Annotated in this window: 50 protein-coding genes; 17 read left to right on the top strand and 33 right to left on the bottom strand. The window is 61.3% G+C overall.

The genetic code is table 11. The features are described 5' to 3' along the window. On the top strand, positions 1 to 624 hold a 624-nt coding region (locus tag WH91_RS00360; protein ID WP_046169026.1), incomplete at its 5' end, for an IS3 family transposase. Positions 625 to 691: 67 nt separating this feature from the next. Here WH91_RS00360 and WH91_RS00355 read toward each other — a convergent pair. From WH91_RS00355 to WH91_RS00320, 8 genes are all read right to left on the bottom strand, one after another. Further along, complete coding sequence (locus WH91_RS00355; RefSeq protein ID WP_425285354.1) at positions 692 to 1,633, bottom strand: ABC transporter permease; 942 nt, start codon at positions 1,631 to 1,633, stop codon at positions 692 to 694. Further along, positions 1,633 to 2,682, bottom strand: a complete 1,050-nt coding sequence (locus WH91_RS00350; RefSeq protein ID WP_046169016.1) for an ABC transporter permease — start codon at positions 2,680 to 2,682, stop codon at positions 1,633 to 1,635. Before WH91_RS00350 ends, WH91_RS00355 begins: the two co-directional genes overlap by 1 nt. Beyond that, positions 2,672 to 4,189 carry an ABC transporter ATP-binding protein gene (locus tag WH91_RS00345; RefSeq protein WP_046169015.1) on the bottom strand — a complete coding sequence of 506 codons (1,518 nt, stop codon included), beginning with the start codon at positions 4,187 to 4,189 and terminating at the stop codon, positions 2,672 to 2,674. The genes WH91_RS00350 and WH91_RS00345 overlap by 11 nt, the downstream gene beginning before the upstream one ends. Continuing rightward, entirely contained in the window at positions 4,186 to 5,556 is a 1,371-nt protein-coding gene (locus tag WH91_RS00340) for an amidase (protein WP_244542416.1), read from the bottom strand. Before WH91_RS00340 ends, WH91_RS00345 begins: the two co-directional genes overlap by 4 nt. A 45-nt stretch (positions 5,557 to 5,601) precedes the next feature. Next, the gene (locus tag WH91_RS00335) at positions 5,602 to 6,588 is read right to left on the bottom strand and encodes a BMP family protein (RefSeq protein ID WP_046169013.1); all 987 of its coding nucleotides are present in this window, start codon (positions 6,586 to 6,588) and stop codon (positions 5,602 to 5,604) included. Positions 6,589 to 6,670: 82 nt separating this feature from the next. Beyond that, the gene (locus WH91_RS00330) at positions 6,671 to 7,969 is read right to left on the bottom strand and encodes an amidohydrolase family protein (protein WP_046169012.1); all 1,299 of its coding nucleotides are present in this window, start codon (positions 7,967 to 7,969) and stop codon (positions 6,671 to 6,673) included. Between the two features lie 76 nt (positions 7,970 to 8,045). Further along, complete coding sequence (locus WH91_RS00325; RefSeq protein WP_046169011.1) at positions 8,046 to 9,401, bottom strand: hydantoin-5-propionate amidohydrolase; 1,356 nt, start codon at positions 9,399 to 9,401, stop codon at positions 8,046 to 8,048. 100 nt (positions 9,402 to 9,501) lie between these two features. Continuing rightward, on the bottom strand, positions 9,502 to 10,218 hold the full coding sequence (locus WH91_RS00320; protein ID WP_046169010.1) for a GntR family transcriptional regulator: 717 nt from the start codon (positions 10,216 to 10,218) through the stop codon (positions 9,502 to 9,504). 258 nt (positions 10,219 to 10,476) lie between these two features. On the opposite strand from WH91_RS00320, the gene WH91_RS00315 reads away from it, so the two are divergent. The 7 genes from WH91_RS00315 (at position 10,477) to WH91_RS00285 (ending at position 16,489) form a co-directional block, all read left to right on the top strand. Then, positions 10,477 to 11,565, top strand: a complete 1,089-nt coding sequence (locus WH91_RS00315; protein ID WP_046169009.1) for an ABC transporter ATP-binding protein — start codon at positions 10,477 to 10,479, stop codon at positions 11,563 to 11,565. 31 nt (positions 11,566 to 11,596) lie between these two features. Beyond that, positions 11,597 to 12,886 (top strand): ABC transporter substrate-binding protein, encoded by a 1,290-nt coding sequence (locus tag WH91_RS00310; protein ID WP_046169008.1) that lies wholly within the window; start codon positions 11,597 to 11,599, stop codon positions 12,884 to 12,886. 169 nt (positions 12,887 to 13,055) lie between these two features. Then, positions 13,056 to 13,913, top strand: coding sequence for an ABC transporter permease (locus WH91_RS00305; protein WP_046169007.1), 858 nt, complete (start codon positions 13,056 to 13,058; stop codon positions 13,911 to 13,913). A gap of 1 nt (position 13,914) precedes the next feature. Beyond that, on the top strand, positions 13,915 to 14,733 hold the full coding sequence (locus tag WH91_RS00300) for an ABC transporter permease (RefSeq protein WP_046169006.1): 819 nt from the start codon (positions 13,915 to 13,917) through the stop codon (positions 14,731 to 14,733). Next, complete coding sequence (locus tag WH91_RS00295) at positions 14,730 to 15,464, top strand: aspartate/glutamate racemase family protein (protein ID WP_046169005.1); 735 nt, start codon at positions 14,730 to 14,732, stop codon at positions 15,462 to 15,464. Before WH91_RS00300 ends, WH91_RS00295 begins: the two co-directional genes overlap by 4 nt. Continuing rightward, positions 15,461 to 16,243 carry a GNAT family N-acetyltransferase gene (locus tag WH91_RS00290; protein WP_046169004.1) on the top strand — a complete coding sequence of 261 codons (783 nt, stop codon included), beginning with the start codon at positions 15,461 to 15,463 and terminating at the stop codon, positions 16,241 to 16,243. The genes WH91_RS00295 and WH91_RS00290 overlap by 4 nt, the downstream gene beginning before the upstream one ends. A 45-nt stretch (positions 16,244 to 16,288) precedes the next feature. Next, positions 16,289 to 16,489: a hypothetical protein gene (locus tag WH91_RS00285; RefSeq protein WP_143078199.1), complete on the top strand. Its 201-nt coding sequence runs from the start codon at positions 16,289 to 16,291 to the stop codon at positions 16,487 to 16,489. Here the strand turns inward: WH91_RS00285 and WH91_RS00280 are convergent. Together WH91_RS00280 and WH91_RS00275 are read right to left on the bottom strand one after the other, a co-directional pair. Beyond that, positions 16,486 to 17,097, bottom strand: a complete 612-nt coding sequence (locus WH91_RS00280) for a LysE family translocator (protein WP_046169002.1) — start codon at positions 17,095 to 17,097, stop codon at positions 16,486 to 16,488. The genes WH91_RS00285 and WH91_RS00280 overlap by 4 nt on opposite strands. A 189-nt stretch (positions 17,098 to 17,286) precedes the next feature. Continuing rightward, positions 17,287 to 18,228 carry a nucleoside hydrolase gene (locus WH91_RS00275; RefSeq protein WP_046169001.1) on the bottom strand — a complete coding sequence of 314 codons (942 nt, stop codon included), beginning with the start codon at positions 18,226 to 18,228 and terminating at the stop codon, positions 17,287 to 17,289. A gap of 249 nt (positions 18,229 to 18,477) precedes the next feature. On the opposite strand from WH91_RS00275, the gene WH91_RS00270 reads away from it, so the two are divergent. From WH91_RS00270 to glgX, 7 genes are all read left to right on the top strand, one after another. Then, on the top strand, positions 18,478 to 20,322 hold the full coding sequence (locus WH91_RS00270) for a monovalent cation:proton antiporter-2 (CPA2) family protein (protein WP_046169025.1): 1,845 nt from the start codon (positions 18,478 to 18,480) through the stop codon (positions 20,320 to 20,322). A gap of 102 nt (positions 20,323 to 20,424) precedes the next feature. After that, positions 20,425 to 22,902, top strand: coding sequence for a glycogen/starch/alpha-glucan phosphorylase (locus WH91_RS00265; protein ID WP_046169000.1), 2,478 nt, complete (start codon positions 20,425 to 20,427; stop codon positions 22,900 to 22,902). A gap of 97 nt (positions 22,903 to 22,999) precedes the next feature. Then, a complete protein-coding gene (gene glgB / locus WH91_RS00260) occupies positions 23,000 to 25,195 on the top strand; it encodes a 1,4-alpha-glucan branching protein GlgB (RefSeq protein WP_046168999.1) in 2,196 nt (731 codons plus the stop codon). Positions 25,196 to 25,247: 52 nt separating this feature from the next. Continuing rightward, the gene (gene glgC / locus WH91_RS00255) at positions 25,248 to 26,519 is read left to right on the top strand and encodes a glucose-1-phosphate adenylyltransferase (protein WP_046168998.1); all 1,272 of its coding nucleotides are present in this window, start codon (positions 25,248 to 25,250) and stop codon (positions 26,517 to 26,519) included. After that, a complete protein-coding gene (gene glgA, locus WH91_RS00250; protein ID WP_046169024.1) occupies positions 26,519 to 27,979 on the top strand; it encodes a glycogen synthase GlgA in 1,461 nt (486 codons plus the stop codon). Before glgC ends, glgA begins: the two co-directional genes overlap by 1 nt. After that, positions 27,960 to 29,594, top strand: a complete 1,635-nt coding sequence (locus WH91_RS00245; RefSeq protein WP_046168997.1) for an alpha-D-glucose phosphate-specific phosphoglucomutase — start codon at positions 27,960 to 27,962, stop codon at positions 29,592 to 29,594. Before glgA ends, WH91_RS00245 begins: the two co-directional genes overlap by 20 nt. A 13-nt stretch (positions 29,595 to 29,607) precedes the next feature. Then, on the top strand, positions 29,608 to 31,611 hold the full coding sequence (gene glgX / locus WH91_RS00240; protein WP_046168996.1) for a glycogen debranching protein GlgX: 2,004 nt from the start codon (positions 29,608 to 29,610) through the stop codon (positions 31,609 to 31,611). Here the strand turns inward: glgX and ureG are convergent, their stop codons facing one another. From ureG to WH91_RS00175, 13 genes are all read right to left on the bottom strand, one after another. Further along, the gene (gene ureG / locus WH91_RS00235) at positions 31,612 to 32,244 is read right to left on the bottom strand and encodes an urease accessory protein UreG (protein WP_046168995.1); all 633 of its coding nucleotides are present in this window, start codon (positions 32,242 to 32,244) and stop codon (positions 31,612 to 31,614) included. It lies immediately after the preceding gene. After that, positions 32,241 to 32,672: a DUF3995 domain-containing protein gene (locus WH91_RS00230; RefSeq protein WP_052952490.1), complete on the bottom strand. Its 432-nt coding sequence runs from the start codon at positions 32,670 to 32,672 to the stop codon at positions 32,241 to 32,243. Before WH91_RS00230 ends, ureG begins: the two co-directional genes overlap by 4 nt. Next, complete coding sequence (locus tag WH91_RS00225; RefSeq protein WP_046168994.1) at positions 32,669 to 33,331, bottom strand: urease accessory protein UreF; 663 nt, start codon at positions 33,329 to 33,331, stop codon at positions 32,669 to 32,671. The genes WH91_RS00230 and WH91_RS00225 overlap by 4 nt, the downstream gene beginning before the upstream one ends. Further along, a complete protein-coding gene (locus WH91_RS00220) occupies positions 33,328 to 33,792 on the bottom strand; it encodes an urease accessory protein UreE (protein WP_046168993.1) in 465 nt (154 codons plus the stop codon). Before WH91_RS00220 ends, WH91_RS00225 begins: the two co-directional genes overlap by 4 nt. A 25-nt stretch (positions 33,793 to 33,817) precedes the next feature. Further along, complete coding sequence (locus WH91_RS00215) at positions 33,818 to 34,405, bottom strand: hypothetical protein (RefSeq protein WP_046168992.1); 588 nt, start codon at positions 34,403 to 34,405, stop codon at positions 33,818 to 33,820. Between the two features lie 5 nt (positions 34,406 to 34,410). Then, positions 34,411 to 34,791, bottom strand: coding sequence for an MliC family protein (locus tag WH91_RS00210; protein ID WP_046168991.1), 381 nt, complete (start codon positions 34,789 to 34,791; stop codon positions 34,411 to 34,413). Positions 34,792 to 34,888: 97 nt separating this feature from the next. Continuing rightward, positions 34,889 to 35,341 (bottom strand): DUF4126 family protein, encoded by a 453-nt coding sequence (locus WH91_RS00205; RefSeq protein ID WP_046168990.1) that lies wholly within the window; start codon positions 35,339 to 35,341, stop codon positions 34,889 to 34,891. Positions 35,342 to 35,417: 76 nt separating this feature from the next. After that, positions 35,418 to 36,491 carry a methyltransferase gene (locus WH91_RS00200; RefSeq protein WP_052952489.1) on the bottom strand — a complete coding sequence of 358 codons (1,074 nt, stop codon included), beginning with the start codon at positions 36,489 to 36,491 and terminating at the stop codon, positions 35,418 to 35,420. Positions 36,492 to 36,500: 9 nt separating this feature from the next. Further along, a complete protein-coding gene (ureC, locus tag WH91_RS00195) occupies positions 36,501 to 38,210 on the bottom strand; it encodes an urease subunit alpha (RefSeq protein ID WP_046168989.1) in 1,710 nt (569 codons plus the stop codon). An 11-nt stretch (positions 38,211 to 38,221) separates the two neighbouring features. Then, a complete protein-coding gene (locus WH91_RS00190; RefSeq protein WP_046168988.1) occupies positions 38,222 to 38,632 on the bottom strand; it encodes a hypothetical protein in 411 nt (136 codons plus the stop codon). Positions 38,633 to 38,690: 58 nt separating this feature from the next. Then, positions 38,691 to 38,999 (bottom strand): urease subunit beta, encoded by a 309-nt coding sequence (locus WH91_RS00185; protein WP_046168987.1) that lies wholly within the window; start codon positions 38,997 to 38,999, stop codon positions 38,691 to 38,693. 8 nt (positions 39,000 to 39,007) lie between these two features. Continuing rightward, a complete protein-coding gene (locus WH91_RS00180; RefSeq protein WP_046168986.1) occupies positions 39,008 to 39,310 on the bottom strand; it encodes an urease subunit gamma in 303 nt (100 codons plus the stop codon). Between the two features lie 9 nt (positions 39,311 to 39,319). Then, the gene (locus WH91_RS00175; RefSeq protein WP_244542417.1) at positions 39,320 to 40,180 is read right to left on the bottom strand and encodes an urease accessory protein UreD; all 861 of its coding nucleotides are present in this window, start codon (positions 40,178 to 40,180) and stop codon (positions 39,320 to 39,322) included. A gap of 63 nt (positions 40,181 to 40,243) precedes the next feature. Between WH91_RS00175 and WH91_RS24485 the strand changes: the two genes are divergently transcribed. Then, a complete protein-coding gene (locus WH91_RS24485; protein ID WP_158409492.1) occupies positions 40,244 to 40,681 on the top strand; it encodes a hypothetical protein in 438 nt (145 codons plus the stop codon). Between the two features lie 58 nt (positions 40,682 to 40,739). Here the strand turns inward: WH91_RS24485 and urtE are convergent, their stop codons facing one another. The 6 genes from urtE to WH91_RS00140 all read right to left on the bottom strand — a co-directional run bounded on the left by urtE (position 40,740) and on the right by WH91_RS00140 (position 47,820). Continuing rightward, the gene (urtE, locus tag WH91_RS00165; protein WP_046168984.1) at positions 40,740 to 41,444 is read right to left on the bottom strand and encodes an urea ABC transporter ATP-binding subunit UrtE; all 705 of its coding nucleotides are present in this window, start codon (positions 41,442 to 41,444) and stop codon (positions 40,740 to 40,742) included. Next, positions 41,441 to 42,190, bottom strand: a complete 750-nt coding sequence (gene urtD, locus WH91_RS00160; RefSeq protein WP_046168983.1) for an urea ABC transporter ATP-binding protein UrtD — start codon at positions 42,188 to 42,190, stop codon at positions 41,441 to 41,443. Before urtD ends, urtE begins: the two co-directional genes overlap by 4 nt. A 3-nt stretch (positions 42,191 to 42,193) precedes the next feature. Beyond that, a complete protein-coding gene (gene urtC, locus WH91_RS00155; RefSeq protein WP_046168982.1) occupies positions 42,194 to 43,369 on the bottom strand; it encodes an urea ABC transporter permease subunit UrtC in 1,176 nt (391 codons plus the stop codon). Further along, positions 43,366 to 45,000 (bottom strand): urea ABC transporter permease subunit UrtB, encoded by a 1,635-nt coding sequence (gene urtB, locus WH91_RS00150; protein ID WP_425285355.1) that lies wholly within the window; start codon positions 44,998 to 45,000, stop codon positions 43,366 to 43,368. The genes urtC and urtB overlap by 4 nt, the downstream gene beginning before the upstream one ends. Before the next feature lie 71 nt (positions 45,001 to 45,071). Further along, complete coding sequence (gene urtA, locus WH91_RS00145) at positions 45,072 to 46,325, bottom strand: urea ABC transporter substrate-binding protein (RefSeq protein WP_046169019.1); 1,254 nt, start codon at positions 46,323 to 46,325, stop codon at positions 45,072 to 45,074. 976 nt (positions 46,326 to 47,301) lie between these two features. Then, positions 47,302 to 47,820 (bottom strand): MarR family winged helix-turn-helix transcriptional regulator, encoded by a 519-nt coding sequence (locus WH91_RS00140; RefSeq protein ID WP_046168981.1) that lies wholly within the window; start codon positions 47,818 to 47,820, stop codon positions 47,302 to 47,304. A gap of 138 nt (positions 47,821 to 47,958) precedes the next feature. On the opposite strand from WH91_RS00140, the gene WH91_RS00135 reads away from it, so the two are divergent. After that, entirely contained in the window at positions 47,959 to 48,849 is an 891-nt protein-coding gene (locus WH91_RS00135) for a branched-chain amino acid aminotransferase (protein ID WP_046168980.1), read from the top strand. Between the two features lie 250 nt (positions 48,850 to 49,099). Here the strand turns inward: WH91_RS00135 and WH91_RS00130 are convergent, their stop codons facing one another. From WH91_RS00130 to WH91_RS00115, 4 genes are all read right to left on the bottom strand, one after another. Further along, the gene (locus WH91_RS00130; protein WP_046168979.1) at positions 49,100 to 49,546 is read right to left on the bottom strand and encodes a molybdenum cofactor biosynthesis protein MoaE; all 447 of its coding nucleotides are present in this window, start codon (positions 49,544 to 49,546) and stop codon (positions 49,100 to 49,102) included. A gap of 3 nt (positions 49,547 to 49,549) precedes the next feature. Beyond that, positions 49,550 to 49,801, bottom strand: coding sequence for a molybdopterin converting factor subunit 1 (gene moaD / locus WH91_RS00125; RefSeq protein ID WP_046168978.1), 252 nt, complete (start codon positions 49,799 to 49,801; stop codon positions 49,550 to 49,552). After that, a complete protein-coding gene (gene pgsA / locus WH91_RS00120; protein WP_046169018.1) occupies positions 49,798 to 50,364 on the bottom strand; it encodes a CDP-diacylglycerol--glycerol-3-phosphate 3-phosphatidyltransferase in 567 nt (188 codons plus the stop codon). The genes moaD and pgsA overlap by 4 nt, the downstream gene beginning before the upstream one ends. A 268-nt stretch (positions 50,365 to 50,632) precedes the next feature. After that, positions 50,633 to 51,706: a 3-deoxy-7-phosphoheptulonate synthase gene (locus WH91_RS00115; RefSeq protein ID WP_046168977.1), complete on the bottom strand. Its 1,074-nt coding sequence runs from the start codon at positions 51,704 to 51,706 to the stop codon at positions 50,633 to 50,635. Between the last annotated feature and the right edge of the window lie 479 nt (positions 51,707 to 52,185).

Genomic DNA, 52,185 nt, shown 5'->3' with positions numbered 1-52,185 from the left:
TTCCTGTATCTGCGTAACGTGCGGGGACATGTCTGGAACCACAAGCGCGTTTACCGCATCTACCGTGAGCTGGAGCTGAACCTCAGGATCAAGCCGCGCAGGCGGCTGAAGCGAGACAAACCGGATGTTTTGGCGGTGCCCGCTGCGCCAAACATGGTCTGGTCCATGGACTTTATGGCGGACCGTTTGGGAGACGGCCGACAGTTCCGGCTCCTCAATGTCATCGACGACTTCAACCGCGAGGGATTGGGCATCGAGGTGGATTTCTCGCTCCCCGCTGAACGGGTCATTCGTAGTCTGAACCAGATCATCGAATGGCGCGGCAAGCCATTGGCAATCAGGGTCGACAACGGCCCGGAATATGTCAGTGGCAAACTCATGGCGTGGGCGCAAAGCCAAGGCATTGCCTTGCGTCACATCCAGCCCGGCAAGCCCCAGCAGAACGCCTATGTGGAACGCTACAACCGCACGGTCAGGCACGAGTGGCTCGACCAATACATCATCGAAACCATCCAGCAGGCCCAGGAGTTCGCCACGCAATGGCTATGGACCTATAACAATGAGCGGCCCAATATGGGCATCGGCGGCATAACACCCGCCCAGAAATTGGCAATGGCTGCGTAAATTCTACCGAAGAGCCCCGTTAAAAACGGGGGGATTACCATCTCAACGCGTGATCTATGCAGGCGCGTTACCGTTCGCCGCGCCGGTAGGGCTGCATCAGAGCCTGTGGGACGCGGGCGCGGCGGGCCGTGACGATCAGGGCGATGATCGACAGCACATAGGGCACCATCAGAAACAATTGGTAGGGCACGGCTTTGCCGAGCACGGCCTGAAGGCGCAGCTGATAGGCGTCGAACAGGGCGAACAGCAAGGCGCCGAGCAGCGCGCGGCCGGGGCGCCAGGAGGCGAATACTACCAGCGCGATGCAGACCCAGCCGCGGCCCTGCACCATGGTTGGGAAGAAGCTGTTGAAGGCGGATAAGGTGAGAAACGCGCCGCCGACGGCCATTAGGGCGCTGCCGACCATCACGGCGCCGATCCGAACGGCAATTGGATTGACGCCCTGGGCTTCTGCACCGTGGGGGTTTTCGCCGGTCATGCGCACGGCGAGGCCAAGCGGGGTGCGGAACAGCACATAGGCGAGGATGACGGCCAACAGGATGGCGAGATAGGTCGGGGCGGTCTGGTTGAATAGCGCATCGCCAAAGAATGGGAGCGCGCTGAGGTAAGGAATCACGAGCGGCTGGAACGGCTCGATGGTTGGTGGCGAGGAGGCCAGCGGCACCGCGAGCCGGAAAATGAAGTAGCTCAAACTCGACGCAAAAAGCGTGATGCCGAGCCCGGTAACGTGCTGGGACAGTCCCAACGTCACGGTCATCCCGGCATGGAGCAGACCGAACACAGCACCGAACGCGGCTGCCGCGAGCAGCCCGACCCAGAGATCGCCGCCGTTGAAAACGGTGAGCCAGCCGATCATGGCGCCGAAGGTCATGATGCCTTCGATGCCAAGGTTCAGGACGCCGGCTCGCTCGCAGATCAGCGCGCCGAGTGTGCCGAAAATCAGCGGCGTGGCGATTCGCAGCACTGCGCCCCAGATGCCGGCCGAGGTAAATATCTCCAGCAATTCCATCAGCGTCGGATCCGATATTGGGTGAAGAAGATCGAAACCAGCATGGTTAGCAGCGACAGCGAGACCGTCATGTCAGCAATGTAGCTGGGGATGCCCAGGGCGCGGCCCATGCTGTCGGCGCCGACAAACATGGTGGCGGTGAACAGGGCTGCGGCGATGACGCCTATCGGATGCAAGTTTGCAAGCATGGCGACGATGATGCCCGAATAGCCGTAGCCCGGGGAAAGATCGGTAGTGACGTATCCCTTGACACCCATGACCTCGATGGCCCCCGCGAGGCCGGCAAGACCACCCGACAGGCAGGCGACCTTGATCAGGGTTTTCGCCAGCGGAACACCGGAAAATACGGCGGCGGTGGGACTGAGGCCGGCAGCGCGCGATTGCATTCCGAACACCGTGCGCGATTGCAGGAAATACACCAGCACCGCGATGACAATGGCGATGACCAGCCCGATGTGGAGCCGGGTGCGGTCGATCAGCTTGGGCAACATGGCCTCTGGACCAACCGGGATCGACTGTGGCCAACCGAAAGCCAGCGGGTCCTTGAGTGGCCCCTCGATCATCATCGAGACAAACAGCACGACGACGAAATTGAGCAGCAGGCTGGTGACGACTTCATCGACACCGAACCGCAGGCGCAACCCCAGCGGCACCAGCAGCATGACCATGCCTGCGATGGCGCCGACCATCAACGCGGCAGGGATCAGCAAATAGGGTGGCCAGCCGGAAAAAACCGTTGCGGCAACGGCAGCCACGGCGATGGCGCCGAGATAGAACTGGCCCTCAGCGCCGATATTCCAGACGCGGGCGCGGAAGGCTACGGCGGCCGCCAGCCCGGTGAGCATTAGCGGGGTGGCGCGGGTGAGGGTTTCGGTAAAGCCCAGCCGCGTGCCGAATGCACCGGTAAGGATCAGCCGGTATGCTTCGAGGACCGGGGCACCGGCCATGGCGATCAGCACGCCGGCAATGGCGAGGGCCGCCATGATGGCGATGACGGGCGCCAGCAGCACCAGCACCAGCGGACGATGGGCGCGGCGTTCAAGACGCATGGGCGAATTTCCCGTCTTGCGGCCAATCGCCGGCCATCATCAAACCCAGCATGCGGGCATCGGCCTGTTCGGCGGGAATGGGTGGGGAGAGGCGGCCCTTGACGATGGCCTGGATACGATCGGCGAGACTGATCACCTCATCGAGGTCTTCGGAAATCAGCAGTACGCCCGTTCCGGCCCGGCGCGCTTCGAGAATGCGGGTGTGTACGGCAGCTATCGCGCCTTCGTCGAGCCCGCGGGTGGGCTGGGCGGCGACCAAGATGCGCGAGCGATTCTGGAGGTTTCGGCCCAGGATCAGCTTTTGCATGTTGCCGCCTGAGAGGAGCCTTGTGCGGCTATCGGGTGTGCCGCCGCGCACGTCGAACCCGTCGATGATCTTGGTGGCGAACTGGCGGGCGGCGTGCCGGTCAACGAGACCATGGCGCGAAAATTCCCAGATGCGTTCGAGCACGGCGTTTTCCCAGATCGCCATTTCCCCGATGGCGCCTTCCTCATTGCGATCCTCGGGCACCCGGCCGATTCCCGCTTCGATCAGGCTGCGCACGCTGGTGTGGTTTATGGGCTGGCCGAACAGGCGTAGTTCGCCGCCAGTGTGCCGCGCGAGGCCAGATACCAGATGTCCTAAAGTGGTCTGCCCGTTGCCGGACACACCAATGATGCCAAGTGTCTCGCCCGCATGGACTGCAAAATTAATGCCCGACAGCCGCCGTCCGACGTCGAGGTCGATGGCTTCCAGCAGCACTGTGCCTGGGACGGCTGCTTCGCGGACTGGCCGGGCAACGCGGCGCCCCACCATCAGTTCGGCGAGCTCGGCCTTGCTTGTGGCAGAGGCCATACGCTCGGCCACCACCTTGCCGCCACGCAGTACCACCACGCGATCGGCCGCGGCCATCACTTCATTGAGCTTGTGCGAGATGAAGATCAGCGACAGCCCGCTTTGCGCCATGACGCGGAGCGTCGCGAACAGTGTTTCGGCCTCGAGATTGGTGAGCACAGCCGTCGGCTCGTCGAGGATGAGGATCTTGGCGTCGTTATAGAGCGCCTTGAGGATTTCGACGCGCTGTTGCTCGCCAACTGAGAGATCGCCTACGCGCGCATCCGGATTGACCTTGAGCCCGAAGCGCTCTGCGATCGACAACAGCTTGGCGCGCGCCGCGCCGGTCGAGGATTTGAGGCGCCAGAGGCTTTCAGTGCCTGTCATGACATTGTCGAGCACGGTGAGGTTGGCTGCCAGTGAAAAATGCTGGTGCACCATGCCGACACCGGCGCGGATTGCGGCGCGCGGCTTGCCCGGCGGCAACTGGACGCCCGCCACTTCGACGGTGCCGGCGTCAGGCGTGTAGTGGCCAAACAGGATGCTCATCAGCGTGGTTTTGCCGGCGCCATTTTCCCCAAGCAGGGCCAAGACTTCGCCGGGCGCAAGATTGATGGAGATGGCGTCGTTTGCCAGCGTTGTGCCGAACCGCTTGGTGATGCCAGTGAGGCGCAGCACAGGATGAGTGGTCATGGCAGGCCCGCGACAGGAAAGCGATGGGTCCAGCGATGCTCGGATTCCAGTCGGGCAGCAAGAGCCAGGAGGCGGATGTCACCACCCATTGGCGCCAGCAACTGCAGCGGCAACGGCAGGCCGGCGGCGTCGCTGCCGAAGGGCAAGGTAATTGCCGGGCAACCGGCGATATTGGCTACGGACGCCAAGGGAGCCATCGCCGTCATGCGGTCAAAATGGGCGGTGGTGTCGCCGTGATCGTTCGGGAAATGTCCGAGCAACGGCGGAGGGCCTGCCAGCATCGGCGCGATCACCACATCGACGCGGTCGAATAGCTGCCAAAGCGCGTGGCTGACCAAGACGCTTTGATTGAGCCGATCCCAGACGGTCGTGCCGCCCAGTGCCTGTCCATTAGCGATGACTGCCTGGGTCAGCGGCTCTGCGACAGAAGGATCGAGGGCAAAGGTGCCGAACAGCGCGGCGAGGTTGACGGAGACTATGGTTTCGAAGACCTGCGCCGAGGTTTCCGCCATGGCGTCGAACTCGGACCATGCCAGGGGGATTATTTGATGCCCGCCTTGCTCCAAGGACTGACCCGCAGCTTCGATGGCGGACTGGCGGGCCGGGTCGATCGGGTAGCGTCCACCGAAATCTACGACCATGCCGACGCGCAGCGGGCCTGTGCCGGTGTCCAGCATCGCCGGGTTTGGAAAGGGGCCACGTGCGGACCCCGAGAATGACGCCAAGGCAAGTGCCGTGTCGCGGACGGAACGGCAGACGGTAAGTTCGGTGGCGATGCCGCCGAGATAATTGCCAAAGCCGGGCCCAGCCGGCATGGCGCCGCGCGATGGCTTGAGCCCGACAAGCCCACAACAGGCCGCCGGAACGCGGACCGAGCCGCCAGCATCGGTGGCATGAGCGATGGCGACGATCCCGGATGCGACCGCCGCTGCGGCGCCGCCCGATGAGCCGCCTGCGGTGCGGGTCGGATCAAGTGGATTGCGGCAGACCGGCCCGACAGCCGGTTCGCTGCTCAGTGCCAGCCCGAATTCGGGGGCGGTGGTGCTGCCGAACAGGCAAAGTCCGCTGACGCGAAAACGTTGGGCTAGATCGGAGTCTGCGGAAGGATCATCGGCCAGAGTGCGAGAGCCGGCCCGCATTGGAATGCCAGCAAACGGTCCGCCCAGATCCTTGGCCAGCGTCGGTACGCCGAGGAAGGGCCGCTCGGGGTCAGGCGAGCGGTCGCAGGCAGCGGCAGTCGCCAATCCAAGATCGGTATCGAGGAATACTATTGCGCCGAACGGGTCAGCTTTTGCTGCCGCGATCGAAGCAGTCATCGCAGCGGTCGCGCTGGTTCTGCCAGCGGCGATGGCGCTCGCAAGCGCCATCGCATCATCAGATTGGGTCGGTGTCGTCAGCATGGATGGGAACGATCAGGCGGGTTCTTCCATATTGATTGGCACTTCGAATTCGCCAGCCTTGATGGCGGTGCGTTTGGCTTCCATGGCCGCGACGGCCTCGGCTGGCGCTGCGTCCGGCACATAGACGATGTCATTGCCGCCGTCCTTCATCAGGCTGGTCGGCGTGTAGTTCTTGCCCACCGGCGTTCCGGCCGCGACATCGACCAGCGCTGCGTCAAGCAGGGGACGGAAGTACCACATAGCGTTGGCAAAGACGGTGTCGGGATAGCGCGGCGTGTAGTCGATCAGCGAGCCAACGGACTTGATGCCACGTTCCTTGGCCGCGTCGGCGGTGCCAATGCGTTCGCCGAACAGGATGTCGGCGCCGGCGTCGATCTGGGCAAGGCCGGCTTCGCGCGCCTTGGGAGGATCAAAGAATGTGCCGATGAAGGCGACGAGAGTCTTAACCTCGGGGTTCACTTCCTTGGCGCCCAAGTTGAAGGCGTTGATCAGCATATTGACTTCGGGGATCGGAATGGCGCCAACCGAGCCCACGACATTGGACTTGGTCATCGCGCCGGCCAGCATGCCGGTGAGGTAAGCGGCTTCGTGGTTCCAGGTGCCAAAGGTGCCGAAATTATCGCCTGAAGGCTCGCCGCTCGAACCCATCAGAAACGCGGTGTCAGGATAGTCGGCGGCAACCTGACGGGCTTCCGTTTCGACGGCATAGGACTCGCCCACGATCAACTGGTGGCCCTGCTCGGCATATTCACGCATGGCGCGGGCATAGTCGGTGCCTGAAACGCCTTCGGAGAACACGTATTCGATCAGGCCTTCCTTGGCCGCATCGAGCATGGCTTCATGCAGCCGCGAATTCCAGGCATTTTCAACTGGCGATGCATGAATGCCCGCGACCTTGATGACCGTCTGCGCGCGTGCTGAGGGCACCAGCGCAGTTGCGCCCAGCGCGAGGCCGGTGGCGAGCACCGTGCGGCGCGACATCTTGAAACTGTTTGCCATTTCCCTGTCCCGATTTTGACCAATTGGAAGAATTACACTGACCGTCTGCCCAAAATTATGTCAAGCGGCGCTCATGCCTATTTTACTGCCAGTTGACAATTTGTGGGGCGTAAGCCGCTGCATCTACCTGCCCCGGTCGACCTGGCAGACTAAGGGTGGTGAGCCGGGCCGGCGTCTCGGCGATGATCTTGCCACGGCGGATAACGGTCAACCGGTTGGCCTTGAGTCGCAGGGCTTCCACGGCATCGCGCGCCTGCAGGATCACGAGGTCGGCGTGGCACCCAGCCTCGAGGCCATAGGCGTCGAGACCCATGGCGCGCGCGTTGCCGTAAGTGAGGATTTCAAAAACCTTCTGCTTGTCGGCGACTGAGGCCATCTGCGCGACGTGGATTGCCATATGCCCCACCTCGAGCATGTCGCCCGAACCCATCGAGTACCAAGGGTCCATCACGCAATCATGGCCGAACCCGACGTTGATACCTGCCGCCAGTAGCTCGGGCACTCGCGTCATGCCGCGGCGCCTGGGATAGGTGTCGTGCCGCCCCTGCAGCATGATGTTGATCAGCGGATTGGCGACGGCATGCAGCCTGGCTTCGGCCATCAGCGGGATGAGCTTTGACACATAGTAGTTGTCCATGGAGTGCATCGAGGTGAGATGCGAGCCCACGACGCGTCCTTCAAGACCGAACCGGATGGTCTGCGCCGCTAGCGTTTCGACATGGCGCGACAGCGGATCATCGGTTTCGTCGCAATGCATATCGACGGGCAGTCCCCTGTCGGCCGCGATGCGGCAGAGCGCCTCAACCGACGCCGTACCGTCGGCCATGGTGCGCTCGAAGTGGGGAATGCCGCCAACGACGTCGAGGCCCATGTCGAGGGCTCGTGCAAGGGAGGCAACGCCTTCAGGCGCGCGATAATAGCCATCCTGCGGAAATGCGACGAGCTGCAGCGTGAGATAGGGCGCCACCATATCTCGCACTTCGAGCAGGGCTTCGGCAGTCACCAGACGCGGATCGCTCGTGTCGATATGGCTGCGGATTGCCAACAGGCCCTGCGATACGGCCAGATCGCAATAGCGCAGCGCGCGCTCGATCAATGCATCCTTGGTCAGCGTTGGCCGCAGTTCACCCCAGAGTTCAATACCCTCGAGCAAGGTCCCCGAGGTATTCATGCGCGGCAGGCCAAGCGACAGGGTGGCATCCATATGGAAATGCGGATCGACGAACGGCGGCGTCACCAGACGTCCGGTCGCGTCGATTTCGGTTTGGGCGGCGCCGGCAATCGCAGGCTCGACGGCCACGATGCGTCCGTCCTGGACCGCGATATCGACGCCCTCGCGTCCATCCGGCAAATTGGCATTGCGAACCACGAGACCAAACATCGAATACACCTCTTAGCAACTCTGATCCTTGTGCCGGATCGTGCTTGCCTCAGCAACCCGCCAGAACCGGGAAGAATTAGCGCGGTAGGGGGCGGACGAAATGGCCGGTGCCCGGCTCGGCGACCTTAGTGCCGTCGAAGACCTGTTGGCCGCGTAAATAGGTCAGGCCGACGACCCATGGCAGTTCGATGCCGTTGTAGGGCGACCAGCCGACTACATTGTGCCCGCTGGCGGCGGCGTCATAGATGGTTGGGCGATTGAACAGCACGGCGATGTCGGCATCTTTGTCGGCAGTCAGTGCACCCTTGGCATGGTCGATCCGGAAGTGGCGCGCCGGGTTTTCGGCCATCAGCCTGGCCGCCCAATGCAGCGGTACATCATGTTCCAGAGCGCCCTTGATGAAGAGCGGGACCATCACTTCCAGACCGGGGGCGCCTGAGGCATTTGCAAGCATGTCGGGATTGGTCTTACGGTCTTCAGACCAACTGACATGATCGGTGGATACCAGCGTCACATTGCCCGCGACCACATGCTTCCAGATCTGCTCGACCTCGGCGCGCGGGCGGATCGGCGGGTTGATCTTGGCCTTGCCGACGAGCCGGCGGACGTCATTTTCCTCGTCGAGCGTCAGATAGTGGATGCAGCATTCGATGGTGGCAGCATAGCCCTGGTCGCGGTAGGTGCGGGCGATCTCGTAGCCGCGGCCGAGCGAGCAATGCACCACATGGGCAGGGCAACCGGTCTGCGCGCCAGTCTCGTAGATTTGCAGCGAGGCGAGCAGTTCGGTCAATGGTGGACGGCTCATGCCGTGGGCGCGATAGTCGGTGATGCCGGCAGCCTTGACCTTGGCGATGGCGGCGCGCACGGCCTCGTCGTCTTCGTTATGGACGCCTGCAGTCAGACCTGTCGGCGCGATCGCAGCGAAACATTCTTCCAGCAACGCGGGCGGAATGCGCGGGAAGCGTTTTGGGTCGGTGCCGAAGGTGGAGAATTTGAACGCGGCGACGCCGGCCTCGACTTGTTCCAGAATGCGAGCGGGACCTTCCTGCGGATCGATGGTGCCATAGAGGGCGAAATCGACGCGGGCCTGGGGGCTGGCGTGATCGACCTTGCGCCGGACGGCATCGGCGGAGCAGACCAGATTGTCCTCGTCATAGGGCATGTCGACGATGGTCGTGACGCCGCCCGCCGCGGCCGAACGGGTCGACCAGATGAAGTCTTCCTGGTTCTTTTGGCTCAGCGAATGGACCTGGGCATCGATCGCGCCGGGCAGGATCAGTGCATCGCCCAACAGGTGGCTTTCGCGTGCCGCGGGAGGCGTGCCGGTGCCGACATGGGCAATCTTGCCGTCGCGGACGGCGACATAGCCGCCTTTGATCACGCCGTCAGGCAGGACGACTGTGCCGGCCAGGACAAGATCAAAATCGCTCATGCAAACGCTCCACATATGACCGGCACAAGTCTTGCGCCTAGGGCGTTGCAAGGCAACAGATATTCAACGCGACTGTTGTGGATTTCGAGACCGTTTCCGGTCAGTCCTGCGTATTGAGCGCTTCGGCCAGAGCGAGCCCTGTGGTGGAGCGCAGGTCCAGATCGGCCTCGATATGGTCGATATGGGACAAGAGCAGTTGGGCAGCCTTGTCGCCGTCGCCGGCTTCCAGGGCATTAACGATATTGGCGTGATCATTGTGGCCGCAGCTCGAGGCGCCGGAGCGGCCATAAAGGGCGATGACTAGCGAAGAGCGGGCGACCAGTTCTTCCATGAAGCGCAACAGGATGGCGTTGCCGGCGACATTGGCCAACAGCAGGTGGAAATCGCCCGACGCGTGAATTTCAGCGCGTCTAGCGCTGGGGCCGCGTTCGCCCAGCAGCCGGCTTTCGTCATGCAGGCGGGCGCGAAAGGATGCGATGTCCTTAGGCGTGACGCACTCGGCCGCAGCGCGCGCAATGCCTGGCTCGATCAGGCGGCGCGAGGCGAATACCTGGCGGGCCTCATCAGGGCTGGGATTGGCAACGAAAGCGCCGCGATTGCGCTCGGTCTTGACCAGTCCCTCGAAAGCCAGAGCCTGCAGGGCGGCCCGCACGACGGTGCGGCTGACATCGAACAGAGTGCCGACTTCGGCCTCATTGAGCTTGGTGCCCGGCGCCAGGCGCCGGTCAACGATGGCATCGCGCAGATACTCACGGATCATCGCGGCGCGGTCTTCGGCGACTGGCGGCACGGCAAACGTCTGGTCGACAAGAGTCATGGGTCACCCGGATACAGCATGCATAAGTGCAATCGACCGGCAACGGAAGTGAGAAGTGGCATGCAGTCCCCGCCTGGATTGCATACAATTTCGGCTGGTTCTGAACTCAATGCCTACAAATCGCGCAAGTATGCTGGCTGCCTATAATTAGTCCGATCGGTGGCTCGGTGATTTTCGAATTATAGCAACAGGTTAATTCAGCGGACACGTTCTGGCACGGCTGATGCATGTAGCTCTCCGACAAACGGGGTGCGCTGAATGTCCAAAGCTGCCGAAATCGACATCGCTTCGGTTTCCAAGATTTACGGCAAGACCATCGCCGTGGACGCGATCAGCCTGAAGATACCGGCCGGAAGCTATTGCTGCCTGTTGGGACCGTCCGGCTGCGGCAAGACCTCGACGCTGCGGATGATCGCCGGCCATGAGACCGTTTCGATCGGCGACATCGTGCTGGGCAAAGAGGTGGTGACCGACCTGCCGCCGGCCAAGCGCGGCACGGCGATGATGTTCCAGTCCTATGCGCTGTTTCCCCATCTCGACCTCATCGACAATGTTGCCTTCAGCCTCAAGATGAGCGGCGTCGACAAGGATACGCGGCGGGCGAGGGCGCTCAACATGCTCAAGCTCATGCAGATGGAAGCCTATGCCAGCCGCAAGCCTGCCCAGCTCTCGGGCGGCCAGCAGCAGCGCGTGGCGCTGGCCCGGGCGCTGATCACCGACCCAGAAGCGCTGCTGCTCGACGAGCCGCTCTCGGCGCTCGACCCATTCCTCAAGATCCGCATGCGGGCCGAACTCAAGAAGCTGCAGAAGCAGCTGGGTATTACCTTCGTCCACGTGACGCATAGCCAGGAAGAAGCCATGGCGCTGGCCGATATCGTCGTGGTCATGAGCGACGGCCGCATCGAACAGGCGGCGAGCCCGCGCGAAGTGTTCGAGCGACCAGCCACAGCTTTTGTCGCGCGCTTCATGGGCGATCACAATGTCATCGGCGGCAAAGTCACCGGCTCGTCAGATGGACTGGTGACATTCGAGCTTGTCGGCGGCGGCACGTTTTCCGCGTCAGGCCAGATCAAGGCCGCCGGCTCGGATGTCGATGCAGCGATCCGCACCGATCATGTCCGCATCGGCGAGAGCCCAGTCAAGGGCCTCGGCTTCACCGGCATCATCTCCAATATCGAATATCGCGGCGCCACGGTGAAGCTCACCATCGAGGGCGCCGGTATCGCCGAATTCACCGCCATCATCACCGACAAGGCCTATTACGCGACGCCCGTCGCTGTGGGCGATGCGGTGCCGCTCCATTGGGACCCGGAGGACGCAATCATCCTCGGCACGCTCAATTCGTAAATCTCAGCTCAGCAACAGGGACGTTCAGGCTATGACAGAAACCATCAAGAAGACCGGCATTTCCCGCCGCAACCTGCTCAAGACCGGCGCCGCTGCCGCGGCCGGCACGGCGCTGGGCACAGGAGTCATTACTGGCTTCCCCACCATCTGGGCACAGAACCCGATCACGCTGCGCCAGTTCGGCACAGGCGTATCCAACCTCAACGCCATTGCCGAGAAGTGCAAGGCCGACCTTGGCATCACGCTCGAGATGACGGCAACTGATTCCGATGCCGCCGCGCAGCGTGCCGTGACCCAGCCCGACAGCTATGACATTGCCGATATCGAATACTGGATCCTCAAGAAGGTGTTCCCCACCGGCGTGATCCAGCCGATGGATATCTCCAGGCTCACCTATTACGACAAGATCGTGCCGCTGTTCAAAACCGGCAAGCTGCTGCCTGACAGCGTCATCGCGCAGGGTACAGCGCCTCATACCGTGGGTTATGTCGAAGCTCCGGGCGAAAAGACTTTCGCCAAGGGCGAAACCGGCTGGTTCACCATGGTTCCGACGATCTACAATGCCGATACGCTGGGCATCCGTCCCGACCTCGTCGGCCGTGATATCACCACCTGGGCCGATATCATGGACCCGGCCTTCAAGGGCAAGACCGCCATCATCAACGTGCCCTCGATTGGCATCATGGATGCGGCGATGATCATGGAAGCCATGGGCAACATCACCTATGGCGACAAGGGCAACATGACCACGGACGAGATCGATGCGACCATCGATTTCCTGATCAAGGCCAAGCAGGACGGCCAGTTCCGCGCTTTCTGGAAGAGCTTCGACGAGTCGGTCAACCTGATGAGCTCCGGCGAAGTGGTGATCCAGTCGATGTGGTCGCCGGCCGTGGCCGCCGTGCGCTCCAAGGGCATCGCCTGCAAGTACCAGCCGCTCAAGGAAGGCTATCGCTCATGGGGCGGCGGTCTCGGTCTTGCGGCGCATCTAGAGGGCGCCCAGCTCGATGCGGCGTACGAATATATCAACTGGTACACCTCGGGCTGGGTGGGCGGCTATCTTAACCGCCAAGGCTATTACTCGGCAGCCATGGACACTGCCAAGGAGCACATGTCGGCCGACGAATGGGGCTACTGGATCGAGGGCAAGGCCGCCGCTGGCGATATCCTGGCGCCCGATGGCACGGTGATGGAACAGGCCGGCGCGATCCGTGACGGCGGCTCGTTCGAAGAGCGCATGGGCAAGGTCGCCTGCTGGAACTCGGTGATGGACGAAGACCGCTACATGGTCCGCCGCTGGAACGAGTTCATCGCTGCCTAAATTTGATGAGGGCAACTAATCTGCCCGCAACCACCGAACGGTACCTCCCCCTCGACGGGGGAGGCTAGGTGGGGGAGCGTTTGGCCCTGATATTCGGGCCAAACCTCCCCCTCCCTGACCCTCCCCGCAAAGGGGGAGGGTGTCGACTGCGAATGCCGGGGACAATCCAATGAATAACTTTTTGAGCCGCGCCACGCCCTATATCCAGGCCACGTCGCTGCTCTTGATCCTCGGGTTCTTCCTCGCCATCCCGATCCTGCTGCTGCTGGTCGTCAGCTTCTGGGATTACGACTTTGTCGGCATGTATCCGGGCTTTCTGACCTTCAACTATGCCGAGACGCTCGGCTCCTGGGTCACCTGGAAAACCTATGGCAACACACTGAAATTTGCCGCCCTGGTCTGGGCCATCACGGCATTTATCGGCTTCTGGGTAGCGTATTTTCTGGCGTTCCATGTGCGCAGCGCCACGACGCAGATGATCCTGTTCCTCGTCTGCACGGTGCCGTTCCTGACCTCCAACATTATCCGCATGATCTCCTGGATCCCGGTGCTGGGGCGGAACGGGTTGATCAATTCGGGGCTGGTGGGGGCCGGTATCGTCGATCAGCCGGTGGAATGGCTGCTGTATTCGGACTTCGCGGTCGTGCTCGCCATGGTGCATCTCTACACGCTGTTCATGGTGACGCCGATCTTCAACACCATGATGCGTATCGATAAATCCTTGGTCGAAGCAGCACGCGATGCCGGCGCGAGGGACTGGCAGGTGATCTGGAATGTGATCCTACCGCTGGCCAAGCCGGGCGTTGCGATTGGTTCTATCTTCGTCGTCACGCTGGTGATGGCGGATTTCTCGACAGTGCAGGTGATGAGCGGGGGGCAGAGCGCGTCGGTGGCTTTGATGATGCGCAACCAGATGTCGCTGCTGCAATATCCAGCGGCCGCAGCCAATGCCATCGTGCTGCTGGCGCTGGTGCTGTTCATGGTTGCGGGCATTCTGCGCATCGTCGATATTCGCAAGGAGCTGTAAAATGCAGGCAGAAAAACGGACCACCGGCTTCTACGTTCTCGCAGTGTTTTTCGTTGTCTTCGTCCTGTTCCTCTATGGACCGCTGTTTGCGGTTTTCATCCTGAGTTTTCAGGGACCTCGTGGCGGGTTGACCTTCCCGCTCAATGGCGTTTCGTTCCGCTGGTTTCAGAACCTGTTCGAGACCCAGGCCGTCGGCAATTTCGGCGCCAGCTTCGGACGCTCGTTCATGCTGGGGCTGATGGTGATGGTGGCGACGGTGCTGGTGTCGCTGCTGGCGGGGCTAGCGTTTCGGCGCAAGTTCGTCGGGGCCAGCCCGTTATTCTATCTTACTGTCGCGAGCCTCGTCGTGCCGTCGATTATCGTCTCGCTGGGCATCGGCGTGTTGTTCCAGCAATTGGGGTTGCGGCCGAACTGGTTCAGCTCGGGCTATGGCGCGCACCTGACCTGGACATTGCCGTTTGGCGTGCTGATCATGTTCGCCGTGTTCAACCGCTTCTCGCCGAGCTACGAGGAAGCGGCGCGCGATCTGGGTGCCAGTTCGTGGCAGACCTTCTATCACGTCGTGCTGCCGATGATTGCGCCGAGCCTGATCGGGGTGGGACTGTTCGGCTTCTCGCTGAGCTATGACGAGTTTGCCCGCACGCTGATGACCTCGGGTAGCTCCAACACGCTGCCGCTCGAAATCTACGGCATGACCACAAATGTCACGACGCCGGTGCTATATGCATTGGGCACGGTGACGACGCTGTTCTCTTTCCTCGTCATCCTCGTGACGCTTAGCATCATCCTGCTGATCGGACGCAAGCGGGCGCGGACATGACCCGTGTTGCCGTTATAAATCCCAATACGACTGCCAGCATGACTGCGACGATTGCTGATGCGGCGCGCGGTGCTGCCGCTGTCGGCACGGAAATCGTGGCGGTGACCTCGACGATGGGACCGGTCTCTATCGAGGGCTATTATGACGAGGCCTTTGCCCTGCCGGGGCTGTTGCTGGAAATCGGTCGGGCTGAGCGCGAGGGTGCGCAGGCGGCGGTGATAGCGTGTTTCGACGATACCGGGCTGGACGCGGCGCGAGCTATGGCGCGGATGCCGGTGATCGGCATTTGCGAGGCGGCAATGGTGACGGCGAGTTTCATCGCCAAGCGGTTTACCGTGGTGACCACGATGGAGCGCTCGCGGGTGCCGATCGAGGAACTGTCGCATCGCTATGGCATGACCGGGCGCGCCAAGGTCAGGGCCGCGAACATCTCGGTACTGTCGCTGGAAGATCCCAATTCGGGGGCGCGGGACAAACTGCGCAGCGAGATTGCGCGGGCGATTGCCGAGGATAATGCCGAGGCAATCGTGTTGGGTTGTGCCGGCATGGCGGACCTGGCGCGGACGCTGAGCCGGGAGTTTGGAATCCCGGTGATCGATGGCGTGGGCGCGGCGGTGAAGCAAGCTGAGGCGCTGGTGGCGCTGGGGTTGAGCACCAGCAAGCGCGGGACGTATGCGCCGCCGGTGAGCAAGACATATATTGGGCCGCTGTCGAGGTTTGCGCCTGCATGAGGGTCATCAAGGTGCTGGACCTCGACGGGATCCAGACGTTGCTCGACTGGGCGGCGGCTGAGCGCTGGAACCCGGGGTTGAGGGACGCGCAAGCGTTTCAGGCCGCGGACCCGGATGGGTTCTTGGGTGCGTTTGTCGATGGCGTGATGGTCGCGGCGATTGCGGCTGTGGCGTACGACGAAAAGTTTGGTTTCATAGGGCTTTACATCTGTCATCCGAACTGGCGCGGGCAGGGGCATGGGGGTGCCGTTTGGGACGCCGGGATGGCGCATCTCCGCTCTAGGACAGTGGGGCTGGATGGCGTGCCGGAGCAGCAATCCAACTATGTCAGCATGGGATTTATGGCGGCGTATGAGACGGTGCGGATGAGTGGTACTTTACGAGCAGCACCGTCATTGGCAACGCCGGTCGACAGCATGGATGGCATCCGCGGCATGGATATTTTTCCAGCGGAGCGGGACGGGTTTTTGGCGCAATGGATCGCGGCGCCGAACCGGGCTTGGCGGACGAAAGCTGGCTTTGGGGTAGTTCGGGCTTGCACGGAAGGGCAGAAGGTGGGGCCGCTGTTTGCGGCTGATGCCGTTGATGCAATGGAGCTTTTGGGGCCGGTCGAGGGCGCGTTGCAGATCGATGTGCCGGCCGGGCAGACGGATTTCCTTGGTAGCCTGGAGGCGCTGGGTTTCGTGCCGGGCTTCCGGACAACACGGATGTATCGCGGACCGACGCCGAAAATGGACATGGACCGGGTGTTCGGGATTTCGAGCCTGGAGCTAGGCTAAGCTTTAGCGCACTGCTAACACTATGGTCCCCAGAATGGAGCCGTCGTGACAAAACGCTTGTCCAAGACCCTCGCGGGCCAAATTGCCGATAGCACGCTCACCGTCATCAACCCGCAGAACCGGCTTATCGCCCTGACGGCTGCCCTGTCGCGGCATGGCTTTGCGCGGCCAGCGGAACAGCCGGAACTGGCTGACCGGACGAAGGTAATTGCGTGGCTGCTCGAGACCTATTCGCCGCGCAGCTAGTGCTGAAACAGCACGAGGCCGGCGGCGGTAGCCATCATGGCGCCGGCAGTCTTGTTGAGGCGACCGAGGGCGCGTTCGCTCTGGAACATTTCGCGGGCAGCGGATGCCAGCCATGCATAGCCGCAGCCGATGATCAGCAGGACCACGACCACGATGAAGGTCAGCTCGGCGAAGGCGACGGGGTTCATCTGGTCGAGCGGGATGACCGTGGGCAGGATGGCCAGGTAGAAGACGATGGTCTTGGGATTGCCCATGGTCAGCGAAAAGCCGGCCAGGAAAGTCTTCAGCCAATCCTCGTTCTTTGGCTTCATCTGTTCGGAGCCGGGGCGGGCGGTCCAGAACTTGTAGGCGATGTACAGAAGATAGGCAGCGCCAACCCAGCGGACAACGACGAAGATCGGGCCGAAGTAAGTGGCGATGGCGGCAAGGCCGAACACCGCAAAGACGAAATACACCAGATCACCAGCCAGAATACCCAACACCATGGGGAAGGCACCCTTGAAGCCGCCACCCAGCGCACGTGCAACCACGGCCGCGACGCCGGGGCCGGGCACGAGCACTGCGATGGCATAGGCGATGGTGAAGGTCAGGAGGGTGAAGGGTTCCATGGCGTCGGGTCTCGGATTGGGAGGCGAACACTAGGCTTCGGGGATGAGTTTGCCAAGGCGCGCAATGGTTGGGCCTTGGACGCTTAAACTACCGCAAACACGGTTTTCCCTCGGACTTGATCCGAGGCTCATTCACCACTTGTGCCGTGTGGAGAGTGGCCCTCGGGTCGAGCCCGTGGGAGAAGGAGGTCAAGGCAGGCGGGCCAGCCGCTCGGTCAGCAGCTTGTAGAACCCTTCGGCGTTGCCGTTGCGGAGGTAGTTGACGTTTTTTACTTTGCCGGTGACGTGCCAGTAGTCGGTGACGGTCATGCCGACGGTGAGTTCGCTGGCGGTCTCGATGGTGACGTTGCAGTGGCGTCCGGTGAACAGGTCGGGCTGCAGCAGGTAGGCGATGACGGTGGGGTCATGCAGGGGGGCGCCGGACCAGCCGTATTTCTGGAGGTCGAAGGTTTCCGAGAAGGTCAGCATGGCGTGGACGGCCTCGCCGGACTTGTTGCCGATGGCCTTGATGGCGGCAAGGCGCTGGGGGGTCGACTGAATCTGATGCGTGACATCGAGCGGCAGCATGGTGATCGGGACGCCGGAGCGCAGCACCACATCGGCGGCTTCGGGATCGACATAGATATTGAATTCGGCGGCAGGCGTGATGTTGCCGACTTCGAAATAGGCGCCGCCCATCATGACGATTTCCTTGATCCGCTCGGCAATGGCGGGCTGTTTGATCAGGGCCATGGCGATATTGGTCAGCGGGCCGAGTGTGCAGAGCGTGATGGTGCCGGGTTCTGCGGCCATCAGCGTATCGACGATATAGTCGACGCCGTGCTGGGTTTGCAGCGGAATGGTGGGATCGGGCAGGTCCGGGCCGTCGAGACCGGTTTCGCCGTGTACGTGTTCGGCGGTGACGAGGTGGCGGCGCATCGGGCGGGCGCAACCGGCATAGACATGGATGTCGCGCCTGCCGGCAAGTTCAACCACCTTGCGGGCGTTGTTTGCATTGTGATGCAGGCCCACATTGCCTGCTACGGCTACGACGCCCAGCACTTCGAGTTCTTCGGGAGAGGCGAGCGCCAGTAGTATGGCGACCGCGTCGTCCTGGCCTGGGTCGGTATCGATGATGATCTTGCGGGACATGGAAGTGCCTTGGGCGCTAGAATTGCAGGCGAATTTGTCGGCACACTAGCGGCTTATCGGTGGGTGGTCGACTGGGCTAAATAAGACTTTCACTGGCCCGAAGCGTCGAAACGAGCAGGCCGACTCGCGGGGCATAAATTCTGCTCGTTAGCAGGAAGCACCTATGACCAGAGACGCACTTGACGGCTTCGTGCAGGGACGAAAGACTCCGGACTTGATCTGAGCGCGGGGTTTGTTGTGGCGGGTGAAGTGGTTGGACATGTAGCCGAGGCCGCCGCGCATGGTGTCGATCTGGTGCCGGTGGTGGCGCTGCTGGGCGCCGCTGTCATTGGCGTTCCGCTGTTCAAGCGGCTGGGACTCGGCTCGGTGCTGGGCTATCTGGCGGCGGGCCTGTTGCTCGGGCCATCGGGTATCGGGCTGATCAACGATCCCGAATCGGTGCTGACCACGGCCGAGCTTGGCGTTGTGATGTTCCTCTTTATCATTGGTCTCGAAATGGAGCCGGCCAAGCTGTGGGCGCTGCGCAAGCAGATTTTCGGGCTGGGTGTGATCCAGGTCGGTGCCTGTGGGGCGTTGCTGACGGGTGTCGGCGTATTGCTGGGCTTTGCGCCGGTGGTGGCGTTTATCTTCGGCATGGGGTTTGTGCTGACCTCGACGGCCATCGTCATGCAAATCTTGGGCGAGCGGGGCGAGCTATCGACCGATAGCGGGCAGCGCATGGTGTCGATTTTGTTGCTGGAAGATTTGGCGATCGTACCTCTGCTAGCGGTGGTGGCGATCCTGGCGCCATCGAGTGGCGGCGATGTGGGTATCGTGACCCGCGTGTTGAGTATCGCGGCGCCGATTGGGGCGGTGTTGCTGCTGATTTTCGTCGGCCGGCGGATCATGAACCCGCTGTTCGCGCTGCTGGCTTCGAGCAAGCTGCGCGAAGTGATGACGGCGGCAGCGCTACTCGTGGTGCTTGGAGCGGCATTGCTGTTTCAGGCGAGCGGGTTGTCGATGGCTATGGGCGCGTTTCTCGCAGGTGTGTTGCTGTCTACGTCGACGTTCCGGCGTCAGTTGGAGGCTGACGTCGAGCCGTTCCGCGGGATATTGCTTGGGCTGTTTTTCCTGGCGGTCGGGATGTCGCTCGATCTGGGGATCGTCGGCGACAACTGGCAGATCATCGCGATGAGCGTGGTGGCCTATATGCTGGTCAAGGCGGGGGCGATTTACATCATCGCGCGGCTGCTGAAGTCAAGCCATCGGGAGGCGCTGGAGCGGGCGGTGCTGATGGGGCAGGGCGGCGAATTTGCCTTCGTGCTGTATACCACGGCGGTTTCGGCTGGAATTATCGACGGGCCGACCAATGCGATTTTTACGGCGACGGTAATTGTTTCGATGGTGCTGACGCCGTTCTTTATCATCGGCCTGCGTTACGTGACGCCGAAGAAGGAAGCGCCATCGATGGATGGCGTCGAAGAGGTCGCGGACCTGACGGCCAAGGTGCTGCTGATCGGCTTTGGCCGGTTTGGGCAGATCGCGTCGCAGCCGCTGCTGGCGATGCATCATTCAGTGTCGATCATCGACAACGACACCGACATGATCCGGGCCGCCGCCCGCATCGGCTTCAAAGTGTATTATGGGGATGGTACACGGCTTGATATTCTTCGTGCCGCTGGAGCCGACAAAGCCAGCATCATCCTTATCTGTACGGACAAGAAAGAGCAGACGACGCGAATTGCCGAACTGGTGCGGGACGAGTTTCCGCTGGTTAAGGTTATGGCGCGCGCCTTCGATCGTGGCCATGCCATCGAGCTGATCAAAGCCGGTGTCGATTATCAGATGCGCGAAGTGCTCGAATCGGCGCTGACTTTCGGTGGGCAAGTGATCCGGATTTTGGGTGCAAGCGCGGAAGAGGCCGAGGAAGTCGTCGAGGGTGTGCGCGACCGGGATCGGCAGCGTTTCGACCTGCAGATGGTGGGCGGTGGGCAGATGATTGCCGGAAGCCATCTGCTGATCAGCAACGCCGAAGAGCAGGCCCGCGAGGGCGGCGTGATCGTAGCAGAAGAAGCCGCAGAGGAAGCAGTAACCAAGAGTACCCAACCCGCGTAGCCTGCATAGCCGCTCCTCTCAATGGGGCTTTCGCCTGCACAATTTAAGTGCAAGACTGAAGTTTCTGAGGGGAATACATCGTCATGAAATCTGGATTGCGAAATGCCGCAACAGCCGATCGTTTACGACGCCCCTACGCCGGAGCCACGCGCCACTACCGTTGAGGCCATCCAGGCCGAAATCCTGGAAAGGCTGATCTATTCCGTCGGCAAAGACCCGATTGTTGCACGCCAGCATGACTGGCTTGCGGCAACGATTCTTGCCGTGCGCGACCGAGTCATGGACCGCTGGATGGAGTCATCCCGCGAGACCTGGCGCTCGTCGAACAAGCGCGTTTATTACCTCAGCCTCGAATTCCTCATCGGGCGCCTGATGCGCGATGCGATGAGCAATGTCGGGCTGATGGACCCGATGCGCGCAGCGCTCAAGAACCTCAATGTCGATCTGGGCGACCTGATCAATCTGGAGCCCGATGCGGCGCTGGGCAATGGTGGTCTTGGCCGGCTGGCGGCGTGTTTCCTCGAGTCGATGTCGTCGGTGAAAATTCCGGCTTATGGCTATGGCATTCGCTATGTGCATGGGCTGTTCCGCCAGGAAATGAGCGAGGGCTGGCAGGTCGAATTGCCTGAGGAATGGCTGGCACACGGCAATCCCTGGGAATTCGAGCGTCGCGAAAGCGCCTATGAAGTCGGTTTCGGTGGCCATGTGGAGCCGGTGACGGACCCCGATGGCACGACGCGTCAGGAATGGCGGCCAAACGATCATGTGCTCGCGGTGGCCTATGACACGCCAATCGTCGGCTGGCGCGGCGCACGTGTGAATACGTTGCGGCTGTGGAGCGCGCAGCCGATCGATCCGATCCTGCTCGACAAGTTCAACTCCGGCGACCACATCGGCGCGCTGGAGGAAAGCTCGCGGGCTGAGGCGATCACCCGGGTGCTGTATCCGGCGGACTCCACGGCGGCGGGCCAGGAATTGCGGCTACGGCAGGAGTTCTTCTTCTCGTCGGCATCGCTGCAGGACATCGTTCGGCGTCACCTGCAGCAATATGGCGACCTTGGGTCGCTGCCAGACAAGGTGGCTATCCACCTCAATGACACGCATCCGGCGATTTCGATATGCGAGCTGATGCGTATCTTGATCGACGACAACGGGCTCAAGTGGGCCGAAGCGTGGCAACTGTCCAAGGGTGTGTTCGGCTACACCAATCATACGCTGCTGCCTGAGGCACTGGAAAGCTGGCCAGTTTCGCTGATGGAGCGGCTGTTGCCTCGCCACATGCAGATCATCTACCAGATTAACGCCGAGGTGCTGACCGATGCGCGGGTGCGCGCGAAGTTTACCGATGCGCAGATTGCCAATGTGTCGCTGATCGATGAGGCCGGTGGCCGGCGCGTGCGGATGGGGCAGCTTGCCTTCGTCGGTTCGCATTCGATCAATGGCGTGTCGGCGCTGCATACCGAACTGATGAAGCAGACGGTGTTTTCGGACCTGCACAAGCTCTATCCAGAGCGCATCAACAACAAGACCAATGGCATTACACCACGTCGCTGGTTGATGCAGTGCAATCCAGAGCTGACAAAGCTGATCAGCGATCGGATCGGGCCGGGGTTTTTGGACGATATCGACCTGCTGCAGGGGCTTAACGCGCATGCCGATGATCCGACCTTCCAAGGCCAGTTTGCGGCGGTGAAACAGGCCAACAAGCAGAAGCTGGCCAAACTGATCAAGGATCGGCTGGGCATCACAGTGTCCGCCGATGCCATGTTCGACGTTCAAATCAAGCGCATCCACGAATACAAGCGCCAGTTACTCAATATTATCCAAGCCGTTGCGCTATATGATGAAATTCGCGCGCATCCAGAACGAGATTGGGCGCCGCGCGTTAAAATTTTCGCAGGCAAGGCGGCTCCGGGGTACTGGAACGCCAAGCTCATCATTAAGTTGATAAACGACGTCGCCAAAGTCATCAACAACGACCCGGCAGTGCGTGGATTGCTCAAGGTAGTGTTCCTGCCAAATTATAACGTGAGCCTGGCAGAAGTGATTGTTCCCGCCGCCGACCTCAGCGAGCAAATTTCGACAGCTGGTATGGAAGCATCGGGCACTGGCAACATGAAGTTCATGGCCAATGGTGCCATCACCATCGGCACCATGGATGGTGCCAACGTCGAGATGCACAAGGAAGTAGGGCCGGACAACATCGTGATTTTCGGCCTGACGACCGACGAGGTGAACGACAAGCGTTCCAAGAACGAGCTGCCACAGGCGATGGTCGATGCGTCACCAAGGCTCAAGGAAGCGCTGGAGTCGATTTCTTCAGGGGTATTCTCTCCAGATGATCCGAACCGCTATAGCGCGTTGATCGGCGGGATTTACGAGCATGACTGGTTCATGGTGGCGCGCGATTTCGACGCTTATGTTGCCGCTCAGGCTGAGGTCGATGTGATCTGGCACGACAAGGCGCGCTGGAATGCCATGGCTATTCGCAACACGGCGCGGGTGGGCTTCTTCTCATCGGATCGCACGATCCGGCAGTATGCCAAGGATATCTGGGGTGTTACGCCCGGCGCAAACTAAGCAAGGGACGGAGGCCGGCAGGCAAGACCGCCCCGTCCATTTTACAATTCAGGCGACGCGGCTGTAGCGCCGCCGTCGCTTTCGGGGGGACGTACCTGTGACCAAGGAAGACTGGCAAGCAGACTCGCGGGAAGTGGAAGCGGTGGTCGATGGCCGCCATGCGAACCCGTTCGCCTTTCTGGGACTGCATGAGGTTGCCGGACAGTGGGTGCTGCGTGCGTTTATTCCGCATGCCGATAGCGTCAGCGCATTTACGTTGGACGGTGTGGAGCTCGGTCACCTGATCCCGCGTCATCCGAGTGGTTTTTTCGAGGGCAAAGTCTCGATCGCAGCGCGGCAGCCAATCCGCTATCGGGCCAAGAATCCCGGTGGCGAATGGGACGTCTATGACGCCTATTCGTTCGGGCCGGTGCTGGGCCCGATGGACGACTACTATATGGGTGAGGGCAACCACCTGCGGCTGTTCGACAAGCTCGGCGCCCATGAGATGGAATTCGAGGGCATTCACGGCACCCATTTTGCGGTGTGGGCGCCCAATGCTCAGCGCGTCAGCGTGGTCGGTCCGTTCAACGAGTGGGACGGGCGGCGCAACCCGATGCGCAATCGCCTCGAAACGGGCGTTTGGGAGGTGTTCATTCCGGTGCTGGGCACGGGCACGCTCTACAAGTACGAGATTGTCGGACCCGATGGCGTGGTGCTGCCGCTGAAGGCCGACCCGTTTGCGCGGCAGGCGGAAATGCGGCCGAAGACAGCTTCGGTCGTGCCCGATCCGACGCCATTCGTGTGGACCGACGAAAAGTACATCGAGGAGCGGACCAGCCGCGATTGGCGGCGGACGCCGATGTCGATCTATGAAGTGCATCTCGGAAGCTGGCGGCGCAAGCCGGATGGCGGGTTCCTGAGCTATGACCAGTTGGCCGACCAGCTCGTGCCCTATGCGGCGGACATGGGGTACACCCATATCGAGCTATTGCCGATTACCGAGCATCCGTTCGATCCGAGCTGGGGTTATCAGCCGACGGGCATGTATGCGCCGACGGCACGGCACGGCGACCCGGCGGCGTTTGCGCGCTTCGTCGATGCTGCACACGAGGCCGGGCTTGGCGTGATCCTTGACTGGGTGCCGGCGCATTTCCCGACCGATGCGCATGGCCTGGCCAATTTCGATGGCACAGCTCTTTATGAACATGCCGATCCGCGGCAGGGCTATCACCCTGACTGGAATACCGCGATCTACAATTTCGGGCGCAAGGAAGTGGTGAGCTTCCTCGTAAACAACGCGCTGTACTGGCTGGAAAAATTCCATATCGACGGGCTGCGCGTCGATGCCGTGGCGTCGATGCTGTATCTCGATTATTCGCGGCAGCAGGGCGAGTGGGTGCCCAACAAGTTTGGTGGCAACCAGAATCTGGACGCTGTCGAATTCCTGAAGCGAGTCAATTCGGAAACCTATCGGTTGCATCCGGGCACGTTCATGATCGCCGAGGAATCCACATCGTGGCAGGGCGTCAGTGCGCCCGTGGATGGGGGCGGGCTGGGCTTCGGCTTCAAGTGGAACATGGGCTTCATGAACGACACGCTGCGGTTCATGAGCCGCGAGGCAGTGCATCGCAAGTATCACCACAACGACATGACGTTTGGCGCGGTCTATGCGTTCAGCGAGAATTTCGTGCTGCCGCTGAGCCATGACGAAGTGGTGCATGGCAAGAAGTCACTGCTGGAAAAAATGCCGGGTGACGACTGGCAGAAGTTTGCCAACCTGCGGGCGTACTATGCCTTCATGTGGGGTTTCCCCGGCAAGAAGCTGCTGTTCATGGGGCAGGAGTTCGCACAGCGCGAGGAATGGGCGGAAGCCAAGTCGCTGGACTGGTATCTGCTTGATGCCGGCATGCATGAAGGCGTGCGGCGGCTCGTGGCCGACCTCAACCTAGCGTATCGCGAACTGCCTTCTCTGCATGATCGGGACAACGAGCCGGACGGTTTCGAATGGGTGATCGGCAACGATCACGCCAATTCGGTATTTGCATGGCTGCGCAAGGCGCCGGGCAGCGATCCGATCCTGGTGGTGTCTAATCTCACGCCGGTTCCGCGCAGTGGTTACAAGATACCCATGCCGCTGGCCGGCAAATGGGTGGAGCGGATCAATACCGATGCGGGCTGGTATGCAGGCTCCAACACCGGAAACCAGGGCGCAGTGGAGGCCTATGCGGTTGAGGGTGGGCATTGGCCGGCGGAAGCAGAAATCTACCTGCCGCCGCTGTCGACGCTGTTCTTGAAATACGAGCCGGCGTGAGCCGGAAGGGTGCATTAGTCCCGGGTAACGGGCAGTAGTGGAGGGTTAGAATATGGCAGACTACAGAGTACCATCGCCTCTGGCTCGTGAGGCCATGGCCTATGTGCTGGCCGGTGGGCGAGGGACACGCCTGATGGAATTGACCGACCGGCGCGCTAAGCCGGCGGTGTATTTCGGCGGCAAATCGCGCATCATCGACTTTGCACTCTCCAACGCGATCAATTCCGGCATTCGTCGCATTTCCGTGGCGACGCAGTATCAGGCGCACAGCCTGATCCGCCATCTGTCGCGCGGCTGGAACTTCCTGCGGCCGGAGCGCAACGAAAGCTTTGACGTGCTGCCCGCTTCGCAGCGCGTGCGCGAGGACATGTGGTATGCCGGCACGGCCGATGCCGTGTACCAGAACATGGACATCATCGAGGATTCGGGCGCGCGCTATATCGTCATCCTGGCAGGCGACCACATCTACAAGATGGACTATGAAATCATGCTCCGCCAGCATGTGGACACCGGCGCGGACGTGACCATCGGTTGCCTCGAAGTGCCGCGCATGGAAGCGGTTGGCTTTGGCGTTATGCATGTCGACGGGCGCGACCGCGTGGTGGATTTCGTCGAGAAGCCCAAAGACCCGCCCGCCATTCCGGACAAGCCGGACATGGCGCTGGCCTCGATGGGTATCTATGTGTTCGAGACGCGGTTCCTGATGGAACAACTGCGTCGCGACGCAGCCACGGAAGGCTCCAGCCGCGATTTTGGCAAGGACATCATTCCCTACATCGTCAAGAATGGCACGGCCTGGGCACATCGCTTCCCACGCTCCTGCGTGCGCTCGAGCAATGAAGAGGTCAGCTACTGGCGCGACGTGGGCACGATCGATGCCTATTGGAAGGCGTCGATCGACCTGACCGATATCAAGCCGCAGCTTGACCTTTATGACCGCGACTGGCCGATCTGGACCTATGCGGAGATCACGCCACCGGCCAAGTTTGTGCATGATTTCGACGGACGTCGCGGCTCGGCGGTGAACTCGCTGGTGTCGGGCGACTGCATAATTTCGGGCGGGCACCTGCAAAAGACTCTGCTTTCGACCGGCAGCCGCGTGCATTCCTATTCGGTACTGGATGAGGCCGTGGTGCTGCCTTATTGCGACATCGGGCGGAACGCGCGGCTCAAGAAGGTAGTGATCGACCGTGGCGTGAATATTCCGGAAGGGCTCGTTGTTGGCGAGGATCCCGAATTCGACGCCAAGTGGTTCCGTCGCAGCGATGAAGGGGTGACCCTGGTTACCCAGGCAATGATCAACAAGTATCTGGCAGGCCGATGATCGAAGTTCTCTCGGTTGCATCCGAGGTTTATCCGCTTATCAAGACCGGGGGGCTCGCCGATGTGGCGGGCGCCCTGCCTGGCTCGCTGACGTCGCATGGCGTGACCATGCGCACGCTGGTGCCGGGCTATCCGAGCGTAATGGCCAAGCTCAGCGGTGGCCGGGTGGTCAAGGAACTGGGTGACCTGTTCGGCGTGCCGGGCAAGCTGATAGCCGCGCGGGTCGAGGGGCTGGACGTCATCGTGATCGATGCGCCCGCGCTTTATGACCGGCCGGGCAACCCCTATGTGAGCCCCGACGGGTGGGACTGGCCGGACAACTGGAAGCGCTTTGCCGCGCTTGGCTGGGTTGCGGCTGAACTGGGCATGGGGATGGTCGATGGTTATCACCCGCAAGTAGTGCATTGCCACGACTGGCAAGCGGGCCTTGCGCCAGCCTATATAAAATATGGCCCCGCTTCCCATGTGAAGACGGTAATGACGATCCACAACCTTGCGTTCAAGGGGTTCTTTGGCTCGGAGATTTTCAGCCAGCTGCGGCTGCCGCCGCATGCCTTTGGCGTCGGTGGCGTGGAATATTATGGCGGGATTTCCTATCTCAAGTCGGGCATGGAATGCGCTGACTACGTCACGACGGTCAGCCCAAATTATGCCGATGAAATCCGCACTCCGGAATTCGGCATGGGGTTGGAAGGGCTGCTGAACGGACGTGCCGATACGGTGACGGGCATTCTCAACGGCATCGATACCGACGCCTGGGATCCCGCGACCGACAAGGCTTTGGCGAAGACGTTTACTGCCAATACGATGCAGGGCCGCGCGGCCAACAAGCGAGCGGTGGCCGAGAAATTCGAGCTGGATGGGACAGACGGGCCCCTGTTCTGCGTCATCAGCCGGTTGACCGATCAAAAAGGCATGGACCTGCTGTTGCAGGCTGTGGGCGGGCTGGTCGATCTCGGCGGACGGCTTGTGGTGCTGGGTTCGGGCGAGGGCTATCTTGAAGATGGCTTCCGTCATATGACGGCGCGGCATCCAGGCAAGGTTGCCATCTCAAACGGGTATGACGAGGCGCTAAGTCACCTGATGCAAGGAGGCTGCGACGCTATTATCATCCCATCGCGGTTCGAGCCCTGCGGGCTGACCCAGCTTTACGGGCTGCGCTATGGTTGCGTGCCGGTGGTAAGCCGCATCGGTGGGTTGGCGGATACGGTGATCGACGCCAATCCGGCGGCAATCGCGGCGGAGGTGGCGACGGGCATAGTGTTCGATCCGAACAGCGCTCATGCCGTATATGAGGCAATCCGCAAGGCGGTGCGCTTGTACAGCGACGACAAACTCTGGAAGAAAATCCAACGGCGGGGCATGAAATCGGACGTCTCCTGGGAGACGAGCGCAGCGCGCTATGCCGATCTCTACGCCTCCATTACCGGGCTCAAGAGCAATGACGATCCAGACAATTAAGACGACGCCCTATGGCGACCAGAAGCCCGGCACGTCGGGCCTGCGCAAGCGGGTGACGGTGTATCAGCAGCCCAACTACGTCGAGAACTACATCCAGGCGATTTTTGACAGCCTGGATGGTTTTGCCGGGCAGACGCTGGTGATCGGCGGCGATGGGCGGTTCTACAATGATGTGGCGATCCAGAAGGCGATCCGCATCGCGGCAGCCAATGGCTTTGGCAAAGTGCTGGTTGGGCAGGGCGGGATTCTGTCGACGCCAGCGGCCAGCCACGTGATCCGCCACTATAAGGCATTTGGCGGGCTGGTGCTGTCGGCGAGCCATAATCCGGGCGGGCCGGAAGGCGATTTCGGTATCAAGTATAATATCGGCAATGGCGGGCCGGCGCCGGAGAAGATCACCGATGCGGTCTATGACCGGACCAAGGTGATCGATAGTTACAAGAACATCGAGGCTGCTGATATAGATCTCGGTGCTATCGGCACGCAGACGGTTGGCGACATGGTGGTCGAGGTGATCGATCCGGTAGCCGACTATGCGGCGCTGATGCAGACGCTGTTCGATTTCGGCGCGATCAAGGCGATGTTTGCGGGCGGGTTTACAATGACATTCGACGCGATGTCGGCCGTGACCGGGCCTTATGCGCATGCGATACTTGAAGGCATTCTAGGGGCGCCGAAGGGCACTGTGATCAACGGAACGCCGTCGCCGACGTTCAACAACGGGCATCCCGATCCGAACCTGGTTTATTGCAAGGACATGTTCGACCTGCTGATGACGCCGGAAGGGCCGGACTTCGGCGCGGCTTCGGATGGCGATGGCGACCGAAACCTGATCATCGGCAAGAACCGCTTTGTGACGCCATCGGATTCGCTGGCACTGCTGGCGGCCAATGCGCATCTGGCACCGGGCTATAAGCGCGGCATCGCGGGCATTGCGCGATCGATGCCGACCAGTGCGGCGGCGGATCGGGTGGCGGAAAAGCTCGGCATCGAGATGCATGAGACGCCGACGGGATGGAAGTTTTTTGGCAATCTGCTGGATGCGGGCCGGGTGACGATCTGCGGCGAGGAAAGTGCCGGAACGGGCTCGGACCATGTGCGCGAGAAGGATGGCCTGTGGGCCGTGCTGCTGTGGCTGAACATCATTGCCGCTCGCAAGCAGAGCGTCGACGAGATTGTGCGCGAGCATTGGTCGACCTATGGGCGCAATTATTATACGCGGCACGACTATGAAGAGGTCGATGCTGAGATTGCCGGCAAGCTGGTGGATGACCTGCGGGCGCAATTGACTGCGTTGCCGGGCAAGACGTTTGGCGACGACCTGCAGGTGGCCTATGCGGACGATTTCACCTATCACGACCCGGTAGATGGCTCGACCAGCGCCAAGCAGGGCATTCGCATCGGGTTTGCCGATGGGTCGCGGATTGTCGTTCGGCTATCGGGTACGGGTACGGTTGGTGCTACACTGCGGCTGTATCTTGAACGCTATGAAGCGGCGGATGGACGGCACGATCTCGAGACACAATCGGCGCTTGAGCCATTGATTGAACTGGCTGACGAGTTGGTCGGGATCAAGCAGCGCACCGGGCGTACTGAGCCCAGCGTCATCACCTAATATCGGAATATCCATGACTCCTACGCTGGTCCCCAATGGGGGCAGTATCGAAAAGCTCGGCGCGACCGTTACGGCCGAGGGTGTGAACTTCGCCGTCTATTCGGAAAGCGCCACCAATATCTGGGTGTCGATCTATGACGAGCAGGACGAGGAGACGGACCGGTTCGAGCTGGACGTGCATCAGGAGCATATTCGCGCCGGGCTGATCTCTGGCCTTGGTGCGGGCACGCGCTATGGGCTGCGGGCCGATGGGCCATATGATCCGGATCAGGGGTATTTCTTTGACCCGATGAAGCTGCTGGTCGATCCCTATGCCAAGCGGCTGGATCGGGTGTTCGTCCGCTCGCCACGCTTGCGGCTGGACCGCAGCGAGGCGGTGGATACGGCGCCACTGATCCCCAAGGCGATCGTGGGCGAGATGGGCAATGAGGATATCCTGCCGCGCAAGAAGGCGCCCGGATTGTTCTACGAGATGAATGTGCGTGGCTACACCATGCGTCACCCCAGCGTGCAGGGGCCGTTGCGCGGCACCATTGCGGGGCTGACGACGCAGCGCGTGATCGACCACCTCAAGTATATCGGTGTCGATACGCTGCAGTTGATGCCGACGGCGGCGTGGATCGACGAGGGGCATTTGCCGGTGCTCGGGCTGACCAATGCCTGGGGCTATAATCCGGTGGTCTATTCGGCGATTGACCCGCGGCTGGCGCCGCGCGGGCCGCAGGAATTGCGGAACATGACGGACCTGTATCGCAAGAACGGCATCTCGGTGATCCTCGACGTGGTCTATAATCACACCGGGGAAAGCGATGCCAATGGGCCGATGCTGAGCCTGATGGGGCTGGACGCCAAGACCTACTATCGCTTCGTCGAAGTCGATGGAAAGCAGCAGTTGGTCAACGATACCGGCACTGGCAATACGCTGCGCTGCGACCATCCGGCGACGCAAAGGCTGGTGATCGACTCGCTGCGCTACTGGGTCGAGGAAATGGGCGTTTCGGGTTTCCGGTTTGATCTGGCGACCGTGCTGGGCCGCGATCCGGGCTTCAATGCCAATGCGCAAATGCTGCAGAAGATCAAATCCGATCCGGTTTTGAGCCAGTGTATTCTGGTGGCGGAACCGTGGGATCCGGGTCCGGGTGGCTATGCTCTTGGGCAGTTCGGCAAGGAATTCAGGGAACACAACGACACCTATCGCGACGAGATTCGCGAGTTCTGGCGTGGCGAAAATGGCAAGATCGGTGCGCTGGCGGGTAAGGTGGCTGGGTCGGCGGAGATATTCGATAATTCGGGCCGCAAGCCGAGTCATGGCGTCAACATGCTGGCGGTGCACGACGGTTTTACGCTGCGCGACCTGGTGAGCTACGAGAAAAAGCATAACGAGGCCAATGGCGAGAACAATAATGACGGCCATAACCACAATGCCTCGTGGAACTGTAGCGCCGAGGGCGACACCGACGACGAAGGCATAATCGCGGCGCGCAAACGCGATGTGCGGGCACTACTGGGCACGTTGTTTTTGTCGCGCGGTATTCCGCTGCTGCAGCAGGGCGACGAGATGTTCCGCACCCAGCACGGCAACAACAATGCCTATGCGCAGGACAATGAAATCACTTGGATAGACTGGGAAAACGGCGACGGCGATCTGGTCGATTTCGTCGCGGCGGTCAGCAAGTTCCGCAAGGAGCACTCGGCGCTGACGCATGATCACTTCCTGACGGGCCAGGAGAAAAATGGCGTCCGCGATGTGGTGTGGTTGCATCCCGACGGGCGCGAGATGAACGAAGGTGACTGGAACGACTGGAGCGCTTCGGTGCTAGGCATGCATCTGCGCAATAAGGACGACGAGGTGCTGGTGTGGTTTAACAGGCGGGTTGAGCCAGTGGTGGCGCGGCTGCCGGAGGGCGGTTGGACGGTCGGCATTGAATCGGATGCGATGGGCAAGGTCGCCGTGGCGGACGGCACTGCGACGCTGACGCCGCGGTCGGTGGTGGCACTGGTGCGGGCGGTTTCCTAGCTACTCTGCCGCCTGGGCATCAACCAGGCCGCCAGCGTGTTCGATGTAGGCGATGATCTGGTCGAGGCTTTCGCGGCGGAGCAGGTCGGTGAAAATGTAGGGGCGGCCTTCGCGGACTTTTTGGGTGTCGCTTTCCATCACTTCGAGGCTGGCGTTTACGTAGGGGGCCAGATCGGTGTGGGTGATGACCAGCAGGTCCGAACGGGAAATGGCGGGGCCGCCTTTGCGCGGGATTTTTTCGCCCTGCGCGACTGAGATGACATAGATCGTCAGGTCGGCGAGGTCGGGTGAGAAGGTGGCTGCTAGGTTGTCGCCACCGCTTTCGATCAGGATGATGTCGAGGTCTGGGAATTTCTTGTTGAGGTCGTCGATGGCCGCGAGGTTGAGCGAGGCGTCTTCGCGGATGGCGGTGTGGGGGCAGCCGCCGGTTTCGACGCCGACGATGCGGTCTTCGGAAATGGCCTGGGCGCGGGCGAGGATCAGCGCGTCTTCGCGGGTGTAGATGTCATTGGTGACAACGGCCATGGAGTAGCGGTCGCGCATCGCCTTGAGCAGCATTTCGCACAAGGTCGTTTTCCCTGACCCAACAGGGCCGCCGATGCCGATGCGCAGGGGACCATTGAGAGATTTCATAGCAGCCTCATGAGGACGAGGGCGAGGAAGCCTGCGCCGAGGAACAGGCAGGCGGGCGAATAGACCCGGCGGTCATTGAGCCGGAAATTGGGCTCGGGGGTTCTAGCGGCCCACCAGGCGGTGTAGCCGAAAATGCCGCGGGCGAGAAAGATTGCGGCGAACGGCAGGCCGAGGAGGGTGAGCGCCAGGCCGCCGCTGTCGTGGTCGGCTAGGGACATGGCAAGTACGCCGGCGGCGAGCGTCGCTAGCGCGATGGCGAATGAGGCCAGACGGGGTGGCATATGCTCAATGTTAGCGATGCCCACCACGGTCTGGGCCAGCAGTTTTTCGCCGCGGATTGGCCAGGTGCGGCCGATCGACCAGAGCAGGTGCGCTGTGGCGACTGCCAGCAGAATGATGAACATGAAGGCGGCGATGAGCATGCTCATGAGCGGAAGATTCTCGTGGTCAGGGTTTCGTGGGCCATCTGAGCAATATCCGCCGCGTAGGCCACTGCGCCAATATCGTCCAGTGCGGCATGCTGGCACATCGTAGCCATGCTGGCTATTGCGGTTTCAAGCGCGGCTATGATGGCGAGGCCATCGGACTGGCCGATGGGGATAAGGCGGACGGCGACAGAAATCTGACTGTGGATGGTCGCGGTCAGGTAGGCCAGCAGGGCGGCTTCCAGGTCGATTGCATGGCCCCCGGCGATTGCCCCGACCGCGACGGGATAAGGGCAAGGGTCGGGTAGGTTGGCGAGGACCGGTGTCGGCCAGGCTTTGGCGGCCGTGGCGAAGGCGTGGCCGGTGATGGTGGTTTCGTCGTGGCGCTCGCGGGCGGGGGTCAAGGCGAGGCAGAGATCGGCGAGATCGCGCAAGGCCGATGGGTCTGTGGCCGCGCGGTGGGCATGGGCGAACAGGATGCCGTCGGTGCGCAGGCTGCCCTGGTTGAGGGCGCCGGAAATCCAGTCCTCGGTGGTGGCCCGGTCATGCACGGTTCGGGCGTGAATTGCGGATTCCATGCCAGCGGACCAGGCGAACGCGCCGACGGGGAAGGCCGGCGACAGCCAGGTCAGCAGCTTTTGCAGGTCGCGATTATGGCTCATCGCGCGAGGAGCGCGTGGCCGCTATCGGCGTGGCTGTGATAGGCGCCGTGCTCGGCATAGAAGGGCTCGGAGACGTTTTCGATGGTGGCGCCGAGGCCTTCCAGCATGGTCTTGAGCACGTGATCGCGCTTGATCAGGATGCGGGTGGCTTCAAGCTGCGCCGAGGTGTGGCGATTGCCGATATGCCATGCAAGGCGGACTAGATGGGCCGTATCGCGGCCGCGCACGTCGTACAGCAGTTCTTCGGCGGCGATGATGCCGACATAACGGCCATCTTCGAGCTCGAGGGCGCTGCCGTGTTCGAGCGTCAGCGTCTGCGGAAAATCGACCATGACATCGTCGCCACCGGCAAGGCGCAGCAATTTGCGGCGAAGGCGTCGCTCGGTATGTTCGAGGGTGACACTGTCATAGGCAATACCCCGGCCATGATCAGGCGGGAGGATGGATACGGCGCGCAGCATGGCTTGATAATGGTCTCTGTGGTCGTCAGATCACCGTATAGAAAAATCGGCTGATCCAATAGGCCTGATAGGCCAGATGCAAAACAACAGCCGCTAGATGGACCCAGCGGTTGGAGGAGCGAATGGCGATGATACAGAGGATTAGCCCGAGGGGCACCTGGATGTAATAATCCAGGCCGAAACGTTCCCAATAGGCGCCGCCCTTGATCAGGCTGTCTATGCTATCGAGTGCGAAGGTTGCGGCGAACAGGCCGAAGAACCAGCGGCGGCGCTTGAGGAAAAAGTCCTCGTAGCCATCGTATTCCGCAACGTTGTCAGGCGAGAGCAGGGCTGCCAGCAGGAATAACGTCACTGCATAGACGATGAGAAACAGCGTGATGCCGAAGGTCCAGTGCTCAAGCCGGTAGAGCGCAAACTCCCACCACCAGAACAGCACGAGCTCGACGAGGATCGACACCACCCACAGCAGGTGGATGGACGAGAATTTGGCACGGTGTGGATGCTGGATCAGCCCAGCCACTGTCATCAGCAGGCGGGTGATGCCCAAGCCGATGATCATGCCCATGACAATGCGGACATGGGGGAAGAGTTCGGTCGGCGAAAGTTGATCCATGGACGCTACGGGGTGTTAATAAACTCCGAGCAGGTAAGCACGGCGTCGGCATTTTCACCAAGCGTCGTGTCGTAGAGGCTGGCGTCGGAGCCCCGTGTCCACCACGCCCATTTGCCGGAAACATAACGCACGCCCGAGGCGGCGACGACAGAGGCGAAGACCAGTTCTTCGGGTTCCTCGGCGACGGGGACCAACGCCAAGAAGTTTGGTGCGGCATTGATATAGGTGACGGTGACCGGGGTTTCGGTGGCGCAGTCATAGGTCATGACGTGGCGCTCGAAATCACGCGCGGTATTGAGTTCGATCTGCAGCGAAGTCTGGGCCGCGATGGCAGTGTTTGGCAGCAGCATGGCGGCAATGGCCATGACGAAAATCGTGCGTGTCATGTCTGGGCTCCCTGATGCGCTGCAGATTGCGCGAGTCGTATGGCAAAGTGATGATGAACGGCAGGCAGCCGCGTCGACGGCTCGCCTGCTTCCGGCATCAGGCGAGATAGACGACGATGAAAGCGAGGACGACGGCCAAAACGTCCTCGATCAGGGCAGCAGGCAGGTCGCGGCCAAACGATTTGGCGAGGTAGGCGCGGACTTCTGCGCCGGCCAAGGTGCCGATGATGGCGCCGACAGCGCCGAGCAGGGCGCCGATGATCCAGCTGCCGGGCATCAGCAGGGCGCCGGTCAGCGCGCCGAGGACAATACGGGCGCCGAACTGCATCGGCATCTTGCGACTAGGGGTCTGCGGCAGCTGGTCAGTCACCAGTTCGCCGATGGCCAGAAGCGTGGTGATGATGACGGCGATGATGTTGCCAAGGAATGCGGCCGGAGTGGCGCTGAGATCGATCCAGCCGAGATATGCTCCCCAGCTGATGGCCGCCAGCGGCGTCATCGCACGTAGGCCTGCCGTAATACCGATAAGTATCGCAAGAACGTAGATCATGACTAAAGCCCCATATTTTGCGGCTCACTGCCGCGCTGCAGTATTGGCGCTTTCGTGACTTGGCAACAAGAGGCGTTTATGAGCGCTGCAGCAGGTAAAGCGTGCCCAACACGGGCTGGTTGCGCTCCTGTCGGAGCGTCATGTCTTGCCGTTCGACGGTACGGAACGAGAGGGTGGTCGCCAGGCCAGCAATATAGCGGGTCGAGTGGGCATAGCGGCCGTTGGTGCGCAGTGTTATTTCATGGTCTGGCGCGGCTTCAACCGAGAAGGCAAAGAGGCCCTCCGGTGCAAGCACCGTCGTAACAGCGGCAAAGACGGCTGCGAGATCACCCAGATAGACGAAGACGTCGCCAGCGGTGACGAGATCGTACGGTCCGGACAGGGCAGGGTCCGTCTCGATGATGGTCGTGATGTCGCCGACGCGAAGGTGGCGGTAGATGTCGCGCTCGCGGGACTTACGGATCATTTGCGCCGAGAGATCCACGCCGTCCATGGTGGGGATGCGGTCGATTAGGGCTGCACCAACGAGGCCGGTGCCGCAGCCGAGATCGAGCAAGGTTGTGAGCGGGTAGGGCGCTACAACGTCGCGGATGTAGCCTGGTGTCTGGTAGCCCAGCATCTCGGTCAGGTGGCTGTCGAAGGTCTCGGCATAGGTATCGAACAGGTCGGCGATGTAATTGGCCGAGGCGGCGGCGTCGGCACCGGACAGAGCGGCCACCATGTGGGCGGCGTATTTGTCATAGGGCAGCACAGCCAGGGCGGCCCGGAAACCGGCGAGAGCTTCGGGATGATTGCCGAGCAGCTGATGGCTTTGGGCGAGGCCGCGGAGGGCAGTCGCATCGCGCGGGCGCTGCTCGAGGGCACGTCGGAAGCTGGCGAGCGCCGGGGTGGGGTCGCCACTAGCCAGTTGCGCCTCGCCGAGCTCGGTCAGTAAGTCTGGTGCAGGATCATGCTGCAGAGCCGCGGCGCCGAGGTGTTGGGTGGCGGTCAGTGGATCGCCTGACTGCATGGCGAGAGCGGCAAGCAGGCGCATTGCGCCGACGTTGTCCGGTTCGCGCTGTATTATGGTGGCGGCGAGCGCCTTGGCGTCTTCCAACTGGCCGTCGCGGCGGAGTTGCCAGGCGTCGGCCAGCTTCGGAGTGTCGGTCATGCAGCTCGACTAGAACAAAAAGTAGCGCTGCGCCATGGGGAGGACGGTGGCTGGCTCACAGGTGAGCAGTTCGCCATCGGCATGCACTTCGTAGGTTTCGGGATCGACCTGGATATCCGGCGTGGCCGAATTGTGGATCATCGAGTGCTTGCCGATGCCGCCACGGGTGTTGATCACCGGCAGCATGTGCTTGGCAACGCCGAGTTTGCCGCGGAGGCCGTCGTCAAAAGCGGCCTGGGACACGAAGGTGACCGACGAATTGGTGAGCAGTTTGCCAAAGCTGGCGAACATCGGCCGATAATGCATCGGCTGCGGTGTTGGGATCGAAGCGTTGGGGTCGCCCATCGGGGCTGCGGCGATGGAGCCACCGAGCAGGATCATCTCGGGCTTAACGCCGAAGAAGGCCGGGTTCCAGAGCACAAGGTCGGCGCGCTTGCCCACTTCGATCGAGCCGATGTGCTGGCTCATGCCGTGGGCGATCGCCGGGTTAATGGTGTATTTGGCGATGTATCGCTTGACCCGGAAATTGTCGTTGTCGCCGGTTTCCTGGGGTAGCTTGCCGCGCTGCTTTTTCATCTTGTCGGCGGTCTGCCAGCAGCGGATCAGCACTTCGCCGACGCGGCCCATTGCCTGGCTGTCGGAGGAGATGACCGAGAGTGCGCCCATGTCGTGCAGGATGTCCTCGGCCGCGATGGTTTCCTTGCGGATGCGGCTTTCGGCGAAAGCGACGTCTTCGGGAATGTTTGGGGAAAGGTGGTGGCAGACCATCAGCATGTCGAGATGCTCGGCGATGGTGTTGACCGTGTAGGGGCGGGTTGGATTGGTCGAGGATGGGATGACGTTGGGCAGGCCGGCGACCTTGAGGATATCGGGAGCGTGGCCGCCGCCGGCGCCTTCGGTGTGGAAGGCGTGGATGGTACGGCCCTTGAAAGCGCCGATGGTATCTTCGACAAAGCCCGATTCATTGAGCGTGTCGGTGTGGATCATCACCTGCACGTCGTAGTCGTCGGCAACGGAGAGGCAGTTGTCGATGGCGGCGGGCGTGGTACCCCAATCTTCGTGCAGCTTGAGGCAGGAGGCGCCGGCCAGGATCATTTCGACCAGTGGGGCGGGGCGGCTGGCATTGCCCTTGCCGGCCAATGCCAGGTTCATCGGGAAGCCGTCGAAGCTCTCGATCATGCGCTGGATGTGCCAGGCGCCGGTGCAGGTGGTGGCCAGGGTGCCATGAGCCGGACCGGTGCCGCCACCAAGCATGGTGGTGACGCCGCTCATCAGCGATTCTTCGATCTGCTGGGGTGCGATGAAGTGGATATGCGCGTCCATGGCGCCGGCGGTGAGAATGCGGCCTTCGCCCGCGATGATTTCGGTCGATGGGCCAATGATGATGGTGACGCCAGACTGCGTGTCAGGATTGCCCGCCTTGCCGATGCCCGCGATCCTGCCGTCCTTGAGGGCGACATCGGCCTTGTAGATGCCGGTCACGTCGACGACCAATGCATTGGTGATGACGGTATCGACGGCGCCCTCGGCGCGGGTGCGCTGCGACTGGCCCATGCCATCGCGGATCACCTTGCCGCCGCCGAATTTCACCTCTTCGCCATAGGTCGTGAAGTCCTTCTCCACCTCGATGAACAGTTCGGTATCGGCCAGGCGCACGCGATCGCCGGTGGTGGGGCCATACATGTCGGCATAGGTGGCGCGGGAAATGCGGGCGGGCATGGTGTCTCCGGCTAGTTTAGAGATGTCGTCCTGGTCTGGACGTAGTTCCGGTAATTGATGAGGGTTTTCTCGATCACGTCATCGAGCAGGGCCCCTGCCTGTTGCAACTGTTGGTTGTCGCTACCCGAGGCAGCCACCGACATGCCGATGATCTGCAAGGCGTAAGCGACGTTTACCTTGTCCTCGTCGAGCATCCGATTGCCTTGAGTATCGATGTGCTGAAGCAGTTGGATGATATCGGAGCGGGTCATCACCGCCTTGAAGCCGGTCCAGCTCGACAGTTCCTTGCCCATATCGACCAGGTTGGCAGCGGCGGTTCCCAGCAGGAACATGGCTTCGCCATTCTCCATGCCTTCGCGGCGGAGGTCTTCCAAAAGTGCCGCAATTTTTCTGAGCAGGATGGTTTTGGATTCCGTGTTCATGTTTGGCTCCTGTGGGCTTTACCGCGCTTGTAGTGCCGTTCGCCTGCGCCGCACAGTCCTAGTCGAGCGCTCCCATGATCTGCTGGCGGAAACCATAGACGATGCGGTCGCCGCCCAATGGTATCAGCCGGACCTCGCGGGCCTGTCCTGGCTCGAAGCGAACAGCAGTGCCCGCAGCAATATCGAGCCGCATGCCACGGGCCTGGTCGCGATCAAAGCTGAGGCCGGCATTGGCCTCGAAAAAATGATAGTGCGAGCCGACCTGGATCGGCCGGTCGCCCGTGTTGGCGACTTCGATTGTCAGCTGCGGCGCGCCGACATTGAGCTCGATCTCGCCTGGCTTCGGAATGATTTCGCCTGGGATCATGACTGGACCTATCGAATGGGCTGGTGGACGGTGACGAGCTTGGTGCCGTCGGGGAAGGTGGCTTCGACCTGGATGTCGTGGATCATCTCGGGGATGCCTTCCATGACTTGAGCGCGGGTGATGACATGGGCGCCCGCCTCCATCAACTCGGCTACCGGGCGGCCATCGCGGGCGCCCTCCACGACAAAATCGCTGATCAGCGCGATGGCTTCGGGGTGATTGAGCTTGACGCCGCGCTCCAGGCGCTTTCGCGCAACGATGGCAGCCATGGCGATTAGCAGTTTGTCTTTTTCGCGCGGGGTGAGGTTCATCAGGAGGTCCTAAAGATGCCAGAGGCGGGGGAGCGAGCCCGCGCCACTAAGTTCGGCAAGAATTGGAACGATCAGGCGCCGCAAGGCAAGCCCGGTTTGCGCCAGAGCGCGGATCACCAGCCGTTCGCCATTGGCGCTGGCAGCGATCCGTCCGTCCGGCGGCAAAAGGGTGCGGATGTGCGTCAGCTGGGCTGCGCACCGATCCGCATCCGGCGCGATATGCAGCACCGTGGCAAATGCCCGCTTTCCGGCCAGCAGGGATAGCCCGTTGCGCTCCGCAAATGTACCGGTGAGCCGGGTTGCCTCGGCGTGGATAAGCCGGCCATTGCGGCGAATACGCCAGTTGTCTCGAAGCTTCGCGTCGAGGGCAATTTCGCCCATGGCATCGCGGCCAAGCAGAATGGCCTCGACAGCGGTTAGACTGGCGCCGCTGGACAGGTCGATTTCGATATGGCGATCGAGCTGGCTGGAGGCGAAGAGAATGGTTTCCTGAGGCAGCCAGTCGAGATGGGCATCTTTGCCGACCGTCAGCCGGGTCTCGACACTGGCCGGACCACCGATGGAGCGGTAGATCCGTTCGCAGGCCTGAGTGGTCAGCACCATGCGTCCCTGAGGCGCGAGATCCGCCGACCAACGCATGACATCATCACCAGTCAGACCACCAGCGGTGTTAATAAGGACGGCTTCCAGGGCCGCGGTATGGGTGTTTGGAAGGCGAATTTTGGCACAGCCGTCCTGATAGAGGGTGGCCAGATGGGTAGCGCCATCGCGCTGCTTGGTAGAAACGCCGCCGACTCCGAAAGCGCGTTGCATGCGATGCAATGAGGCGGTGTTTGCGCCATCGGCAAGTATTTCGGCAACGATTGTCAAGGGTCGGCGTTTCCTAATGGAGCAGGTGCTCATTCATTGAGACATTAAAGAAGGCTAGTTAAAATGCACATGAAAATCATTGTTTCTGCAGCCACCCTTGCTATTGCCCTTGGCTTTGGCGGCGCCGCTTTCGCACAGGCCGTTACGCTTGGCGCCCAGACCGTCACCGAAGCCAACATGCCTCAGGTTCAGGCTCGTTGCGACGAGCTGCACGCCGACGCAAATGCCGCCGTTGAAGGCAGTGAAAACTCCGACGACGCTACTGCGACTGCCGACGCCGCGGCTGCTGGAACGGCCACTGGCGCTACCGCCGGTTCGGGTATGGGAACCACAGGTGGCACTAGCAACGGCAACTCGTCTAGCGCTTCGACCCCCGGCAAGGCCGGCACGACAACCGAAGGCACGACCGAGCAGGGCACCGAGGAAGGCACTGCAGGCCTGATCGAAATCGACTCGATCACTCTTGAGCAGTGTGTCGAAGCCGGTCTGGTTACCAACTAAGCGTCCCTCGCCTGTTAGATATCTTGGACGCCCGGCCGTGTGCCGGGCGTTTTTGCGTTTAGACCATGAGATGGCGGCGGACTTCAGGAAGATCAAGATCGCTGGCCGGGCCTGCATGCTGAATTTCTCCGCGATCCATCACATAGATATCGTCGGCAATCTCGCGGCAGAAATCGAGGAACTGCTCAACAAGAAGAATTGTCATGCCCTTTTCGTCGCGCAGGAACTGTAGCGCGCGGCCAATATCCTTGATGATCGAGGGCTGGATACCCTCAGTCGGCTCGTCGAGTACCAGCACTTTGGGTCGGGTGACCAAGGCACGCCCGATGGCGAGTTGCTGCTGCTGGCCACCCGAGAGGTCACCGCCGCGCCGACCGAGCATCGACTTCAGCACGGGGAATAATTCGAATATGTAGGGCGGGATGTTTTTTTCGGAGCGCGGAATGCCGGCATATCCGGTTTCGAGGTTTTCCTTGACCGTTAGCAGCGGGAAAATCTCGCGGCCCTGAGGGACGTAGCCGATGCCCATGCGGGCGCGCTTGTAGGGCGGGGATTTTTTTAGCAGTTCATCGCCAAACTTTATCTCGCCTGCGCTGATGTTGTTGACGCCGGTTATGGCGCGCAGTGTCGATGATTTACCGACGCCGTTGCGGCCGAGGACGGCGGTGATGCGCCCCGGCTTGCACTCGATCGATACTGATTTGAGCGCTTGGGCGGCCCCGTAATGGAGGTCGATGGCGTTGACCGAAAGAGCTGTGCTCATCGTCCGAGATACCTTTCAATAACGACAGGATTGGCGCTGACCTGGTCGAGCGAGCCTTCGGCGAGTACAGAGCCTTCGGCGAGGCAGGTCACCCGGGAGCCAAGTTCACGGACGAAGCTCATGTCGTGTTCGACGACAACGACCGAGCGGGTCTTGGCAATGTCCTTGAGCAGCTTGGCGGTTTCAACGGTTTCGCTATCGGTCATTCCGGCGACGGGTTCGTCGACGAGCAGTAGCTTTGGGTCCTGCGCCAGCAGCATACCGATTTCGAGCCATTGCTTTTGGCCATGGCTGAGATTGGCGGCATAGTCGTCCTTGCGGGGCAGCAGGCGCACGGTTTCGAGTATTTCGGTGATGCGGGCGATGTCGGCCGCGTCGGCTGTGTAGAATAGCGTGGCGAAGACGCCGCGCGGCTTCTTGAGTGCCATTTCGATATTGTCCCACACCGTGTGGCTTTCGAACACGGTGGGTTTCTGGAATTTGCGGCCGATGCCCAGATTGGCGATGGCGGCTTCGTCCAGCTTGGTCAGGTCGGTGCGGCCATCGAACAGCACCTGGCCGTCATCGGGGCGGGTCTTGCCGGTGATGATGTCCATCATGGTTGTCTTGCCGGCGCCGTTAGGGCCGATGATGGCCAGCATCTCGGCCGGGTGAACGATGATGGAGAGGTTGTTGATGGCCTTGAAGCCGTCAAAGGAAACCGAGACGCCGTCGAGATATAGCATGGTGCCGGATTTGTCGGTCATGACTTACTCCGCCGGATTGGGTTGGGGATCGACGCCGGCTTCGACCTGCCTGGGCGTAGGGTCGCCGCGATCATGCTGCTCGCGCTTGGTGGTGGCAGCGCGGTATTGCCCGATCAGGCCGACGATGCCCTTGGGCAGGAACAGCGTGGTAACCACGAATAGCGCGCCGAGGGCGAAGAGCCAGTATTCGGGGAAGGCGCCGGTGAAGTAGGACTTGCCGACGTTGACCAGAATGCCGCCGATGATTGGGCCGATGATGGTGCCGCGTCCCCCGACAGCGGTCCAGATCACCACCTCGATGGAATTAGCGGGATCGAATTCGGATGGGTTGATGATGCCGACCTGCGGCACGTAAAGAGCGCCAGCGATGCCGGCGATCACGGCCGAGACGACGAAGGCGAACAGTTTTACGTATTCGACGCGGTAGCCGATGAAGCGGGTTCGGCTTTCGGCATCGCGCACCGCGACCATCACCTTGCCAAGCTTGGAATTGACGGTCATCGAGCAGGCGAAGACGGCAAATGCCAGAGCGACGGCCGACGCCGCGAACAGGGCGGCGCGGGTGCCGGGAGCTGAGATCGACTGGCCGAGGATATCCTTAAAGTCGGTCAGGCCGTTATTGCCACCAAAGCCCATGTCGTTGCGGAAGAAGGCCAGCAACAGGGCGTAGGTCATGGCCTGGGTGATGATCGATAGATAAACCCCGGTAACGCGACTGCGGAAGGCGAGGAAGCCGAAGACGAAGGCGAGCAGGCCTGGCACAACGACGACCGCGACCATGGCGATCCAGAAATTGTCCATGCCCTGCCAATACCAGGGCAGTTCCTTCCAGTTTAGGAAGACCATGAAATCGGGCAGGGTGGGATTGGCATAGACGCCGCGGGTGCCGATCTGGCGCATCAGATACATGCCCATGGCGTAGCCGCCGATCGCGAAAAACGCGCCGTGGCCAAGCGAGAGAATGCCGCAATAGCCCCAGACTAGATCGAGCGCCAAGGCGAGCATGGCGAAGGTCAGGTATTTGCCGAACAGCGGCACGACATAATTGGGCAGGCGCAGCGGGTGGCCGGTGGGCAGCAGCAGGTTGGAAGCGGGCACGGCGACAGCGACAACCAGCAGGATCAGGATAATCCAGATAGCCCTTTTATCGAGGGCGCGGAACAGGGCTTGCGTTATCATGCTTCGATCGAGCGTCCCTTGAGCGCGAAGAGGCCGCGAGGACGGCGCTGGATGAACAGGATGATGAGCACAAGGATGATGATTTTGCCGAGGACGGCGCCGGCGTAGGGTTCGATAAACTTGTTAGCGATGCCGAGTGTGAGCGCACCGACCAGCGTGCCCCAAAGATTGCCAACCCCGCCAAAGACCACGACCATGAAGCTATCGATGATGTAGCCTTGGCCGAGGTTGGGCGAGACGTTGCCGATCTGGCTGAGGGCGACGCCGGCGAGACCGGCAACACCTGAGCCAAGGCCGAAGGTCATCGCATCAACCAGCGGGGTGCGAATGCCCATGGCAGAGGCCATGCGGCGGTTTTGCGTGACGGCGCGCATATGCAGGCCGATGGCGGTGTATTTCAGCACCGTCAACAGTGACAGGAAGACGATGATTGCAAAGATGACGATGTAGAAGCGGTTCCAGGTGATGGCGAGGCCACCGAGTTCGAAGGAGCCGGACATCCAGGTTGGATTGCCGACTTCCCGGATATTGGCGGTGAAGATGCGCTGCACCGCCTGCTGGATGATCAGCGAGAGCCCCCAGGTGGCGAGCAGGGTTTCAAGCGGGCGGCCATAAAGGAAGCGGATGATACCGCGCTCGATGGCGATGCCGATCAGGCCGGTGACGAGAAACGCCAACGGCAGGGCGATGGCGAGCGACCAGTCGAACAGGCCGGGGTAATTCTGGCGGATGATTTCCTGCACCACGAAGGTGGTATAGGCGCCGAGCATGACCATTTCGCCATGCGCCATGTTGATGACGCCCATGACGCCGAAAGTGATGGCGAGGCCAATGGCGGCGAGCAACAGCACCGAGCCGAGCGAGATACCGAACCAGATGTTTTGGGCAACGTCCCAGACGGCGCGGTCACGGGCCAGGCCGTTGATGGCGGTCTGAATGGTGGGCTGCAGTTCGGCGGGTGCGCTGGCGAGCGCCGTGGTCAGCACATTGAGAGCGTCGCGGCCGCCGATAGCCTGGACTACTGGGACGGCGGCGGTTTTGTCCGCGACGGAGGCGTCAGGCGTCTTGAGCATGATGACGGCGCGAGCCTGTTCCATGGTTTGCCGGATGCCGGTGTCGGCTTCGGCGGCGATGGCGCTATCGAGCAGTTCGAGCTGGGCCGGATCGGCATCACGCAGGATGGACTGGGCAGCAAACCGGCGCACGCCGGCATCTTCGCTGAGCAGGGTCATCTGGCCGATGGCGGTGCGGATGACGCGGCGCAGGCCGTTGTTGACCTTGACCTTGTCGAGGCCGTCTTCGGTGACGGTGGGCAATTCGTCGCCGGTCAGTGGGTCTGAAATAGTGCCCTTGCCGCTGGGTGCCGAGGTGAACACCACCTTGCCGGTGGCGTCGTCAAAATACAGTTCGCCCTCAAGCAGGATTTCGAGGATCGGCACGACGCGGGGATCTTCGGTCGAGACCAACACGCCGATGGCGGCTTCGCGATCCTTGAAGTTGCCGGGAGCGAGGGCGTCGACCAGCGGTGACAGGTCGCTATCGGCGACCTGGGCACGGGCTGGGATCGCGAGCGTCAGGGAAAGGACAAGGAAGAGCGCAATGCGCTGGAGCAACCTGGCTGCGTTCATCATTGGCCTCGGCGTTGGTCTGGCAGATTGGGGACGAAGGCAGCGAGCCGCCTTCGTCCGGTGTTCAAGCTTGATTACGGCGTGGCGGTATCGCCGCCGCAGGTCTTGGTTTCGGTGTTGTAATTGCCGCAGGAGATTGGAGCGGTCCAATCGGCCTCGATCATCTTGGATTCCGGCAGGAAGTCGGACCATGCGTCACCGGGGACGAGATCGCTCTCGGACACGACTTCGAACTGGCCGTCGGCCTGGATTTCACCGATCAACACGGGCTTCGTGATGTGGTGGTTCGGGAGCATCTTGGCGATGCCGCCGGTCAGGTTCGGGGTTTCGAGGCCGATGATAGCGTCGAGGACAGCATCGGTATCGGTGGTGCCGGCCTTTTCGACTGCAGCGATCCAGAGGTGGAAGCCGATGACGGTGGCTTCCATCGGGTCGTTGGTAACCTTCTTGGGGTCCTTCATGTAGGTCTGCCAGGCCGAGATGAACTCAGCGTTGGCGGGGACATCGACGGACTGGAAGTAGTTCCAGGCAGCCAGATGACCGACCAGCGGGGTGGTGTCGAAGCCAGCGAGTTCTTCTTCACCGACCGAGAAGGCGACGACTGGAATGTCTTCGGCCTTGATGCCCTGGTTGGCGAGTTCCTTATAGAACGGCACGTTGGCGTCGCCGTTGATGGTGGAGACGACGGCGGTCTTCTTGCCTGTCGAGCCGAAGGTCTTGATGTCGGAAACGATGGTCTGCCAATCGGAATGACCGAAGGGCGTGTAGTTGATCATGATGTCTTCTTTGGCCACGCCCTTGTCCATGAGGTACTGCTCAAGGATCTTGTTGGTGGTCTGGGGATAGACATAGTCGGTGCCGGCGAGAACCCAGCGTTCGACGCCTTCGTTTTCCATCAGGTAGTCAACAGCCGGAATTGCCTGCTGGTTGGGAGCAGCGCCGGTGTAGAACACGTTGCGCTGGGATTCTTCGCCTTCGTACTGCACAGGGTAGAACAGGATCGAGTTCAGTTCCTCGAACACTGGCAGAACCGACTTGCGCGAGGACGAGGTCCAGCAGCCGAACACGGCGGCAACGCCGTCGACTTCGATCAGCTCGCGTGCCTTTTCAGCAAACAGCGGCCAGTCGGAGGCGGGATCGACAACAACAGCTTCAAGCTGCTTGCCGAGGAGACCGCCCTTTTTGTTCTGCTCGTCGATCAGGAACAGCATGGTGTCCTTGAGCGTCGTTTCAGAAATGGCCATCGTGCCCGACAGCGAGTGGAGGACGCCGACCTTGATGGTCTCATCCTGGGCGATCGCCGGAACGGCAATTGCGCCCATAGTCATAGCCACGCCCAGCCCCAGACCCGCAAGCTTGCGGTTTACTACCGTCATATTTACCTCCGACAGATATGTGTTTGCACCGCCGAGCAAATTGCAAAGCCCGTGCCAGCTGTTGGCCGTGGTGTCTAAGGCATTGATTCAACTTACATGTGCAACGCCTGAATGGCGGGCTTCGGGTTTTCATTGCATACACTGCTGTCATGACATGCCAATTTCGTGAGCACTCGCTGATGGTGGTGATTAATTTTTGCGCAGAGAGCCTCAGGGCGTCGGATGCCGCGCTCACAGGCGTGTAGGGTAACAGTGTGACCCTGGCGCAGGCTGCCTTTGAGTTGGCGACAAGAATTCTTCAGGAGAGGTTATTTCCACAGTCTGGTGGGCACTACGCCCAAGGGGTGGGGCTTTTGTTTGCCTGGCCTCCGATGTGACCGCTTGAGATGCGCGTTGTGGGGTCATCACAGATCGTCATGTGGGAACCCTTGGTCCCTAGCGTCGTTGTTCGACAAAGCCGGATGACCACCCTGAAATGATCCGGATACGGTTTTGGCGCTCGTTCCTCCAGAGCGCCAACCGATCGGTGGACTGCTGCAGAGGCTGACGCTCCTTTGTGGTGTCTCCGGTGGGGGCGCGAAACTTCGGTTTCGCGCCCCTTTTTTTCGTAAGTCACTTCAAGTATTGGGCTTTGAAACCAAACATTCCCGGACCGCATATTCGCCGGACTGGCGCGGTGGTCGTCGCAGGCCAGGATGTATGCCCTGACCGCCTCGCTGGAGAAGCCGATGACGGGCTGGGCGCATCGCTCGACCACGACCAACTGTTTTAGTGAGAAAGTGATCGGCGTTAATGAACCACATGGGGGGCGCCGACTTGTATGCACGTCCCTTGCGAAGGGCGGCCCTTTCCCAGAACGCACAAGCAGCGGCTTGTCGACGAGGACCTGCTCGCCTTCCTGCGCTGACTGTGCGCTGACCGTCGGCCTTCAGAGGCCGGCGGTCAGGTTCAGTCGATCGAGAACTGCGCGGTCAGCTGGGTCAACCATTCCAATAAAGAAGCGCGTTACTACCTTGCGCGATTCAGGTGGCAGGGCGGCGATAGCATCGGTAATGCGGCTCGCCTGGGTAGCGGAGAGCGTCGCGAAGAGTTGGCGGCCTTTGTCGGTCGCATGAAGCAGGCGCTGGCGACGGTCGGAATGGCCGGTTTTTTGCTCGATGTAGCCGTTGTCGATCAGCTGGCGCAGCACGCGCGCCAGGCTCTGCTTGGTGATCTTGAGGATATCGAGCAGGTCGGCCACAGGCATGCCGGGACGCAGGTTGACGAAATACAGCACCCGATGATGTGCCCGGCCAAAACCCTGGCGTTCGAGCAGGGCATCGGCATCGCCGGTGAAGTCGCGATAGGCAAAGAAAAACAGGCCCATGATATCGAGGGGCAGCGCCTCACCGCCGGAAGTAGCGGAATTTATGTCAGCTATGTTGACATTTTTTGGGGGTGGTGCCATTGTCTTTCCATCAGGACGCCGTTCAGTCTTATCCCCCAGCCTTTGTTGTTTGCCAAGGCCTAGGGGCTGGGGCATGATCGGCGCCAACTCGGGCGACCGCGCAACTGCGGCACCTCAATTGAATTGCGGGAGAGGATCATGGCCGGCGTGCCCATGGACCAGCGAGAAGGCTGGATCTGGTTTGATGGTGAATTCAAGCCTTGGAAAGACGCAAAGATTCACGTGCTGACGCATGGGCTGCACTATGCCAGCTCCGTATTTGAGGGCGAGCGCGCTTATGGCGGCGAAATCTTCAAGTCGCGCGAGCATACCGAGCGGTTGATCCGTTCGGGCAAGACGCTGGACTTTACCATTCCCTGGTCGGTCGAGCAGATCGAGGAAGCAAAGCGCGAAGTGCTGGCCAAGAACAACTTGGTCGACGCTTATGTGCGCCCCGTGGCGTGGCGTGGTTCGGAAGAGCTGAGCGTGCCGGCCCGTAACAACACCGTCCATCTGGCGATCGCCGCATGGGTCTGGCCGAGCTATTTTTCGGTCGAGGAGAAGCTGAAAGGCATTCGCCTCGAGTGGAGCAAGTGGAAGCGTCCGTCTCCGGAAACCATTCCGTCTTCGGCCAAGGCTGCGGGTCTGTATATGATCTGTACGCTGAGCAAGGACGCGGCGATGGCCAATGGCTATGCCGACGCGCTGATGCTGGACTATCGCGGTTATGTGGCGGAAGCCACCGGCGCCAACGTGTTCTTCATCAAGGGCCGCGACATCACGACGCCGACGCCGGATTGCTTCCTCAACGGCATCACGCGCCAGACCCTGATCGATCTGGCCAAGCGCAATGGCTTTACGGTGACCGAACGTCACATGATGCCTGAGGAACTGAGCCAATTCGATGAGTGTTTCCTGACCGGTACTGCGGCCGAGGTTACGCCCGTCAGCGAGATCGGGGATTATAAATTTACCCCGGCTGATGGCTGCAGGACGCTGATCGATGCGTATAGCGCCGAAGTGCAGCCGAAGCGGGCTGCGGCGGAGTAGGTTGAAATAGAGATTGAAGGAGCCGGGCCATGTGCCCGGCTTTTTGTTTTTGGGGTGGGCGTTCTCGCTCGTGGCCCATCTCACCCCCGATGTCATCCCGGATCAAGTCCGGGATGACATCGGGGGTGGGGATGGCTTGGGAGGCGTCTGCGGTTGACTGGCAGCAAGTTTAGCCCTCGGGTCAAGCCCGAGGGTGGGCGTGGTGCGGTGGCCAGATGAGACGGCAACTCAGAATGCTATACGTAGCCAGTTATTCCCAACGGGCTTTCGCCACGTCGTCTTCGGTTTTGGCTTCGACCCAGTGGGTGCCTTTGGGGCCGGTTTCCTGTTTCCAGAAGGGGGCGTCGGTTTTGAGGTAATCCATCAGGAATTCGGCGGCTTTGAAAGCGGCATCGCGGTGGGGGGAGAGGGTCATCACCTGGACGATGGGTTCGCCGGGGCCGAGGGTGCCGTAGCGGTGGATGACCGTCGCGGCGAGAAGGTTGAAGCGCGCGCTGGCTAGGTCGACGATGGCGGTGAGCTGGTTGCTGGCGAGCTCGGGATAGCATTCGAGCGTCAGCGCGGTAATCGGATCGTCGGGTCTTGAGCGAACGACGCCGGTGAAGGTGACCGCGGCACCGGCGCCATTGGCCGCTTTAAGGAAGGCGTTGACCTCGGCGCCGGGGTCGAAGCTCTCGGTGGAGACGCGGACACTCATGGATCAGCCGCCGGTCATGGGTGGGAACAGGGCGATGGTATGGGCGCCGGCTATGCTGGCGTCGTGCTTGACCAGCTTTGCATCGACGGCGGCCTTGATCAGGGCACGTTTTTCGACGGCATGGGCAAAGGCTTCGTCGCGGGCGGCGAGCCAGTCGATCAGGTCAGCGACGGTGGCGACTTCAGCGGGCGGCGATACGTCTTCCTCGCCGCGATTGAGGCGTTCGCGGAGCCAGGCGAAGTAGAGGATTTTCACTTTGGATTTTCGACCAGGTGCGGCCAACTGGCGCGGAGATATTCGAAGCCGGTCCAGAGGGTTAGCGCACCGGCGGCCCAGAGCAGGATGTCGCTGACGAGGCTTAGGTTCGGCACTATGCCTTCGAGCAGGACGACCGCCAAGGCGACCAGTTGCAGCGTGGTCTTCCATTTTGCGAGCCAGGTGACGTTGAGCACGACCTTGGTGTTGCCGAGGAATTCCCGGAGGCCGGAGACGAAGAATTCGCGGAACAGGATGGCGCAGACCGGGATCATGTCGAGGCCGGACAAGCTGCCATCCCAGGCGAGGGCGGCGATGAGGATGCCGACGAGAAGCTTGTCGGCGATGGGGTCGAGCATGCGGCCGAGGGGGGAATATTGGTTCCAGGCACGGGCGAGATAGCCGTCGAGCCAGTCGCTGGCGGCGGCGATGACGTAGATGACCAGAGCGACGATGCGCAGCGTCGTGTCGCCCTGCATCACGAGCCACACAATGGGGATGATCGCCAGGATGCGGGCGATGGTGATCTGATTTGGGACGAGCGTGAGCGGGTTTTTGGCCATGGTCGGAGAGAACAGGAATGGGTGATGGGGGTCAAGGCGGGAGGCGGCGAAGGTGAGTTTTTGTTGGGTACCCCCACCTGCCATTCGGGCGTAGCCCTCATGGCCTTCTCACCTAAAACCACGCCACCGGCGTGGTTTTGCCTTTGGCCGGATCGATGTCCCCCTGATGAGGGTGGAGGAATCCGGGCGGTGTGTGTGGCGTTATTGGAGGCTAACTGGATCGGCCCCTCCCCCTTTTCAGGGGGAGGTTGGGTGGGGGTATGCTTGCTTACGCTACTTGCTGGTTTGTCACTGCGCGGCGCTGAGTGACGGACTGAGCGAGCGCTTCCAACGCCGTAACAGTCGTTTCCCAGTCGATGCAGCCGTCGGTTATTGACTGGCCGTAGACCAGTTCCTTGCCCTCGACCAAGTCTTGGCGGCCAGCGACGAGGTTGGATTCGACCATGACGCCGATGATGCGGCGGTCGCCGGCGGCCATCTGGGCACCGATATCGGCGAGAACCAACGGCTGGTATTCCGGGTTTTTCGAGGAGTTAGCGTGGCTGGCATCGATCATGATGGTGGGTGCAAGGCCGGATTTTTCGGCAGCCTTGGCGGCGGCGTCGACGCTGGCGCCGTCGTAGTTGGTAGTTTTGCCGCCGCGCAGGATGATGTGGCAATCCTCGTTGCCGGTGGTGGCGGCAATGGCGGAGCGGCCGTCCTTGGTGACGGCGAGGAAATGATGCGGCTGGCTGGCGGATGCCACGGCGTCTAGAGCGATCTTGACGTTGCCGTCGGTGCCGTTCTTGAAGCCGACCGGGCAGGACAGGCCCGAGGCCAGTTCGCGGTGGATCTGGCTTTCGGTGGTGCGGGCGCCGATTGCGGCCCAGGACACCAGGTCCGCGATATATTGCGGGGTGGTCATGTCGAGGAATTCGCAGGCCGCAGGCAGGCCGAGATTGGCGATGTCGAGCAGCAGGGCGCGGGCGGTGTGGAGGCCGGTGTCGATGTCGAAGCTGCCGTCGAGATTGGGGTCGTTGATCAGGCCCTTCCAGCCGACCGTGGTACGCGGCTTTTCGAAGTAGACGCGCATGATGATTTCGAGCCGGTCGCCGAGCTGTTCGCGCAGGGCGACGAGGCGCTTGGCGTAGTCGATGGCGGCGGCGGGATCGTGGATGGAGCAGGGGCCGACGACAACGGCGAGGCGGTCATCGGCGCCGGTCAGGATATTGTGGAAGTCGTGGCGGGCCGACAGCACGGTCTTGGTGGCGGCGTCGGTGCGCGGATGCCGGCGCATCACCTCGATGGGCGTGGTCAGCGGTTTGATTTCGATGATGCGAAGGTCGTCGGTGGATTTGAGCATTGTGGTGGTCCTCGAGATTTTCAGTTTCGAGGGGCACAAAAAAACCGCCTCGAATGTTCGGGCGGTGGGCTTCGGGTTTGGTCGTATCGTGTCAGGATCAGATCAAGCGCGCGGTAGCCTCCGCCGGGAGCGGATAGCTAAAATACCAAAACGAGAGGGTGGCGACGGAACGGATCATAATGGATGTGTAGCGTGGCATTTGCGGGATGTCGACTCCGACTTTAGGACGAGCAGAAACGCCGCCTTGGTGCGGTTTTCGAATAGAGCAGTGGTGGCGAGGCGTTTGCCTCGGGGTAGGTTAGTAAAAAGTGAGGCAATCGCCTCGCCACCAAGTCGGGATTTGTCGTGGGTTGGGATCGTGCTGGCCATTATCGCAGACCAGCGCGCCCGATTTCCCCGCACGCAACAGGAGCGACCTCCCATTCCCGGCAGTCTCCACGCTCGTCACTCGTCATGACTAGCTCTGTTGTGAAGATGGG

Source organism: Devosia psychrophila, assembly GCF_000971275.1.
GTDB lineage: Bacteria > Pseudomonadota > Alphaproteobacteria > Rhizobiales > Devosiaceae > Devosia > Devosia psychrophila.
This window is presented reverse-complemented; position numbering and strand designations above follow the sequence as displayed.

What these genes read in the sequence shown, in the direction of transcription:
- WH91_RS00355 (WP_425285354.1), bottom strand. Translation starts at nt 1,633, where the DNA reads ATGGAATTGCTGGAGATATTTACCTCGGCCGGCATCTGGGGCGCAGTG.
- WH91_RS00350 (WP_046169016.1), bottom strand. Translation starts at nt 2,682, where the DNA reads ATGCGTCTTGAACGCCGCGCCCATCGTCCGCTGGTGCTGGTGCTGCTG.
- WH91_RS00345 (WP_046169015.1), bottom strand. Translation starts at nt 4,189, where the DNA reads ATGACCACTCATCCTGTGCTGCGCCTCACTGGCATCACCAAGCGGTTC.
- WH91_RS00340 (WP_244542416.1), bottom strand. Translation starts at nt 5,556, where the DNA reads ATGGCGCTTGCGAGCGCCATCGCCGCTGGCAGAACCAGCGCGACCGCT.
- WH91_RS00335 (WP_046169013.1), bottom strand. Translation starts at nt 6,588, where the DNA reads ATGGCAAACAGTTTCAAGATGTCGCGCCGCACGGTGCTCGCCACCGGC.
- WH91_RS00330 (WP_046169012.1), bottom strand. Translation starts at nt 7,969, where the DNA reads ATGTTTGGTCTCGTGGTTCGCAATGCCAATTTGCCGGATGGACGCGAG.
- WH91_RS00325 (WP_046169011.1), bottom strand. Translation starts at nt 9,401, where the DNA reads ATGAGCGATTTTGATCTTGTCCTGGCCGGCACAGTCGTCCTGCCTGAC.
- WH91_RS00320 (WP_046169010.1), bottom strand. Translation starts at nt 10,218, where the DNA reads ATGACTCTTGTCGACCAGACGTTTGCCGTGCCGCCAGTCGCCGAAGAC.
- WH91_RS00315 (WP_046169009.1), top strand. Translation starts at nt 10,477, where the DNA reads ATGTCCAAAGCTGCCGAAATCGACATCGCTTCGGTTTCCAAGATTTAC.
- WH91_RS00310 (WP_046169008.1), top strand. Translation starts at nt 11,597, where the DNA reads ATGACAGAAACCATCAAGAAGACCGGCATTTCCCGCCGCAACCTGCTC.
- WH91_RS00305 (WP_046169007.1), top strand. Translation starts at nt 13,056, where the DNA reads ATGAATAACTTTTTGAGCCGCGCCACGCCCTATATCCAGGCCACGTCG.
- WH91_RS00300 (WP_046169006.1), top strand. Translation starts at nt 13,915, where the DNA reads ATGCAGGCAGAAAAACGGACCACCGGCTTCTACGTTCTCGCAGTGTTT.
- WH91_RS00295 (WP_046169005.1), top strand. Translation starts at nt 14,730, where the DNA reads ATGACCCGTGTTGCCGTTATAAATCCCAATACGACTGCCAGCATGACT.
- WH91_RS00290 (WP_046169004.1), top strand. Translation starts at nt 15,461, where the DNA reads ATGAGGGTCATCAAGGTGCTGGACCTCGACGGGATCCAGACGTTGCTC.
- WH91_RS00280 (WP_046169002.1), bottom strand. Translation starts at nt 17,097, where the DNA reads ATGGAACCCTTCACCCTCCTGACCTTCACCATCGCCTATGCCATCGCA.
- WH91_RS00275 (WP_046169001.1), bottom strand. Translation starts at nt 18,228, where the DNA reads ATGTCCCGCAAGATCATCATCGATACCGACCCAGGCCAGGACGACGCG.
- WH91_RS00265 (WP_046169000.1), top strand. Translation starts at nt 20,425, where the DNA reads ATGCCGCAACAGCCGATCGTTTACGACGCCCCTACGCCGGAGCCACGC.
- glgC (WP_046168998.1), top strand. Translation starts at nt 25,248, where the DNA reads ATGGCAGACTACAGAGTACCATCGCCTCTGGCTCGTGAGGCCATGGCC.
- WH91_RS00245 (WP_046168997.1), top strand. Translation starts at nt 27,960, where the DNA reads ATGACGATCCAGACAATTAAGACGACGCCCTATGGCGACCAGAAGCCC.
- glgX (WP_046168996.1), top strand. Translation starts at nt 29,608, where the DNA reads ATGACTCCTACGCTGGTCCCCAATGGGGGCAGTATCGAAAAGCTCGGC.
- ureG (WP_046168995.1), bottom strand. Translation starts at nt 32,244, where the DNA reads ATGAAATCTCTCAATGGTCCCCTGCGCATCGGCATCGGCGGCCCTGTT.
- WH91_RS00230 (WP_052952490.1), bottom strand. Translation starts at nt 32,672, where the DNA reads ATGAGCATGCTCATCGCCGCCTTCATGTTCATCATTCTGCTGGCAGTC.
- WH91_RS00225 (WP_046168994.1), bottom strand. Translation starts at nt 33,331, where the DNA reads ATGAGCCATAATCGCGACCTGCAAAAGCTGCTGACCTGGCTGTCGCCG.
- WH91_RS00220 (WP_046168993.1), bottom strand. Translation starts at nt 33,792, where the DNA reads ATGCTGCGCGCCGTATCCATCCTCCCGCCTGATCATGGCCGGGGTATT.
- WH91_RS00215 (WP_046168992.1), bottom strand. Translation starts at nt 34,405, where the DNA reads ATGGATCAACTTTCGCCGACCGAACTCTTCCCCCATGTCCGCATTGTC.
- WH91_RS00210 (WP_046168991.1), bottom strand. Translation starts at nt 34,791, where the DNA reads ATGACACGCACGATTTTCGTCATGGCCATTGCCGCCATGCTGCTGCCA.
- WH91_RS00205 (WP_046168990.1), bottom strand. Translation starts at nt 35,341, where the DNA reads ATGATCTACGTTCTTGCGATACTTATCGGTATTACGGCAGGCCTACGT.
- WH91_RS00200 (WP_052952489.1), bottom strand. Translation starts at nt 36,491, where the DNA reads ATGACCGACACTCCGAAGCTGGCCGACGCCTGGCAACTCCGCCGCGAC.
- ureC (WP_046168989.1), bottom strand. Translation starts at nt 38,210, where the DNA reads ATGCCCGCCCGCATTTCCCGCGCCACCTATGCCGACATGTATGGCCCC.
- WH91_RS00190 (WP_046168988.1), bottom strand. Translation starts at nt 38,632, where the DNA reads ATGAACACGGAATCCAAAACCATCCTGCTCAGAAAAATTGCGGCACTT.
- WH91_RS00185 (WP_046168987.1), bottom strand. Translation starts at nt 38,999, where the DNA reads ATGATCCCAGGCGAAATCATTCCGAAGCCAGGCGAGATCGAGCTCAAT.
- WH91_RS00180 (WP_046168986.1), bottom strand. Translation starts at nt 39,310, where the DNA reads ATGAACCTCACCCCGCGCGAAAAAGACAAACTGCTAATCGCCATGGCT.
- WH91_RS24485 (WP_158409492.1), top strand. Translation starts at nt 40,244, where the DNA reads ATGCACATGAAAATCATTGTTTCTGCAGCCACCCTTGCTATTGCCCTT.
- urtE (WP_046168984.1), bottom strand. Translation starts at nt 41,444, where the DNA reads ATGAGCACAGCTCTTTCGGTCAACGCCATCGACCTCCATTACGGGGCC.
- urtD (WP_046168983.1), bottom strand. Translation starts at nt 42,190, where the DNA reads ATGACCGACAAATCCGGCACCATGCTATATCTCGACGGCGTCTCGGTT.
- urtC (WP_046168982.1), bottom strand. Translation starts at nt 43,369, where the DNA reads ATGATAACGCAAGCCCTGTTCCGCGCCCTCGATAAAAGGGCTATCTGG.
- urtB (WP_425285355.1), bottom strand. Translation starts at nt 45,000, where the DNA reads ATGATGAACGCAGCCAGGTTGCTCCAGCGCATTGCGCTCTTCCTTGTC.
- urtA (WP_046169019.1), bottom strand. Translation starts at nt 46,325, where the DNA reads ATGACTATGGGCGCAATTGCCGTTCCGGCGATCGCCCAGGATGAGACC.
- WH91_RS00140 (WP_046168981.1), bottom strand. Translation starts at nt 47,820, where the DNA reads ATGGCACCACCCCCAAAAAATGTCAACATAGCTGACATAAATTCCGCT.
- WH91_RS00135 (WP_046168980.1), top strand. Translation starts at nt 47,959, where the DNA reads ATGGCCGGCGTGCCCATGGACCAGCGAGAAGGCTGGATCTGGTTTGAT.
- WH91_RS00130 (WP_046168979.1), bottom strand. Translation starts at nt 49,546, where the DNA reads ATGAGTGTCCGCGTCTCCACCGAGAGCTTCGACCCCGGCGCCGAGGTC.
- pgsA (WP_046169018.1), bottom strand. Translation starts at nt 50,364, where the DNA reads ATGGCCAAAAACCCGCTCACGCTCGTCCCAAATCAGATCACCATCGCC.
- WH91_RS00115 (WP_046168977.1), bottom strand. Translation starts at nt 51,706, where the DNA reads ATGCTCAAATCCACCGACGACCTTCGCATCATCGAAATCAAACCGCTG.